The organism is Proteus sp. G2675 (assembly GCF_963886535.1).
Classification (GTDB): Bacteria; Pseudomonadota; Gammaproteobacteria; order Enterobacterales; family Enterobacteriaceae; genus Proteus; species Proteus mirabilis.
In genome coordinates, this window is sequence record NZ_CAWPCB010000014.1 from 57,672 (window position 1) to 115,342 (window position 57,671).

Below are 57,671 nucleotides of genomic sequence, written 5' to 3' on the forward strand. Positions count from 1 at the left end.
ACCAAATGGATTACCCACAGCAACCGCAAAGTCACCAACACGTAATTTATCCGAGTCAGTCATTTTAATGGCGGTTAAGTTATTGGGTTTCTCAATTTGTAGCAGGGCGATATCTGTTTGTGGATCGCTACCAATTAATTTGGCGTCAAATTCACGGCCATCATTAATTTGGAGTTGAATTTTATCGGCTCCATCAACAACGTGATTATTGGTTAATACATAACCTTTTTCAGCATCAATAATCACCCCTGAACCTAAGCCTTCAAAAGGGCGGATGCTTTGTTGTTGTGAAGGAAAATTTGGACCAAAGAAAAATTTAAACTCTTCTGGAACCTGCTGGCTTTGCACTCGAGTTCCAGAAACATGCACACTGACCACAGCGGGCAAGACTTTTTCTAGCATCGGAGCCAAGCTAGGTAGTTGTTCTCCAGATGGCATTACCGAAGGCAGGGCAGCCATACTGGTTGCCGGGAGAGTAGAGAGTGATAAACCAACACTCATCGCTAATGCGCTAAGTAGTAATTTTCTTTTTTTAGTCAACATGAATATGAGTCTCTTGATCTTGATATTGTTATCAAAAATATTTATTGCTCAATATGAGCTCGATGTTACTAAGACATATAGAAATAAAGGAAAGTTCATTGGTAAGCTATCAGTAGGGCTTTCTTTTACATGGATTTACAAGACAATAGCTATCTTTAAACCTTCCCATTGAATCATTAACTTTTTACAAAATAATATAAAATAAACGCCACAATAGTTGTGGCGTTTGTGTGTTAATCATCTTTTTTATCGGTAGGTCTAAATAATCCAGATGCCCCTTCGGAATAATCCCGTGGCGGCATTTTGATCGGGGATTGATCATTGGCTGCCTCTGATTCACTTAACCGATAATTAAATGGATTATCTTGAACAGGCATGTCTGGCATTAACTCATTGGAGCTTTTTGCCATGTGTTGATAAAGTTGGCGGTAGTCTTTCGCCATATTGTCCAGTAGTTCAGCACTTCGAGCAAAGTGGCTGACAAGCTCGTTGCGATATGTATCAAGTTCTTCTTTTTTAGTATCTAATTCTGCTTTTATAGCATCTTGTTGGCGCATGGTTTTATTACCATAACGCATTGCCAGTGCGCCGATAATAAGACCAACAACTAATCCAATCAGTGCATAAACCCAAACCATGGCAACTCCTTTTCATCTAATAGTGAGGACGATGGATTCTTATAACATCATAACCGCTAAAAGGCATGGGTGGAATAATATCCTTAAGCTTAATATGAAAATTCCTGTGTTACATCGATGTTAAAACAATTCTTACTGCTTATAATAGAGGCATTCGCAAGGTATTTACTTATGTCAAAATTTTAAGGATAAGAGAGCATCCATGACCGTTAGCACGCCATTATCACTTTATGAAACCGCGTTACAGCAGGGGGATTATCAACCTGATGAGGTTCAGCGACAAACCGTTCTCCATCTGCAACAGTTATACCATGCATTATTAAACCGGACATCACCAGAAAAAAGTTCTATTACTCAGCGGTTGTTAGGAAAGTTTCGTGCGAAAAAAAGCACAATTGTCCCTGAGCGTGGTGTTTATATGTGGGGAGGGGTTGGGCGAGGTAAAACCTGGTTGATGGATATGTTCTATCAAAGCTTACCCACAGAACGAAAACTGCGTCTGCACTTTCACCGCTTTATGTTACGGGTGCAAGATGAATTAAAAGGCTTACAAGGGCAAGAAAATCCACTGGATATCATTGCTGACGGCTTTAAAGCGCAAACCGATGTACTCTGTTTTGATGAGTTCTTTGTTTCAGATATTACTGATGCGATGATTTTAGGAACATTACTTGAAGCGTTATTTGCCAGAGGTATTACTTTAGTGGCGACATCTAATATTCCCCCTGATGATCTCTATCGCAATGGACTACAACGCGCACGTTTTTTACCTGCTATAGAACAAATAAAAAGCCATTGTGAAATTTTGAATGTTGATGCGGGGATTGATTATCGCTTAAGAACATTAACTCAAGCCCATCTATTTTTATCTCCATTAACAGAGTATAACCGCCAGCAGATGGATAAAATTTTTACTCAGCTTGCCAGCAGTAGTGAAGTTGTATTCGCGCCCACATTAACCATTAATCATCGTCCAATGGTAATGAGAAAAGTGGCTAATGGTGTACTGGCGGTTAACTTTGATACGTTATGTGTACAAGCGCGGAGTCAACTTGATTATATTGAATTATCAAAGCACTATCACACTGTGTTGCTTTATGAAATGGTGCAGATGGGGAGTAGAAATGAAGATGTTGCCCGTCGTTTCTTAGCATTGGTTGATGAGTTCTATGAGCGTAAGGTGAAACTAATTATTAATGCTGATGTTGAGATGAGCGAGATTTATCAAGGGCAATTTTTATGTTTTGAATACCAACGTTGTTTATCGCGTTTGCAAGAAATGCAAAGTGAAGAGTATCTTTCACAGCCTCATCTCGCTTAATTGTTAAAGAAACTCTGTTTTGATTATGGTAGGATGGCGCTCATTGTAACGCTTGATGCTATTGATTGTTATAAAAATGGCAAAACGGTACTTATTAAGTGATTACAATCGCTTTGGCAAGGGAGAATGCTTCTCTTCAGGTGGTAATAGTTGATGACAGAGATGGCGAGTAGGCTAACAAAAATAGCGCCATAAGGTATTTTTTGCTGAAATATTGAAAAAGAATCCAATTGTTTTTCAATTATGACTCGATTTTTTTTTCTGACTTCTCTATAATCTTGCGACCCCACGTTGCAGCAAGTTTTTTATTTCCCAAAAAACTCGCATTTTAGAGTCAGCAGTGCTACTCGAAGGGGTAGGTTTGCTGGACACAAGAGTCGTGTGAACCTCAATAGCATTTGAACCGAGTGTTCACCAACGTGTAACTAAACATTGGGTAATTTTCAATAATGAAAACTTTTACAGCTAAACCAGAAACCGTAAAACGCGACTGGTATGTTGTTGATGCAGACGGCAAAACTTTAGGTCGTTTAGCAACTGAAATCGCACGCCGTTTACGCGGTAAACATAAAGCGGAATACACTCCGCACGTTGATACTGGTGACTACATCATCGTTTTAAACGCTGAGAAAGTAGCGGTAACTGGTCATAAACGTACTGACAAAGTTTACTACCGTCATACTGGTCACGTAGGTGGTATCAAGCAAGCGACTTTCGAAGAGATGATCGCCCGTAGTCCTGAGCGTGTAATCGAAATCGCGGTAAAAGGCATGCTGCCAAAAGGGCCTCTGGGTCGTGCTATGTACCGTAAACTGAAAGTTTACGCAGGCGCTGAGCACAACCACGCGGCACAACAACCGCAAGTTCTGGACATTTAATCGGGATAATAGGCAATGGCTGATAATCAATACTACGGCACAGGTCGCCGCAAAAGTTCTTCCGCACGTGTCTTCATTAAGCCAGGTAGCGGTAATATCGTAATCAACAAACGTAGCCTTGAAGTTTACTTCGGCCGCGAAACAGCACGTATGGTTGTTCGTCAACCGCTGGAATTAGTTGATATGCTTGGTAAACTGGATTTATATATCACTGTTAAAGGTGGTGGTATCTCTGGTCAAGCAGGTGCGATTCGTCACGGTATCACTCGTGCACTGATGGAGTACGATGAGACTCTACGTTCTGATCTGCGTAAAGCTGGTTTCGTTACCCGTGATGCGCGTTCTGTTGAACGTAAAAAAGTGGGTCTGCGCAAAGCACGTCGTCGTCCACAGTTCTCAAAACGTTAATTTGTTATCTTTTAGATATCAATTTGATGTTGAAAAACCCGTCTTTACAGGCGGGTTTTTTTATTTTTAAAATTGTTTTGAAAATGTGGTGTTGTGGTCGAAAAAAGCATGGATTAAAAGCAGATCAAAAATACGTTTTTTTAGAGTTTAATCCTTAATATCTTTTTTTTATGATATTATAAACTTAGTTTTTGTGTATATTAGCAGAATGAATTGAATTATTCGCATTGTTCACCCTAAGTGACATGAAATCTGATAGAATAGCCTGCTTTAGTGTCTTTCTTTCGACGATTTCTTAATGCTGCATGCTGCCTATGGCCATTTTACTGTGGTTAATGTCCATAAAGAATTTGACAGTCATACCAAAACTATTATGACAAATTGATATTGTGATTGTTTTGGTATTGCTTGATTATGATATGTGCCGCAAAGACAAACGGTTTTTTGAACCTGTAAAATACAATTATCTTAGGATAAGACTATTATGCAGGTGGTACTCAATGTCGTACTCAATGAAGTTAAGTTATTTATAACTTTTTAAGTTAACGGCATGAGTGCGTTTGTCTTGTAGGAATGGGGGAATGGAAGATGCATAAGCATGTTTGTTCCTTTAATTGATTAACTTGGAGGTTTTCATGGCTGTCGCTGCCAACAAACGTTCGGTAATGACTTTGTTTTCCGGTCCGACTGATATTTTCAGCCATCAGGTCAGAATTGTCCTTGCGGAGAAAGGTGTCAGTGTTGAAATTGAACAGGTTGAAGCTGGTAATCTTCCACAAGATCTTATCGATCTTAACCCGTACCAGAGTGTGCCGACTTTGGTCGATCGTGAACTGACTTTATATGATTCACGTATTATTATGGAATATCTTGATGAACGCTTCCCTCATCCTCCTTTGATGCCAGTGTATCCTGTTGCTCGTGGTAGTAGCCGTTTAATGATGCATCGCATTGAACAAGATTGGTACTCTTTAATGAATGTTATTGAAAAGGGTAACGATCAACAAGCTAATGCAGCACGTAAACAACTCGCCGAAGAGCTATTGGCGGTATCTCCGGTATTTAAAGAATACCCTTATTTTATGAGTGAAGAGTTTAGCTTAGTGGATTGCTACCTAGCTCCTCTCTTATGGCGTTTACCTGTATTAGGCGTGGATTTAAGCGGTGCAGGTGCGAAAGATGTACAAATTTATATGCAACGTGTTTTTGAGCGGGATTCTTTCCTTGCGTCATTAACCGAAGCAGAGCGCGAAATGCGTTTACCTTCAAGAGGATAATAGAGCATGGAGATTAAGGATATGTCTCCGCGCCGTCCGCATTTATTGCGTGCGCATTATGATTGGATCCTTGAAAACGAGTTAACCCCCCACTTAGTGGTAGATGTTAATGTCGTGGGTGTTCAAGTCCCTATGGAATATGCGCACGATGGTCAAATCGTACTAAATATTTCTCCTTTTGCGGTAAGTCATCTTGAATTGATGCCGCATCAGGTACTATTTAGTGCAAGCTTTGGTGGTGTACCTCGTAAAGTGCGCGTACCTATGGCGGCTGTAATAGCAATATATGCGCGAGAAAATGGTGCGGGTATGATGTTTGAGCCAGAGCCAGCCTATGAGGAAGGTTATACACCATCATTGGTGGATGATGAGCAGCAAGACGGCAGTTCAGCTTCGGCCACTGAAGGACTGTCTTTAGTGAAAGATGAGACACAGGCTGAAAACCCATCTTCTCCAGATGATGATCCTGAGCCTCCTCGCCCAACAGGTCGCCCATCATTGCGTGTAGTGAAATAAATAACGTTTTTATTTTCATTGCATAAAGCCCAGTTAAATGCTGGGCTTTTTTATATCTATTTGATTTTTCAATTAACGCTATTTTTGCACTAGCAAACTAATAGCCGTAAATAAATATTGACCAATCTCAGGTGTCATCCATGTACCTTTAGCGATTTCATGATCAGTTTGATAAATGGTACGGATCTTGGCCTGAATATCACTATCACCCTGTGTAAATTGATTGAACATATTTAGCCACATCTTAGCGAGGTTTTGCACCTGCTCTGAATCTGCTTTTTCTCCGCAAGTGAGTGCATTATATAATCCAGAAATAAGCTCAGGCCAGACACTGCCAGCATCAAAATAGTGCTGATGTACTACGGCAAATTGTTCTGGAGTCAGATGAGGTTTAAAAACAGATAATTGATATTCGCTAAAGCCTTTAGCAACAAAATCTATCATCTGTTTAGTAATACCGGTAGCCGTCGCAAACTTATCATCAGAAATATGCATTTTATTTAAACGGACAAAAAAGTCGGGATTTCCCCCAGTATCTTGCTCTAAAGCTATCATCCACTCTCTTGAAACTTGCATGGCTTCATTTGAATCGGCTGATTTACCTTGTTTAATCAAATTATTGACAGTTGAAATACGCTGTTGCCATGCTTGGCTTTTTAATGTGTGCGCAGTATAGAGGGGTAACTGCGCTAACTCAGAATAAGTAAAATATTTATCGTACATAGACATCATCTCCAATAAAGAAAACCAGTCATGTTGCGTAAATGGAGTGCCTGTTTGTATTTGTTGTTGAACATGCTCTAGCTGATAACGCAATTTGGCAATTTGTTGCATTTGCGTGGTTAATTGGCTAATGCGCTCTTCAATTAAACAAGCTATCTCTGCACTATGACCATTAAGAATATGACCGATGTCTTTCAGTTTGACGCCAATTTGACGTAGCATTTGAATTTGCGTTAATCGCTCTATGCTTTTCATATCATAGAGTCGATAACCTGCATCGGTTCTTGCAGTCGGTTGCAATAAACCTATCTCTTCATAATGATGGAGAGTACGGATCGTTAATCCCGTCTTTTTAGCGATCTCTCCTACTTGAAATAGCATATCTTCACCTCCTGTATGTCATGCAGGTTAAAACCTCACGTAACGTAAGGGTCAATAGGTTAATTTAAATTTTTTTGTACGATAAAACAGCATAAAAAAACGCCCTATAGTGATATAGAGCGTTTTAATCAGTCAATTAAATAAAAGAGATTATTTCAGTAATTCTTCTAAACAACCCGTATAAAGATTTACCGCAGTCATCAGTTGTTGTTCATCAAAATCAAAGCCTGCTTGGTGATGTCCGGCAGTTCTATCGGCACCAACAATAAAGTAAAGAGATTTACCACCACAGCGTTGTACTCGTTTTGCTAACACCGTTGCATCTTCACTTCCGCCGAATGGACGGGTTGGGATCGCAGTGAGTTCTGGGTGTTTACCCACCACTTTGGCCATCACATCAATCAGTTCTTGGTCATTGGTTAAATCAACCGCTTCCCCCATCACTTCGCTTTCCATTTCTAATTGGAAGCTATGTGCGGCACCTTCTGCCATACGTACAGCATTGGCAGCCATAAAGCTATTGATCTCTTCATTCTCACCACGCACTTCGATTTGCATTTCGGCATTTGCAGGAGTGACGTTACGACCTTCACCAGCTTTTAATACCCCAATATTAATACGAGACATCCCCTTACCATGGCGAGAGATCCCCAGCATTTGTGTTGCGGCATGGCAAGCGCCTGCTAATGCGTTACGACCTAGCTCTGGCTCTGCCCCCGCATGAGAAGGAGTACCTTTAAAACGGAAATCATATTTAGTGGTACATAAAAAATGAGTTGGGTTAAGAACGATTTCACCACTATTGGCGATAAAGCCTAAGTGTGAGCCTAAGAAGTAATTTGCATCATCAGCAATGCCACTTTCCGCCATTGCTCTTGCACCACGAACGCCTTCTTCTGCGGGTTGGAATAAAATTTTTACTTTACCGCTCACTTTATCTTTATTGTCGACTAACCAGTGAGCAACCCCTAAACCAATAGTAATATGACCATCATGACCACAAGCATGCATTTCGCCTGGATGACAAGAGGCGAAATTTTCTACCTGTGGACGATGTTGAGTCTCTGTTGTTTCTGTTACCCCAACACAGTCAATATCAAAACGTAGTGCAACAGTAGGCCCTGGTTTGCCACTATCGAAAATAGCGACACAACCCGTAAGCTCTTGCATTTCATCAAGCAGTGCTTCGTCAACATGGTGTTTTCTTGCTACCGCCAATCCTTTTTCAACCACTTGACGACGGCGTCCAAAAGCAAAGTCTTGGTTAATAACTTCAGGGCCGACTTTAACTTCTAATCCTAAGCCACGTAGCACTTTGACGATTTTGGCAGTAGTTAAAAATTCAGACCAGCCAATTTCAGGGTATTGGTGAAATTCGCGACGCCATTTAATTAATTGTTCTAGTGAAACTGACATAATCATTTCTCCACTTATAACATGAATAACGCAACAGCGATGACGCCGATAATCATACCCGGTGCAGTACGTTTTGCGATTTCCATAGGGTTGATATTGGCAAGACCAGCACAAACAATGGCTGCCCCTGCTAATGGTGACATTGTACGACCTAATGCGCCTGATAATGCTGCTGCCATACCCATGTCAGGAATTTCATAACCAAATTGTGCAGCGTGTGGTGTGACGGTTTCGTTGAAAGCAAATGCTGCAGCATCACCAGAGCCAGTAATAATCCCCATTAAGAATGGCCCTAATGTACCACCCCAACGGGCAAATTCAGGTGAGTGAGTTAAGAAGTTGATAAAGGCATCAATCAGACCTGATGCTTTTAGACCGGCTGCAAATACGGCTGCTGCGATAATGATCCCCAGCACATCCCCATAAGCATTACCCATCCCTTTAAAGAACTCTTTAGTAATTTGAGCCGGATTGGTTAATGTGATGATCAGTGCATAAATGGCACCAATTAACATTGCTGCTGGCACAGATAGTTTAAAAGTACTAAATGTTTCGAAGAAAGGCAGTATTAATAGAATTAATGGGATAAAAGGCGCAGTTGCATATAAATAATTAGGGCGTACTGCTTCTGGTGTTGCTTGAGAAGATGAGTTGGCGACATCTGTGGCTACAGAAGAGACTTTAAACTCTTTTTTCACTAAAGCGACAACAGCGAGTGAAACTGCTGCTATTGCTCCTGCCATTAAACTATATGGGCTATGGCGAGCGATTAAATCGACGACTTCCATATTGGCCATATTCGCTACAAAAGCGTTATGTGACATACCAGGGCTTAACATGGAACCGATAGTACCACATAACACCGCACCACCTGCGATTGCGGGGTGAATACGTGCCGCGATTAATAACGGAATAAGCGTTGCACCAACGGCCGCTGCACATCCGGCTGCTGATGGGATCGCAATATTAATAAAATAAGTGACGATCACTGTTGCTGGAATAAGAAAGAAACCAAGACGAGTCAGGACTTTTGATAAAACATGGACTAAGTGCATATCGCACTTGGTGTATTTCATCACGTAGGCAAAACCCATACTTGAACAGATAGCTTGAATTAATGATGATGAAACCATGCGATCACTAAATGCAGTGAAAGCATCGAGCGGTGTCAGACTTAAAATACATAACAATAAGCCGGCACCGATCAATACCATACGGGTTTCATATTTTTTTATTAGCAAATAGACCGTTACGATAATAACGGCTACGGCTATAAGTTGCATCACCATGGTGATCCCCTAGTTAATTATGACAATGTGCTTAATGAATAAAATAACCCAATATCAATAAGTTATATTTTTCGGTAAAGTTATCAGGTAATTCCATTATGAAGTTGCTAGGCTGACAATATTTGATTGTTATCAAGTTTGCGCACTGAAATAAAATCTATTTTTTTAGACTGTGATGTTATTAACAATTGCAGTCAAATAATGATGGACAAAAATTAGCGTAAAAGTTAAATAAAAACAGATAAAGTAAAAATTAGGAAAATAAATTAAATTAACTATAGAGCATAGATGTTATTTTTATACAAAATAAAACAACTATTTTTTGTAGAAAGGTGTTGGAGGAAATTATTATTAAACAATAATGAGAATAATTATTAAAATAGTTGTTTTTAGGAGGGGGGATTAATATTTATAATAGTTAAAAATAAATTACCCCATTTTAATAAAACAGGGTAATTTATAAATAAAATTGTATTGTTACTATTTTAGTATTAAAGATAAGTAATATTGAATATTGCTATCTTTAACAAGATAAATAACGCAAGATCCCTTCCGCTGCTTCTCTTCCTTGTGCTATCGCGGTGACCACCAGATCGGAGCCTCTTACAATATCACCTCCAGCAAACACCTTAGGATTGGTCGTTTGCAAAGGTAATAGTGGATCATCATTAATAATAATTCTACCCGATGATGCGTATTGAATATTATTTTCATCTAACCACGGATAGTGTGCAGGTTTAAAACCAAATGCAAGAATAACCGCATCTGCGGATAATATATGTTCGCTGCCTTCTATATATTTTAATTCCCCGTTGGTTTGTGTTTTTATTACACGAACACCGATGACGTTATTATTAGCATCTACTTCAATATCAAGGGGTTGGCGATTAAATAAAAATTCGCCACCTTCTTCTTTGGCATTTTTTACTTCACGTTTAGAGCCGGGCATATTATTTTCATCGCGACGATAAACACAAGTTACTTTAGTGGCACCTTGGCGAATAGCGGTTCGTACACAATCCATCGCCGTATCCCCACCCCCTAACACCATCACGTGTTTTTTATTGAGGTCGATATAAGGTGATTGGGGATCTTCTGCATAACCCATTAAATGGCGAGTATTACCAATTAAATAAGGTAAGGCATTATAAACCCCCATTGCGTTCTCATGGGCAAAATGACCACTCAAACTTTGATAAGTACCCAAGCCAAGGAAAACAGCATCATATTGCTCCGTCAGTGTTTTTAGTGAGATATCTTTGCCTATTTCTGTATTAAGACAAAAGGTTATTCCCATTTCGCTAAATAACTCGCGTCGTCTTACCATCAGCGATTTTTCAAGTTTAAAAGAGGGAATACCGAAAGTGAGTAATCCACCGATTTCAGGGTGTTTATCATAGACTACGGGTTTTACTCCTTGGCGGATCAGCACATCAGCACAAGCCAATCCCGCAGGGCCTGCACCAATAATGGCGACTTTTTTATCTGTCATGGTGACTTGAGACAGGGAAGGGCGCCAGCCCAGCGCAAAGGCGGTATCATTGATATAGCGTTCTATATTACCAATAGTGACCGCACCAAATTCATCATTTAACGTACAAGCGCCTTCGCATAATCGGTCTTGTGGACAAACACGACCACAGATTTCCGGTAAGCTATTGGTTTGATGAGAAAGCTCTGCTGCTTCTATTATTCGTCCTTCATTGGCTAATTTTAGCCAATTAGGGATATAGTTATGCACCGGGCATTTCCATTCACAATAAGGATTACCACAGTCTAAACAGCGATCGGCTTGTGCAGAGGCTTGCTCAGCAGAAAATGCCTCATAAATTTCGACAAACTCAATTTTACGCACAGCTAACGGCTTTTTAGTCGGTTCAACGCGATTTAAGTCGATAAATTGATACACATTCTGACCCATCATTTTTCTCCTATTGTGCCTGAACGCGTAATTCAGCGACTGAACGGCGAGGATGACCTAATAAGGCATGAACATCACTCGATTTAGGTTTGACTAATTTAAAGTGTTGTGACCAATATTCCCATTGAGAAAGTAGTCTTTCTCCTTGTTGGGAGCCAGTTAGCCGTACATGCTCTGCGATCATACCGCGAAGATGCTCTGCCAAAATCGCATAATTAGCCACGGGAAGAAGCTCAATAGAGGCGTTATTGATCCGTTGTGATAGTGTGGTATCTTCATCTAACAGATAGGCAAAGCCCCCCGTCATCCCTGCACCAAAGTTAATCCCTGTTTTACCAAGAATACAGACAATACCGCCGGTCATATATTCGCAGCCATTATCCCCAACCCCTTCAATAACCGCAATGGCGCCAGAGTTTCTGACTGCAAAACGTTCACCCGCTAATCCAGATGCATACAGTTTTCCACCTGTTGCGCCATATAAACAGGTATTTCCCATAATCGTGGTCTGATGGGCTTTAAAGGCAGAACCGACTGGCGGTGAAATAACAATGCGTCCACCCGCCATGCCTTTCCCGACATAATCATTGGCATCACCCACTAAGGTTAATTCCACCCCTTGCGCATTCCAGACGCCAAAACTTTGACCAGCAGTACCCGTAAAGTGAAGTTTTATTGGTGTAGCAGATAAACCACTTTCACCATAGGTTTTGGCAATGATCCCGGATAACGTGGCTCCCACTGAACGGTCTGTGTTACGAATGGCGAAATAGTGGGTTTGGCTTATCTTTTGTTCGACGCCCGTGATGGTTTGCGCAACAATACGTTGATTTAATTCTCCTTTATCATAAGTATCATTGTGCTCCTGACAATAGAGCGCTTTACCTGTAGGAGAGGTCGCGGTTTCTAATAATCCTGTGAGTGATAATTTTTGCTGCTTACTGGTTATCCCCTCTAAGCAAGAAAGCAAATCCGTTCTGCCGATTAAATCGGTTATTTTCCTTACGCCAAGTTGTGCCATAAGTTCACGGGTTTCTTGGGCAATAAAGCGGAAATAGTTGATAACGCGCTCAGGTAAACCATGAAAATGTTGGCGGCGTAGGGTTTCATCTTGGGTCGCAACCCCCATAGCGCAATTATTTAAATGGCAAATTCGCAGATATTTACAGCCTAACGCCACCATTGGCCCGGTACCGAAACCAAAACTTTCAGCTCCTAAAATGGCCGCTTTGATAATATCAACCCCCGTTTTTAATCCACCATCAACTTGTAAGCGCACTTTATGACGCAGATTGTTGGCAACTAATGCTTGTTGCGCTTCTACTAGCCCTAGTTCCCAAGGGCTACCTGCATATTTAACTGACGTTAATGGGCTGGCACCAGTACCGCCGTCATAACCTGCAATAGTAATTAAGTCTGCATAAGCTTTAGCGACTCCGGTGGCGATTGTACCAACGCCCGGCTCAGAGACCAGTTTGACAGAAATAAGCGCACGGGGATTAATCTGTTTTAAATCGAAAATCAGTTGTGCTAAATCTTCAATAGAGTAGATATCATGATGGGGAGGCGGGGAAATCAGTGTGACGCCCGGTACGGCATAACGCAGTTGCGCAATATAGGGTGTGACTTTATCACCGGGTAACTGGCCACCTTCACCGGGTTTTGCCCCTTGTGCCACTTTGATTTGTAATACATCCGCACTCATTAGATAAGACGGCGTGACACCGAAACGACCTGAAGCTATCTGTTTGATACGTGAAACTTTGTTGGTGTTGTAGCGCGCCGGATCTTCACCACCTTCTCCAGAGTTTGAAAATCCGCCTAAAGTATTCATTGCTTGCGCAAGGGCTTCATGGGCTTCTTTACTTAATGCACCAATTGACATCGCCGCAGTATCAAAGCGTTTAAACAGTTCACTTTCTGCTTCGACATCTTCAATTGCAATAGGGGTTGTGTCATTGAGAGCTAATAGATCACGTAAGGTGGTAATAGGGCGTTGTTGCACTAATTGGGAATAATGTTGGTAATCAGCATAGTCACCACTATTTACCGCTTTCTGCAACGCTTGAACCACATCAGGATTATAGGCGTGATATTCTCCTTGATGGGTATATTTTAATAACCCACCAGCGTCTAGAGGATAGCGAGTTAGCCAAGCACGTTTGGATAGATTAAATAAGTCTTGTTCAAAATCGCTAAAATCTGCACCGTTAATACGATTATCAACCCCATCGAAGCAACGTTTAACGACATTATCATGCAACCCTACGGCTTCAAATAGCTGTGAGCAACGGTAAGAAGCAACGGTGGAGATCCCCATTTTGGACATTATCTTATACAGACCTTTGTTGATCCCATTGCGATAATTGAGCATGACTTGCGCATAAGTACCCGACAATATTTTTTTATCGACTCGTTGCGCTAAGGATTCATAAGCCAAGTAAGGGTAAATAGCGGTTGCGCCAAAACCTAATAGTACAGCGAAGTGGTGGGGATCACGGGCGCTTGCAGTTTCAACAATAATATTGGCATCACAGCGTAAATTATTATCTACCAAGGCTTTTTGTACCGCCCCTACCGCCATAGGCGCAGGAATAGGTAATCGCGCTTGAGTGATATTTCTGTCGGATAAAACCAGTAATACTGCACCACGATTAACCGCTTGTTGCGCCGTTTCACATAAGATGTGTAGTGCGGTTTCTAAATTATTTTCAGTCGGTTGATAGGTGATATCTAGCGTGATGGATGAATAATAAGGGCTTTCTTGATTGAGTAATTGTTGAAAATCACTATAAAGCAAAATGGGTGATTTAAAACTGAGGCGATGGGCTTGTCCTTCCGCTTCACTAAAGACATTCATTTCGCGACCAATACAGGTTGCTAAAGACATCACATGCGCTTCTCTTAATGGATCAATCGGCGGATTGGTCACTTGCGCAAATTTTTGTCTAAAATAGTCATAAATTAAGCATGGACGCTGAGAAAGCACGGCAAAAGGCGTGTCATCTCCCATCGAGCCGGTGGCTTCCTGCCCATTTTCAGCCAGTACATGCAAAATCGTTTCCAGCTCTTCTTGGCTATAAGCGAACTGTTTTTGGTATGTCGCCAGTAAGCTATCATCAAAAGCGCGCTCTCCTGTCGCTTGTGGCTCAGGCAATTGCTCAAAAGGGATCAGACGTTTAACGTTACGCTCCAACCAAAGTTTATACGGGTGTCGCCTTTTTAAATCTTCGTCAGTTTCAGCAGAATGTAAAATGCGACCTTGATAAGTATCTATTACCATTAGTTCGCCAGGGCCGACACGCCCTTTTTCTAGAACTTCATCAGGTTGATAATCCCAAATGCCAATTTCAGAAGCACAGGTAATAATATTATCGGTCGTGATAACATAGCGAGCTGGACGCAGGCCATTTCTATCGAGTGTACAGGCTGCATAGCGACCGTCAGATAACACGATCCCCGCAGGTCCATCCCAAGGCTCCATATGCATAGAGTTAAAATCAAAAAAAGCACGTAGATCATCATCCATTTGTGGATTATTTTGCCATGCGGGTGGCACTAATAGGCGCATAGCGCGGACAATATCCATCCCCCCATTAAGAAAGAGTTCGAGCATATTATCCAGTGAGCTTGAGTCTGAGCCACTCTCATTTACAAAAGGCGCTGCAGTTTGTAAATCGGGGATCAGCGGCGTATGAAATTTATAGGCTCTTGCTCTTGCCCATTGACGATTTCCGGTAATGGTATTGATTTCACCATTATGGGCAAGATAGCGAAAGGGCTGCGCAAGCGGCCATTTTGGGGTGGTATTGGTGGAAAAACGTTGATGAAAAAGACAGATGGACGATTCCATCCGTAAATCCGCTAAGTCAGTAAAAAAGCGAGGCAAATCAATTGCCATGCACAGCCCTTTATAGACAGTCACTAAATTAGAGAGGCTACAAATATAAAAATCATTATCGGTAATACGTTTTTCAATTCGGCGACGAGCGACAAATAAGCGGCGCTCAATATCATTAATACGCCATCCGGCAGGTGCATTGACAAAAATTTGTTCTATTGACGGTAAAGAAGAGAGGGCGATACTGCCTAAAATATCTGTGTTAGTTGGTACTTTACGCCAGCCAACGATAGAGAGTGTTTCTCGTTGCAATTCTTCTTCAACAATTTGACGGCACTGTGCAGCGATAGCATTATCTTGGCTTAGAAACAGCATGCCTACTGCGTAATTGTTCGCTAAATGCCAGCCATTTTCTTCGGCAATTAACTGAAAAAAGCGCGTTGGTTTTTGTAATAATAACCCACAACCATCGCCGGTTTTTCCATCAGAAAGGATCGCGCCACGATGTTGCATACGGGCAAGGCCATGGATCGCATTTCTGACAATTTTATGGCTGGCTTTCCCCTCAATATGGGCTATTAACCCAAAACCACAATTCTCTTTTTCCGCTGTTTTTTGATAGAGCATAGTTTGCTTCCTACTCAGTTTATGGGCACCTCAAGAACGAGCGCAAAAGGAACGATTTTGTCTCAAGGGTGTAGGTAAATTTATGGGTGCTCATCGGGTGATGGTGTCTTTAGCTTTGCTATCTCGGTTTTTTATTTTGCTAAGCTACTAGTCAAATTATCGATAAATAAAAAACAGGTCAATCAGCAAGGATATTTGACTATAGCCAGCGTGATGCGTGTTTTTTTTCTTTAATTATTTGATAAATAAAAATATTATTTGAAGATTATTTCATTGGTTATGGGATGGTGAGTGTGAGCTATCTCACTTTTTTTACGGGGTTCTGCTTTATTGCATTCTTTGATGTTAGATAATGCCAGTGAATTTATCTTAATTATTAATCTATTTTAGTATTTTATTGTTTTTATACTTTTTATCTAAAAAAAGACAAATTGCATTTTTTAATTTCTCTCTTTGGTAAAGAATATAACTATTATTTATGTAATACCTCTATAAATTGTTTTTATAAATACCCTCGGGAAAAAGGAGGATCACTGATACAAAATAATGCAAAGGCAAGATACAAGGTGAAAAATCGTGTTTTGGCTACAATTTTCTGAATGTTCACCACTTCGTCAATGTATTTTTAAGGTATCATTCTCTAGATTCAATCTATTGGAGTTTTCAATGAAATTGCTCAAAGGGCTTGCCCAATATTATGTAGATTTAATGATGAGGCTAGGGTTAATCCGCTTCTCATTACTGTTAGCATCCGCATTGGTTGTATTAGCGATGGTCGTACAGATGGCCGTGACATTCCTACTTGCAGGTGATGTCACTAGTATCGATCTGGTACGCTCTATCTTCTTTGGTTTGATTATTACCCCTTGGGCTGTCTATTTTCTTTCCGTGGTGGTAGAGCAACTTGAAGAATCACGACGTCGTTTATCGCGGATGGTCGATAAATTAGGCGTAATGCGACAGCGAGACTTAGAGCTGAATTCACAATTAAAAGAGAATATTGAGCAATTAAATTTAGAGATCCAAGAGCGTGAAAAAGTAGAAAAAGCCCATCTTGAACTATTGGAAAAACTCAAAAGTGAAATGAAGCGTCGTGAATTGACGCAAATTGAACTAGAGCAACAATCTTCCTTGTTACGCTCCTTCTTAGATGCCTCGCCAGATCTGGTCTACTATCGCAACGAAGATAATGAATTTTCTGGTTGTAACCGTGCTACAGAGCTATTGACCGGTAAAAGTGAAAAGCAATTAATTGGCTTAACACCTCTGGATGTGTATGACGAAGATATCGCCGTCAAAGTGATGGAAACCGATGAGAAAGTCTTTCGCCATAATGTGTCACTCACTTATGAGCAGTGGTTGGTGTATCCGGATGGGCGTAAAGCGTGTTTTGAGTTACGCAAAGTGCCCTTTTATGACCGAATTGGTAAGCGTCACGGCTTAATGGGCTTTGGACGTGACATTACAGAGCGTAAGCGCTATCAAGACGCGTTAGAAAATGCTAGCCGTGATAAGACCACCTTTATTTCTACAATCAGCCATGAGCTACGTACGCCGCTTAATGGGATTGTGGGGTTAAGTCGTATTTTATTGGATACCGAATTATCACCAGAACAGCTCAACTACTTAAAAACTATCCATGTCAGTGCCATAACGTTAGGTAATATTTTTAATGATGTGATTGAAATGGATAAAATTGAGCGCAGAAAGATCCAGCTTGATAATCAACCTATCGACTTTACTGAATTTATCTCTGATTTAGAAAACCTATCGGGATTATTAGTCCAACCTAAAGGGTTAAAATTCACCTTAGAAGCGCAAGAAACGTTACCGCATAAAATTACCACCGATGGGACTCGTTTGCGTCAAATCTTATGGAACTTAATTGGTAATGCGGTGAAATTTACCCAAGAAGGGGAAATTAAAGTACGTATTTGGCAAGAAGCGCCTGATAAGTTGTTCTTTGAGGTGAAAGATAGTGGTATTGGTATCCCTCAAGGTGAACTTGAGAAAATCTTTGCCATGTACTATCAGGTCAACGATAGTCAAGGTGGACGTTCTGCAACGGGAACAGGTATTGGTCTTGCTGTCTCAAAACGCTTAGCACAGCATATGGGAGGCGATATTCATGTGGAGAGTGAGTTAGGACATGGTTCTATCTTTACGCTTTCCATTGTCGCTCCTGCGATTAAAGAGCAAAGTGATTTTGAAGAGGATGATGAATTATTGCTTCCTGCCCTTAATATCTTACTGGTTGAGGATATTGAGCTAAATGTTATCGTAGCATGTTCAGTATTAGAAAAATTAGGCAACACGGTAGATGTGGCGATGACTGGGCAAGAGGCTTTGCAAATGTTTAAGCCGGGTGAATATGACTTAGTATTGTTAGACATTCAATTACCTGATATGACCGGATTTGATATTTCAAGAAAATTACGTCAAGAGTTTGATAGCAGTGAATTGCCGCCATTGATTGCCTTAACCGCCAATGTCTTAAAAGACAAAAAAGAGTATTTAGACGCTGGAATGAATGATGTGCTCAGTAAACCGCTTTCTGTGGATGCGTTGACAGCCATTATTAATAAATTCTGGGGAGATGAAGCGGTTTCCGTGACATCGAGTGAGTCACCTCAATTGTTGAGTAAAAATGAAGAGTTACTCGATATCGACATGCTGAATCAATACATCGAACTTGTCGGACCTCAATTAATCACGGATGGTTTAGATGTTTTTGAAAAGATGATGCCAAGTTACCTGTCTGTCCTTGAATCTAATCTGACGGCACGAGATCAAAAGGGCATCACTGAGGAAGGACATAAAATCAAAGGCGCGGCAGGCTCTATAGGTTTAAAACATTTACAGCAACTGGCAAAACAGATCCAATCTCCAGAATTACCTGCATGGTGGGATAATGTTCAGGAATGGGTAGATGAGTTAGAAAGAGATTGGAGAAAGGATGTAGAAAGTTTAAGAAACTGGTTGGCAGACGCTAGAAAAAAATAACCCCAACCGAAGGTTGGGGTGCGCGAATACTGCGCCAACACCAGGGAAACTTTTCTACTCGCTTTTTTGATTATCATTACATAGGCGAATAGGATGAAGCTATTCCATACATCATACAAGCAACAAAATAGCAAATATAAGTTTTTTTGTTACAAGAAACATTTAAATATGTGATGGCGATTGGTGTTTACACCTATAAATGGGTAACTAGTAATCTACTACAAATGGAGAAAGATATGAAATCAATTGCGGTAATTTTAAGTGGTTGTGGTGTCTTTGATGGCAGTGAAATTCACGAATCAGTGCTCACAATGCTTGCTTTAAGCCAAAATAAAGCTGAGGTTCATTATTTTTCACCTAATGATTTTCAACCTACTGTAATTAATCATATTACTGGAGAAGAAAAAGCAGAAAAAAGGAATATGATGGAGGAGGCTTCACGTATTTCTCGTGGGAAAATATCGCCTTTATCAGATGCTAAGGCTGAAAACTTTGATGCGGTAATTATCCCCGGAGGTTTTGGTGCAGCAAAGAACTTATGTAATTTCGCCACGAAAGGTGTTCAGTGTGAAATTAACCAACAGCTCTTAACTTTTGTTCAAAAGATGCATCAACAGAAAAAACCATTAGGTTTAATGTGTATCGCCCCCGTTATGTTACCAAAGATGTTAAATGCCCCAGTAAAATTAACCATTGGTAATGATGCAAAAACGGTAGAAATGATCACCGAAATGGGAGGGATACATATTAATTGTCCTGTCGACGAAATAGTGGTTGATGATGAGTATCGGGTTGTGACCACCCCCGCATATATGCTGGCAGAGTCGATAGCACAAGCTCAGGTGGGAATTGAGAAGCTGGTTAAAAAAGTACTAGAAATGGCATAACAATAGAGTGAATACAGCAGATGGTACTAGTGAGAAAGTTAAAGAAACTATTAATTATTCTAATTGCTTTATGGTTAGGGATAGTTGTCCTGTTTTCTTTTTTACCGGTGCCTTTTTCTGCTGTAATGCTACAAAGACAAATTTCTTCGTGGAGTAAGTTTGATTTTTCTTATGTATCCTATTCTACATGGGTTAGTGAAAATGAGATATCCCCACAGATCTATTTAGCGGTAATAGCCTCTGAAGATCAAAATTTTCCAAAACATTGGGGATTTGATTTCGATGCGATTGAAAAAGTTTTCCAAAATAGCCTGCAAAGCTCAAAAACGATACGAGGTGCCTCTACTATTTCACAACAAACGGTCAAAAACTTATTTTTGTGGGATGGGCGTAGTTGGATAAGAAAAGGACTTGAAGCCGGAATGACGCCAGTGGTGGAGCTGATTTGGTCTAAAAAACGTATTTTAACCGTTTATCTGAATATCGTAGAGTTTGGCGACGGTATTTTTGGGGTTGAGCAGGCTTCTCAGCACTATTTTCGCAAGCCTGCTAAACAACTCACCGCCCATGAGGCGGCTTTATTAGCCGCTGTTTTACCTAATCCACATATTCTTCATGTTAATAAGCCTTCCGCGTATTTGCTAAAACGACAGCAGTGGATCTTAAATCAAATGCGATTAATGGGAGGAACTTCGTTTTTAAGCAAAAATGCGTTGTTATAACCGTTAAAATACTTTTTTTATTGACTCGTCATTTTGTGACGCCATTGTTGCTATTGCATTCGGATCGTTTGCTTGGCGAGATTGGGTGCGAAATTGCGATGGTGTCATACCATATTTACGTTTAAATGCGTCACAAAAATAAGCATTACTACCAAAACCACAGCGATGACTAATTTGAAACACAGAATAGTTAGAAAAGGTGAGGTAATTTAATGCGATCCCCATTCTGACATCCAACAGTAATTGACAAAACGAAACGCCCTCTTTACTTAAATGACGACGTAATGTTGATGGCGTAGTATAGAGCGTTTTTGCTACATCCTCTAAATGCCATTTACGTTGCGGATCTTGTGTTATTAGATGAGTAATCGCCTGATTTTTTGGCTCATCATAATTAAAACGAAAAATATTAAGAATATCGACCCCTTCGTGATAAACCGCCAGCAAAATAAAAAAGAGGCTCTGTTGCATAAACAGGGTCTCTTGAGAGGGGGTGCCATGTTCAAGCGGTAGACATTGCTGAAGTAACGTAAAATTAGTTTTAACCACCTCAGGTGTTGATAGATGATAATCAGGAAGATGACGAGTAATCGGCGCCCCTGATTTTATTAATGGTTTAAGTAAAGAGAACACAGATTGTAATTCAGTTTCAGACAGTACTAAGGTATGTAATTCAATCGGTTTAGTCGGGAAAAAATTTGTCACATCACAAGAAACTTGACTATATTTAGGAATAATCAACGTGAGATTAGTGGTGACTGTGATAGTTTGCCCATTAATACAAATCTCACCTTTTGCACCATATACCATCGCGATCATCGGGTTTTCGATGTAAAACGTTTTTAAGGATATTTGGTTAGAAGAAAGTATGTGTTTGTATTCCATTGTCTTAGATATACCACAGGCAAGTTCAAAATGAACATGGGTTAAAATAAACAAAGCTTAAAGTTAACCACTTAATTTGTGAACTTATAAGCAGTAAGCATGGGTTTTATTATCACAATATTCCTATTGCGAAACCGCGTCGTTATACCGAATAGTATAAGAGTGGCTCAGAATATAATCTTGTTGCTGAGCAATAACAATATCGTTATCTGTTCATTTTTTACTTTTATTTTTACCATTGTTATTTTTTCTAAACAAATTGCTGTTTATTTAAAACGCATTTTTTGAAACTCGGTGTAAAATCGCGCGGCATTGATGGAGCGCTTTATCCTGTTTGAGGAAAATGCAATTTATCTTTATTCACACCCTACCCAACATTCATTTCATTATTTTCTCGGTGATATTGAATGACATAATCTGATGGGTAGTGCGGTATATATTCGTCTATTTCCTGATTTATTTGATCAATTTTGCCAAGTTGGCAGGAGTGGGTATGCCTGACTTTTCTGAGAAGGGTTGGCTTGCTGACATCGCTTTACGATATGAGTTAAAGCGAGGAAAGACATGTCTTACTGAAAAACGTCATCTCGGCCCCTTAATGGTTCAGCGACCTTTTTATCCAGAGCAAGGTGTTGCACATACCTATTTGTTGCATCCTCCTGGTGGGGTGGTCGGCGGTGATACGTTATCCATTAATATTAATGTGCAACCTTACGCACATGCCCTATTAACAACGCCGGGGGCGACAAAATTTTATCGTAGTGCAGGAGGCACTGCATCGCAAACGCAGACATTGACGGTTGCACAAGAGGGCTTTTTAGAGTGGTTACCCCAAGAGAATATCTTTTTTCCTGATGCTCAAGTGTGTTTAACCACACATATTCATTTAGCCTCATCAGCGAAATTTATCGGCTGGGAAATGCAGTGTTTTGGACGCCCAGTTTTAAATGAGTGGTTTGAAACTGGCAAGGTAAAAGGGCGCTTAAATTTTTATGTTGATGAGAGATTAATTTTAACAGAGTCAATGCGGGTTGAAGGCTTACAAAAACAAGCTGCCGCAATGCGTGAATTTCCTATGTTTGGCTCGCTTTATATTTATCCTGCAACCGATGCATTAAAAGAGATTATTCAACACCATTTAGAGAAGGTAAATCCCCTAGTTGAATATGGTTTAACGGATGTTGATGGCATTTTAGTTTTACGTGTATTAGGGACGCAAACCGAGCCGATGATGGCGTGTTTTGCGCAAGTATGGCAAATCGTCAGACAGCACTGGCTAGGTTATTGCCCTGAGCCACCGCGGATCTGGGCGACATAATCGTTTATTTTAGGAGCAGAAATGGAATTAACACCAAGAGAAAAAGATAAATTACTGCTTTTTACTGCAGGCCTTGTTGCAGAAAGACGTTTAGCTAAGGGATTAAAACTTAATTACCCTGAAGCTGTCGCCTTGATTAGTTGCGCCATTATGGAAGGCGCACGAGAGGGGAAAACAGTTGCTCAATTAATGAGTGAAGGACGTACTGTTTTAACCGCAGAGCAAGTAATGGAAGGGGTGCCAGAGATGATAAAAGATGTTCAAGTAGAGTGCACTTTCCCCGATGGCACCAAATTGGTTTCAATTCACTCACCTATTGTGTAGGTAATAACATGATCCCCGGTGAAATTAGAGTTAATGCAGCATTAGGCGATATTGAACTGAATGCTGGTCGCGAGACAAAAACCATACAGGTGGCTAATCATGGCGATAGACCTGTACAAGTCGGCTCTCATTACCACTTTTATGAAGTGAATGAGGCACTCAGGTTTGCACGAGAAGAGACATTAGGTTTTCGTTTAAATATTCCTGCTGGTATGGCTGTGCGCTTCGAGCCCGGTCAAAGCCGCACTGTTGAGTTAGTGGCTTTTGCAGGAAAACGTGAAATTTATGGTTTTCATGGCAAAGTGATGGGTAAATTGGAGAGTGAGAAAAAATGAAAACTATCTCACGTCAAGCTTATGCGGATATGTTTGGCCCAACAACAGGCGATCGTTTGCGATTAGCAGATACCGAGCTGTTTCTTGAAATTGAAAAAGATTTCACCACTTATGGCGAAGAGGTCAAATTTGGTGGTGGTAAAGTTATTCGTGATGGTATGGGGCAAAGCCAAGTTGTTAGTGCTGAGTGTGTCGATGTTCTGATCACCAATGCCATTATTTTAGATTATTGGGGCATTGTAAAAGCAGATATTGGCATTAAAGATGGCCGTATTGTCGGTATTGGCAAGGCAGGTAATCCAGATGTTCAGCCCAATGTGGATATTGTCATTGGCCCCGGAACAGAAGTTGTTGCGGGAGAAGGTAAAATTGTCACTGCTGGTGGTATTGATACCCATATCCACTTTATTTGTCCACAACAAGCCCAAGAAGGTCTCGTTTCTGGCGTAACCACCTTTATTGGTGGAGGAACAGGCCCTGTGGCGGGTACTAATGCAACCACAGTTACCCCCGGTATTTGGAATATGTACCGCATGTTAGAGGCGGTGGATGAATTACCTATTAATGTGGGTTTATTTGGTAAAGGTTGTGTCAGTCAGCCCGAAGCAATCCGCGAACAAATAACAGCGGGTGCTATAGGTCTTAAAATACATGAAGACTGGGGGGCAACGCCAATGGCAATTCACAATTGCCTTAATGTCGCCGATGAAATGGATGTACAGGTGGCTATTCACTCTGACACCTTAAATGAAGGTGGTTTTTATGAAGAGACAGTAAAAGCCATTGCCGGTCGAGTGATCCATGTATTCCATACCGAAGGTGCAGGTGGCGGTCATGCCCCTGATGTGATCAAGTCGGTAGGAGAGCCCAATATTTTACCTGCATCAACCAACCCAACGATGCCTTATACCATTAATACCGTGGACGAGCATCTTGATATGTTGATGGTCTGTCATCATCTCGATCCCTCTATTCCTGAAGATGTGGCATTTGCTGAATCTCGTATTCGTCGCGAAACCATTGCTGCAGAAGATATCTTACATGATATGGGGGCAATTTCGGTGATGTCGTCAGACTCACAAGCCATGGGACGAGTCGGAGAAGTTATCTTACGCACTTGGCAGTGTGCACATAAAATGAAATTGCAACGAGGCACATTAGCGGGTGATAGCGCAGATAATGATAATAATCGTATTAAACGTTATATCGCTAAATACACGATTAATCCCGCACTGGCACATGGCATTGCTCATACGGTGGGATCAATAGAAAAAGGTAAACTTGCGGATATCGTGCTATGGGATCCTGCTTTCTTTGGCGTCAAACCGGCACTTATCATAAAAGGTGGTATGGTCGCTTATGCGCCAATGGGGGATATTAATGCGGCTATTCCAACACCGCAACCGGTTCATTATCGTCCAATGTATGCCTGTTTAGGAAAAGCCAAATATCAAACGTCGATGATCTTTATGTCAAAAGCGGGTATTGAGGCGGGAGTGCCAGAAAAATTAGGCTTAAAAAGCTTAATTGGTCGTGTGGAGGGCTGTCGTCATATCACAAAAGCTTCGATGATCCACAATAACTATGTTCCTCATATCGAATTAGATCCACAAACTTACATTGTTAAAGCGGATGGTGTACCACTGGTTTGTGAGCCAGCGACTGAATTACCGATGGCTCAACGCTATTTCTTATTTTAACCAGCGTTTTTATTGAGAATTTATTGAATGAAAAAATTTACTCAGATTATTGATCAACAAAAAGCGCTTGAACTAACCTCTACAGAAAAGCCAAAGTTAACCCTTTGTCTTACCATGGATGAGCGCACCAAAAGTCGCTTAAAAGTGGCTTTAAGTGACGGGCAAGAAGCCGGGCTATTTTTGCCTCGAGGCACCGTACTTAAAGAGGGGGATATTCTGCTGTCAGAAGAGGGCGATGTTGTCACCATTGAAGCGGCTAAAGAGCAAGTATCAACGGTTTATAGTGACGATCCATTATTGCTTGCTCGTGTTTGTTATCACTTAGGTAACCGACATGTACCATTGCAAATAGAAGCGGGTTGGTGTCGTTATTTTCACGATCATGTATTAGATGATATGGCTCGCGGCTTAGGGGCTACGGTGGTGGTTGGCTTAGAAAAATACCAACCTGAGCCGGGGGCTTATGGTGGGTCATCCGGTGGTCATCACCACCACCATGATCACCACCATTAATGGCACTGCGATCATCAAAGGAGGTGCATGATGCTAGCTGATCTGCGCTTATATCAATTAGTTAGCCCCTCTCTTCCGGTAGGTGCCTTTACTTATTCTCAAGGGTTAGAGTGGGCCATTGAAAAAGGTTGGGTATGCTCAGCAGAAACCTTGTCAGATTGGTTAAGCGCACAAATGACCGGAACATTAGCCACACTCGAGCTTCCTATATTGCGGCAATTACAAACGAGTTTGGCAAAGGGTGATAGCGATACAGTGAAATATTGGTGTGACTTTATGGTCGCAAGTCGCGAAACCAAAGAGTTAAGGCAGGAAGAGCGTCAACGGGGGATTGCTTTTGCCCGTTTACTCCCTCAATTAGGCATTGAATTAGACGATACGTTACAACAGCGGGTTAAACAGACGCAATTAATGGCGTTTGCGTTAGCTGCCGTGCATTGGCATATCGATAGTGAAAAGCTCTGTTGTGCCTATGTTTGGGGCTGGTTAGAAAATACGGTGATGTCTGGGGTAAAACTGGTGCCATTAGGGCAAAGCGCAGGGCAAAAAATATTGTTTGCTCTAGCTGAGCAGATCCCCGCTATTGTTGAGTTATCGGCACATTGGCCACAAGAGGATATTGGCAGTTTTACGCCAGCTCAAGTGATCGCCAGTAGTCGCCATGAAACTCAATATACTCGACTTTTTCGTTCATGAGATAAAGAGATGCAAGAATATAATCAACCACTGCGTATTGGTGTTGGTGGCCCTGTTGGATCAGGAAAAACAGCACTATTAGAAGTTCTTTGTAAAGCTATGCGCGATAGTTACCAAATCGCCGTTGTTACCAATGATATATATACACAAGAAGATGCAAAAATTTTAACTCGTGCGCAGGCTCTTGATGCTGATCGGATCATTGGTGTTGAAACAGGAGGATGTCCTCATACGGCTATTCGTGAAGATGCTTCAATGAATTTGGCTGCTGTAGAAGAGTTGGCGATGCGCCATAAAAACTTAGATATTGTTTTTGTCGAAAGTGGCGGAGATAACTTAAGTGCGACCTTTAGCCCTGAATTGGCTGATCTTACTATTTATGTTATTGATGTTGCAGAAGGTGAGAAGATCCCTCGCAAAGGGGGACCGGGGATCACACATTCTGATCTGCTGGTGATCAACAAGATCGATCTTGCGCCTTATGTGGGAGCGTCATTAGAAGTGATGGAAGCGGATACAGCAAAAATGCGTCCTGTGAAACCTTATGTTTTTACTAACTTAAAAGAGAAAGTAGGTTTAGAGACGATTATCGATTTTATTATTGATAAAGGTATGTTGAGACGTTAATCACTATGAGTACCAGTATCGGTTATCGCTGTTACAATGACCGATACTGGTAAAATAATACGCTATCACCACGTGATACCCATCAGGGATATATTTAGTTTAGATAGGTAAATGCCGTTGTTACTTTAACAACACCTTTGGTTTCACTGGCAATTTTAGCGGCTGCAGCCCCTTCTTGACGGGTCAATATCCCTAACAAGAATACTTCGCCATTTTCGGTGATCACTTTTACGGAAGATGATTTGACGGCATCGCTAGCTAAAATTTGTGAACGTACTTTAGTGGTTAACCATGTATCTGAAGAAGCAGTGCCTAATGTCACAGGCTCACCTTGGCGAATTTCATTATAAACATTGTTTACTCCTTCCACTTTGCTGGTAACTTGTTTGGCCGTCTCAGCAACCGACATATCTGGACTTTGCCCAGTTAACAATACATTACCTTGATAAGCGGTGGCGACAATGCGCGCATTACTGTTCTTGATCTGTTGGTTTTTATTTAGAGCACCAGAAACTCGGGCTTCCAATGTGCCATCATCAACTTGTTGTCCTAATGAACGAGGATCGGTTGCGGTTTTGCCAGCAACGGCAGCAGTACCCACCACAGCGGCACCAATACAGCCTTGTAGCAATAGCGCGGAACAAAGTACTGCGGTAATCGGAAGCAATTTCATAGTAACTCCTTAGTCATCCTGATGTGGGAATAATGTATTATCAATTAAGTCGCAGAGACAATTGACCGTTAACATCTGCACTTCCTGTATTCTGACTGTACGCTGAGAGGGGATCCTGATCTCCACATCTTGAGGGCCTAATAATCCAGCAAGCTCACCGCCATCATAGCCAGTCAGTGCAACAATGGTCATATCTCGAGTAACAGCGGCTTCAACAGCTTTAATAATGCTTCTGCTATTACCATGAGTGGAAATAGCTAACAGTACATCACCTGCTTGCCCTAATGCCCGTACTTGTTTGGCATAAATTTCATCATGTTGCTGATTTCCCATAATGGCGGTCATCACAACACTGTCGGTATTTAAAGATAATGCCGGTAAACTTGGGCGCTCTGTTTCAAAACGATGGATCATACTAGCAGCAAAGCGTTGAGCCGTTGCTGCTGAGCTACCGTTGCCACAGCTTAATATTTTATGTCCGTTTAACAAAGATTGAACCATCATCATGGCAGCTCTGGAAATGGCATCGGGTAACGCTTCTGCTGCTGCAATTTGAGTTTGAATACTCTCTGTAAAGCAGACTTTTATTCTATCAAGCACGTTAAGACCTATATAATCTAATTTAACGAATAAATTCCGTATGATCGAGAATGTTTTTTAGCCATATTAACTGGCGTTGATCAAATGCACAAATATCAAAGCGACAGTTAACCGTCTCGATACTTTGTTGGCGTTGAGCTAACCAACAATTGGCGGCGTACCATAAGCGGCGCCGTTTACTGTAGGTCACTGAGCTGATTGCATCACCAAATTGTGCACTATGCCGAAAGCGGACTTCAACAAATATCCATGTTCTATTACCCTGCATAATAAGATCAATTTCTCCACAGGGATATCGGACATTACGCTCAATTAACTTTAACCCTTGTTGGCGCAAGTAATTTAACGCTTTTCTCTCATAATATTGTCCGACTAGATAAGTACTTTTAGGAATAATCATCCATGATTTCCTGATGTTATCTCTTATAAATAAACCGCCTCAAGATAAAGTCAGCTCCTTATCTGGAGACTTCAAAGAGGCGGTTTATGGGGGAAATTGCTTACTTATTGTCCCACAGGTTCAATTTTACCTTGTTTAAATTGCATCCATGGGAGTTGTCGATAAATAGTGCAATTATCTTCCACACGTAAAGAGCCAGAAACACCATTGAACTGTAAGGTTCCTTTGGTGAGTTCATTGTAATTGTTTGCTAATGACCATGCATCAATACCCATAGCGTAAAGGCGCATTAATGAGTAATCGTTCGCAAATTTACTGGATGCTTTTTGCATTAACGGTAAATTTGCTCCCGTCATAAGAGGAATATCACTAAATTGGATACCGTCCATTTCCATACGAAAATCTGGCCCCATTCCCCCTTGATTACTGCGTGAACTGACATAAATCGGTGGGCGTTTTTTGGTACTGATTGCCATATCAATCATTGGTTTAATCAATGTTAACTCATCGCTAGTGGCAATGATATACACAGAATCGATAGCACCGTTTGTTGTTGGCATTGAAGCGGTATCTAATGGCAGTGGTGCATTGTCTGTTGGCAATACAGGGGTTCCTGTCATTCGAATACCCACGCCACGATTAATTGAACTTTTTAGACTATCAAGAGAGCCGAAAGTTTGTTGTAAGACGGTTCCCCCCCCGCTACGCTGCCACTCATCCGCAAAAGTTTGTGCCATTCTTTGACCGAATTTATTGTCAGGAACGATAATAAGTGGATTAGATTTTTGTTGCTGGCGTAAGTGTTGAGCCGCATTACGAGTTTCATCTTCTGGGGAAAGTGAAAAGAAACACACTGTAGTAGCAAGAGGAATATTATCAACTTCATTTAGTGCTAAAACAGGTAAACCACTTTTTAATTCAATAGTTTTGATCACTTCGGGTTTTAATAGTGGCCCCACAATTAAATCAGCACCCTCTTGTTGCACTTGTTTCAGTAACAGATCAATGGGTTGGCTATTGGTATCATACATAATCACTTGGCGATTATTTTGGACAATAGGATCTAATTGCACGCGGCTATTACCCGCAAAGGCTTCGGTTTCTTTTGCTGAAGTAGCATCACTATTTTCAGCGCCTTCCGCTGTATTATCATCCGTTGAATTATCGTTTTCCGTTGTTGCTGTGTCTGCATTCGGAGATGAAATACCTAATTCTGCTAAAATGGAAGCTAAACTATCTTGTTGGGGCGCTTCTGGCGCTGCGTTAGCTTGAGGTTGAGGTAAACCTTCTTTAGCATCGGTAAAGCCTTGCATAATAGCATTACCAAACACTTTAGCTTGTCCTGTTAACGGTAATAATAATGCGATTTTTCCGCTGTTACTGACGGCAGATTGTGATTGGCGCAATAACAGCGTCGGTAATGTTAGCGCTCCTGGATTGCGTGGATAGCGTGTTTGCCATTCGCGTATTGCTTGGGATAATTTATCCGCATCATCTTGGTTATATTCATAAGTGTTGAGTAAATCTAACCAGCCTTGTAATGTATTTTCATCAGCTTTGATTACCACACTACGACGTTGTTCAGGTGTAAGCTTCGTGAGTGTTAACCAAGTATCATCAATATTTTGCTGATGTAATACAGGATCAGTGATAAGGGGTTCTAGGCCAATATAGGCACGGATCACATCTAAAGAGGCTTGTCCGTTCGCATCATCAATGACTTTCTGAAATTGTTTCATTTCCACTTGCGCTTTTTCAGCAGGTGTCAGTGGCTGTTGTTGTTGCCCCGTCAGGGTACAACCTGACATAATCAAGGCAGAAAGTATTGCAGTATAGGATAAACCTGTTTTAAAACGCACAAAAATTGAGGAAAGCATACTGTACCCAGTGATGTTTTATAATTATGCTCAATTTTAAATCGGTCATTCGGAATAAACAATGAATCAACCTAATCGAGCAGCGGTAACGACATCCACACTGTACATAGTACCCACACCCATTGGTAATCTGGGCGATATCACCCAGCGGGCACTTGATGTGCTGTCTCATGTCGATTTAATAGCTGCAGAAGATACCCGTCATACAGGGCTTCTATTACAGCATTTTGCCATTAACGCACGTTTGTTTGCGTTACATGATCATAATGAACAGCAAAAAGCAGATCAATTAATTAGCAAATTACAACAAGGGCTAAGTATCGCATTAGTCTCTGATGCAGGTACACCATTAATTAATGATCCCGGCTATCATTTAGTCAATCAGTGTCGCAAAAACGGTATAAAAGTGGTGCCATTACCTGGGGCATGTGCGGCAATTACCGCGCTATCAGCCGCCGGATTACCTTCTGACCGTTTTTGTTATGAAGGTTTTTTACCAGCAAAAACAAAAAGTCGTCAAGATTGTTTGCGTGATTTAGCACAAGAGCCACGTACTTTAATCTTTTATGAGTCCACCCACCGTTTATTAGATAGTTTAGCGGATATGGTGACGGTTTGGGGGGAAGCGCGCTATGTTGTATTGGCAAGAGAATTAACCAAAACGTGGGAAACCATTCAAGGAATGCCTGTTGGGGAATTACTTAACTGGGTTCGTGAAGATGAAAATCGCCGTAAAGGGGAAATGGTATTAATTGTTGAAGGGTATCAAAAGCCACAAGAAGACCATTTTGCCCCAGAAGTATTACGCACATTGGCGATTTTACAAAAAGAGTTACCTTTGAAAACGGCGGCAGCAGTTACCGCTGAGATTTATGGCGTGAAGAAAAATGCGTTGTACAAACACGTCATTGCGCAAAATGAAGCGGAACAAGATCAGTAAAACGATTTTTTGTTTCTTTCGCTATACATTAACGCGGAAAATCCTTATAATCCGCCCCCTGAGTTGACTAGACAACCGCTGCTTTATCGTTGTCCCTTCGGGGAGACGGATAGAGGGGAGGAAAGTCCGGGCTCCACAGGGCAGGGTGCCAGATAACGTCTGGGAGGCGCGAGCCTACGACAAGTGCAGCAGAGAGTAAACCGCCGATGGCCTGTTTACAGGATCAGGTAAGGGTGAAAGGGTGCGGTAAGAGCGCACCGCGCAACTGGTAACAGTTTGTGGCATGGTAAACTCCACCCGGAGCAAGACCAAATAGGGGTTCTTATGGTGCGGCCCGCATTGAACCCGGGTAGGTTGCTGGAGCCAGCGCGCAAGTTCTGGCCTAGATGAATGGTTGTCCACGACAGAACCCGGCTTAACGGTCAACTCACCTTATATAAAACCCTCGATTCACTCTGTGGCTCGAGGGTTTTCTGCTTTATTGCTATTGCTAGTGTGATGATAAATGATTGCTCGCTGATATCGCTAGCTGATTAAGAAACGATATCAATAAAAAGACCACGAAAAGCCTTTTGACATCTTAGCGCTAGCATATTGCTATCTTGAATAAAAGCACCATCACCACAACGGATTTCCCCAAGCTCTTGCTCTGAGGTTTGGAAATGGACACCGCCTTTGATAGATTGCAAATAGCCTTTCTGACCCTGTATCGGCAAGGTTATTTCATCCCCTTGCGCTAAGTTAATATGATAGAGCCAGATATTTTGCCTTAGCATCAAACTGCCATTATCCCCTGATGGGGAAGCCAATAATTGATATTTTAAATCTTCATTTAAAGCTAATTTTTGTGAAGCGATGCTCTCTTGTTGTGGACACGCGTTTAGCCATAATTGAATACGAGTTAATGGCGTATCTGGACTACTATTTCTTTCAATGTAAGTTTCTGTATTATGAGGCGAAATTAATAAACACTCGTTTTGTTTGGCGGTAAGTGTTCGCCCCATATTATCAAGATAAGTCGCTTCACCTCTTAAGATCAGGTTGACGACATCCACATGAGGATAGGTTTTTGCTTTAAACTCAGAATTTGGTGCGAGCACTTCTTGGTTCAGTACTCTTAATGTGCCATAGTCTAAAAAATGAGGATCGAAATAGTGGCCAAAGGAGAATGTGTAGCGAGCTTGTAGCCAGCCATAGTCCGCTTTGCCACACTGTTGTGCTGTTCTGTATTTTATCATCGCGGTACTTTTCGAGTCGATTAATCAATATATTCATCATAGAGATATGGACTGTAGATTGTTAGCAAGTTAATCTGGTGCCAATAATCAAATTATTTGATAGAGATAAGTATAATGAGTAAAGATAAAGCCATTACATTGGAATCTCTACGAGTGATGGATGCCATTGATCGTAGAGGAAGTTTTGCTGCCGCCGCTGATGAGCTAAATCGCGTCCCATCAGCACTCAGTTATACCATGCAGAAATTAGAAGAAGATTTGGATGTTGTGCTATTTGACCGTTCAGGACATCGAACTAAATTTACTAATGTGGGAAGAATGTTACTTGAAAGAGGGCGTATTCTTCTTGAAGCTGCAGATAAATTAACTTCTGATGCTGAAGCGCTAGCTCGCGGTTGGGAGCCACATATTACGATTGTGTGTGAAGCATTAACGCCCGCATCTCGCTTATTCCCGTTAGTTGAAAAATTAGCTGAAAAATCCAATACACAACTCTCTTTAGTCACCGAAGTGCTTGCTGGAGCATGGGAAAGCTTGGAAAGTGGTAAATGTGATATTGTTATTTCACCGGATATGCATTTTCGTTCTTCATCAGAAATCAATTTCCGCCCTTTATATAATACCACCAGTGTCTATGTTGCCAGCCCTGATCACCCTATCCATAATGAACCTGAACCACTTGCAGAAGAAACTCGCTTAAAATATCGCGGTATTGCTATCGCCGATACCGCAAGAGAACGACCTGTTTTAACTGTACTGTTATTAGATAAACAGCGTCGTTTAACGGTGAGTTCGATTGAAGATAAACGTCGAGCATTAATTGCCGGTTTAGGGGTTGCTACTATGCCTATTGATTTAATTGAAGATGATTTAAAAGAGGGGCGTTTACGTGTGGTTGGCCCTGAATATCATCATGAAAATAATATTATTATGGCGTGGCGCAGAGACAGTATGGGAGAAGCTAAATCCTGGTGTTTACGCGAAATTCCTAAACTTTTTGCCGCAGATAAAAAATAGTTTGTTCGCTAGAGTTTGAGAATACAATTAAAAAAGATCCCCTAGAGGATCTTTTTATTATTAAATCTATTATTACCAATTTTTCTTAAGTAGGCGATCTAAGCTCCATTTACCCGGACCTGTGATAACCAGTAATAAATAGCCACCCGCAATAGTCATATTTTTCATAAACATTAACTGATTTGCCCCTTCTGCAAAGTTAGTGTGGAACAGTAGTGCGGTTAACAGCGTAAATACACTGGTAAAGATAGCCGTTGTGCGAGTTAAGAAACCGAATAATATGGCTAATCCACCCCCTAACTCTAATAAAATGGTTAAAGGTAATAAGGCTCCCGGAACACCCATTGATTGCATATACTGTTGAGTACCTTCATAGGCTTCAATTTTTCCATACCCTGCGCTGATAAATAAAATTGGCATGAGAATACGTGCGATTAATAAGGCAATGTTTTCAAAATTCTTCATGATGTTTATTCCTGATAAAATTTTATATTATTTAATATATCTGTATTTTATTTGTTTAATTGCCAGTTTTTAGTGTAAATAACCACTGTTTGGCTTGAGATATACAATAAAGAAAAAATAATATGGAGGATATTAAGAAGAATTAACATTCTTACACAAAAAAATTGATGTTTAGTCAGCGGTTTTTTTGACAGACTTCTGTAATGTGCGTATTAAACCAACAGCGCCTATCGCCCGTCGTCCCCAACGAACCAGTTTTTTAGGGTGCTTAATGCTATAAAGAGATACCACGCTCGCCCCTATTAACAAGATAGGTTTTAACGAGGTTAAGATATTCCATGCTTTATCATAAGGTGCTGTGACCTCTAACCATGTTTGCCCCTCTTGCGCTAATTGAGTGCGCTGTTGTTGAATTTCATCCAACAACAGCTTTTTGCGTCTTGCTAATGCTAGGGTGCGTCTATTTTGTTTGCTCATCGCGGTATTGCTCCAAAAGACGCTTATCTAATTCTAGTTGTTGGCGAGTATCACCTAACAGCGTTGAATTGCGGGCTTTTCTCAATGTCATGATAGCACCTATTAAGGCACCAACTAGCAAAATAGCCGTTGTAATCGCTAAAGCATGAATACGATATTCAGGTGGGATCACCCAAAAGAGGAGAATAAGTAGACTCATTAAGCCAAAGGCGGTGAGTAATAAGGTGATCCCCGCCATTAAAATAAGCTGAATAAGTGTAATTTTTTCTTCTTCTAGTTCGATGGCGATTAATTTTAGGCGGGTTTCAACCATGCCAACGATAACAGCGCCAATACGACTAAGAGAATTCAGAACCCCGGATGCGGGGCCCTGTGGTCTTTGAGTATCACTCATTATGGATTAACGTTTCGAAAGTAGAACACCGAGTACGACACCTACTGCCGCGCCAATACCAACACCTGTCCATGGGTTTTCACGCACATAGTTGTCCGCTTTACCCGCCATTTCTTTAGTGTTATCGACGATTTCTCTACCTGCATCACTGAGTTTTGCACGAGAGCCACGTAGCGCATATTCAGCTTTTTCTCGTAAACTTTGTAATTCCTCTTTTGATTTATCTGCCGAGGAGTTCAGAACTTCTTCTAGAGTATCAGCCAGAGATTTTAATTCACTACGCAGATCTTCATTTGAACGTTGGTGTGACATGAGTAACTCCTTTAATCAAGATATGAGGTTATACCTATAACAATAGACTAGATTTACCATATAATAAAATTAAATAATGACTTTATTCCCTAAAAAAGAGAAAAGTCTTATTCTTGCCAAGGGTGATATTAAAAAAATAATCAGTAATAGCTTGAAATAAAAAACAAAAGCCTGTTTTAATCATAAAACAGGCTTTAAGATGCTAAATATTAACGCTATAAAAAATAATAGAAATAGCGATAGATTATGGTTGATTACTCTGTTTACTTTTCTTCTTAATGACGACCCATACACTCCCGATTAAGCCAATCACTAATAAACAAACAGGCAGTAGCATCAGAAAATTCATTAAATGATGCTCATATTGGCGGAATAACGGACTATTTCCTAATAAATAGCCTAAGGTGGTTAAAATACCAACCCATAACAGACCACTTAGCCAATTAAAAACTTGAAAACGACCGTTTTGTAAGCCAGCAAGGCCGGCAATAGTCGGCAATAATGTTCTAACAAAAGCGAGAAAACGACCAATAAGTAACGCCGCCAAGCCATGTCGATGGAAAAGTCCATGGGCTCGTTGGTGGTAGTGTTCTGGTAAATGTGATAACCAACTTCGTACAAGTCGGGTGTTACCAAGCCACTTCCCTTGCAGATAACCCAGCCAACAACCTAAGCTAGCACCTGCCGTTAGAATAAGTAAGGTTAATGGAAAATCCATGGTTCCTTTAGCAATTAACACACCCACTAAAATTAATAAGCTGTCTCCTGGTAAGAAAGCTGCGGGTAGTACTCCGTTTTCTAGGAATAGTATGCTGAATAATAAAATGTAAATAATCCAAAGCAGTGAGGGATTCGCTAAGGTTTCGTAATCTTGATGCCAAAGCGCCAAGAACAGCTCTCTTACGATTTCCATATAAAAGGCTTCCTAAAACTGAGTCATTCGGGGGTAAATACAAAAACATTCTCTCTTGTTATCTATTTACCCGTAATACATATCATAGGGTTTATTTTTCATTGTTTAAAACAGCAACACTCTAACAAAATCAATAAAAACTAGACAGAAAATTTTTTCACTTAAATACCCTACAAGCGCTTCATTGAGCAAGAATATTTGAAAAAAGACATTCACTTTTGTTTTCCAGTTTAGGATACGTTGTTTTAAAGAAAAAACCTTAAGAAAACGTAATAATAGAATTACTATGATGATGTTTTACTGAGATAAAAAAGCATTATTTTTCCTTGCTGATTGAAGCTAATGTCATGGTTATTTATTCATCAAAAAAAGTGTTTTAAAGTTGCCAATTGGCTAGTTAAACTGATTAAAATGTTATTAAAAAGTTAAAATTAAACTCATCAAGTGATTAAGAAAAATCAAGGTAAATAGTATAAGAGTTAGTTTTTTATTTAACGATTAAATCTAACCTTATGATAATAATAATTTCTTTCATTTGTGGACTGTACGTTAAAAAGAACAAAATCCTATTATGATCACAATTGTGTTATTTTGTTGTTAACAAAAATAGCTAATGATGTATATTTTGCAAAATAAGCTTTTCAGCAAGATTCATTTCCTTATACTGGCAAAAGCAAGCACACAATTGCTTTTTTAAATATTATTTTAAGTAATGGAATAACTATGGATAAACAACAATCCAGAGTACTTAACCTGCTTTTTCAGGGAAGTCTCGTTAAACAAATACTTGCTGGTTTAATTGCGGGTATTTTACTGGCTTGGTTAGCACCAGAAGTGGCTAAAATGATGAGCTTATTAGGTAACTTATTTATTAGTGCCTTAAAAGCCGTTGCGCCTGTTTTAGTCTGGGTATTGGTTATGGCTTCGATTGCCAACCACCGTCAAGGACAAAAAACCAGTATACGTCCCATATTAGTGCTTTATCTGCTCGCGACTTTCTTTGCTGCACTGACAGCAGTAGTGGCAAGCTTTGTGTTTCCCTCAGTATTAACGCTAGTTGTCAATAATTCACAGCTATCGCCACCTGAAAATATTGCTGAAGTCTTAAAAGGTGTATTAATTAATGTGGTGGCTAACCCTGTAGATGCACTGATTAACGGCAATTATATGGGGATTTTAGCTTGGGCTATTGGCTTAGGTTTAGCGTTACGCCATGCAAGTGATACGACTAAAGCATTAACACAAGATTTTGCAGATGCGGTAACTAACCTTGTGCGTGTGGTGATCCGTTTAGCGCCAATCGGGATTTTTGGCTTGGTATCATCAACCATTGCTACGACTGGCTTTAAAGCTTTAGCTGGCTACTTGCATGTCTTACTTGTTTTAATTGGTTGTATGCTGTTTGTTGCGCTCGTTGTCAACCCATTGATTGTATTTTGGAAAATTCGCCGTAATCCTTATCCATTAGTATGGGCTTGCTTACGTGAAAGTGGTGTTACTGCCTTCTTTACGCGTAGTTCAGCGGCTAATATTCCGGTGAATATGGCAATGTGTCGTCGTATGAATTTAAATGAAGATACCTATTCTGTCTCGATCCCATTAGGTGCGACCATTAATATGGGGGGAGCGGCAATCACTATTACTATTTTAACACTTGCTGCGGTAAATACCTTGGGTATGCCTGTGGATATTCCAACAGCCTTATTGCTAAGCCTTGTTGCTGCTATTTGTGCTTGTGGTGCATCAGGGGTTGCTGGTGGCTCGTTACTGTTAATTCCGCTTGCTTGTAGCATGTTCGGTATTAGTAATGATCTTGCGATGCAAGTGGTTGCGGTAGGTGTGATGATTGGTGTCTTACAAGATTCAGCAGAGACTGCATTAAACTCATCAACTGATGTGCTATTTACCGCAACGGTCTGCATAGCCGAAGATGAGCGTTTAGTTGCCAACCCATTAACTGAAAAAAATAATGGCTAAAGAGTATAAGTAGTAAATAGATATAAAGAGTAGTAAGACAGGAAGGGTAGTAAGTAACAACAAAAATTAATAATAAAAACAGAACCCCATATAGGAAACTATATGGGGTTTCTGGTTATTGATATGATAAATCGAATGTTAAATAGTAAGTGCTAATTCTGTTCCCTGCTTAATGGCTCGTTTGGCATCTAATGCTTTAGCCTCTTTTGCCCCGCCAATAAGATGGACGGTTTTATTTTCTTGTTGTAACGCTTGCAGTAGCGGACGATAAGATTGTTGCCCGGTACATAAAATCACGCTATCAGCCGCGAGCAGTTGCTGTTGTTCATTATGTTCAATTATTACCCCTTGCTCGGTAATTTTTTGATAATGGCAGCCCGTTAGCCATTTGACCCCTTTTTTCTGCAATGTTAAGCGATGTATCCAGCCTGTTGTTTTGCCTAAACTTAAGCCAAATTTCCCACTTTTACGTTGCGTCATAACAATCTGTTTGTCTTTTTTAATAAAAGGATCGGCTGAGGTGATCCCTCCGCGATGCGTAAGTGTTGGGTCAATTCCCCACTCTTTATTAAATGCACAAGGGCTTAAACTACTGCATTGGCCTGTTTGGGTAAGATAAAGGCCAGTGTCAAAACCAATACCACCACTGCCAATAATCACCACTTTTTCGCCGGTTGGCTGATGGTATTTAAGGACATCAAGATAGGTTTTTACTATCGGATTATCATGGCCATCAATCTCTGGAATATGAGGGATAACACCACTGGCTAAAATAATTTCATCAAAATGTTGCAGATGGGAAAGTGTCGCTTCCGTATTATTTTTTACGATCACCCCTGTGATTTGCAATTGCCGCTTAAAGTAGCGCAATGTCTCTTTAAATTCTTCTTTACCCGGAATTTGACTGGCAATATTGAGTTGTCCACCAATACGGTCTTCTTTTTCAAATATAGTAATATGATGACCGCGTTTAGCTGCTGTAATGGCAAATGCTAATCCTGCGGGGCCTGCGCCAACGACAGCAATTTTTTTAGGGGCTTGAGTCGGGGTTAAAATAAGCTCTGTTTCTCGACAGGCAAAAGGGTTTACAAGACAAGATGCTGGGTGACCACTGAATATCTCATCTAAGCAAGCTTGGTTGCAGGCAATACAGGTGTTTATCTCATCCTCGCGACCAAGTTGCGCTTTCAATACGAATTGCGGATCGGCAAGAAAAGGACGGGCCATAGACACCATATCTGCACAGCCTTCCGCTAAAATAGCTTCAGCCACTTGAGGTGTATTGATACGATTAGAAGTGATAAGAGGAATATTGATTTTCCCCATCAATTGGCGAGTGACATAAGCAAATTGCCCTCTTGGTACCATAGTGGCAATAGTGGGGATACGGGCTTCATGCCAACCAATACCACTGTTGATTAGGGTTGCTCCGGCCTTTTCTACTGCTTGAGCAAGATAAAATACCTCTGAGGCATTAGCTCCCTCGGTAATTAAATCTAACATTGATAAACGATAGATAATGATAAAGTGTTCACCTACAGCTTCTCTTATGCCAGCTAAAATACGTAATGCAAAACGACAACGATTTTCAATAGAGCCACCCCATTGATCATCGCGTTGATTCGTATGACTTACTAAAAACTGGTTAATTAAATAGCCTTCAGATCCCATGATCTCAACACCATCATAGCCTGCTTTCTGAGCCAACTTAGCGCAATGAATATAATCTTCAATAGTCTGTTCTATCTGCTCATGACTCATTGCTTGGGGCATAAAAGGGGTGATAGGCGATTGGATCGCTGAAGGGGCGACTAAATTAGGCTGATAACTATAACGACCAGTATGTAAAATCTGTAAAGCGATTTTCCCATCCTGTTTATGTACCGCATCAGTGACTAATTGATGAGATGCGAGTTGATCTTCTGACATTAGCGTTGCTGCATGTGGCAACAATACACCTTGCTTATTAGGGGAGATCCCACCGGTGACAATAAGTGCCACCCCTGCTGCAGCTCTTTGAGCATAAAATTCAGCAAGCTTAGGTGCATCATGTGGATCTTCTTCTAGTCCGGTATGCATCGAGCCCATCAAAATACGATTTTTAAGCGTAGTAAACCCTAAATCAAGGGGAGTAAATAAATAAGAATAGTGTGCCATCAGATACCTTTTTTATACTGGTCAGATGAGATATCTATAGCATAACGAGAAGTTGCTGATTAAGAGTTGATTATGTTAATAAGTTGTGATCTTAATCATGGAAAAGGTGAATAGCTCCTAATTAAACGATAATAATCTAAATGCCTCGTCAACCATAACAAATAATGATAATAAAAGTTGCACTCATTCATATTTTTTAATCATATAATAATAAATACCCATTAATACGTATTAAAAATGCCCATCACATTGTTGATTTTGGAGACGTTATGATTAATAAATTTAATCAGCTTACAAACCATCCCGATTTAGGTAAGTTTGTTTTACGTGTTTCGCTAGGTGTCTTAATGTTATTACACGGATTACACAAAATGGAGCCAGGAGGACTTGCCGGTATACAGGGAATGTTGGCAAATATTAATTTACCTGCATTTATTGCTTATGGCACATTACTGGGTGAAGTTCTATGTCCTATCTTACTGATTATCGGTTTATTTACTCGATTTTCAGCATTTGTTGTGGCGGCAACCATGGGGGTTGCGGTGCTGATGGTACATTCCGGTGATCTTTTAGCCTTAGATCCCAAAACGGGGGGATGGGCACCTGAAAGTGCTGGCTTCTATATGTTTGCTGCGATTGCGGTGATGTTTTTGGGTAGTGGTCGTTGGGCGCTCAAAAAAGATTAATAAATTTAATAGACAATAATATTGAATGAAATATTGCTAAGTTATTCAGGTTAGATGAATAAACGCCCAGAATAAAGATATGCTGGGCGTTTATTATTAAAGTGATAAATAGAAATTTATTGCTTTGTTGGTGGTGTTAGTTTGAAGATTTTTTCATTTTCACCCAACCACTGACGAGCAACTTGATTAACATCACTGACACTTATTCCGTTGACAATCGCAGTCTCAGTTAATAGTCGTTGATATTGTTGGTCATCTGTTGCCACTTGGGCAAGTGCATCAGTCCAATAGCTAGCACTCTCTTTGGCTTGCCCATATTCAGTTAACCAAATATTTTTTGCCTCTTGTAATTCTTTATCGGTAATACCTGCTTGTTTTACGTCATTGACCACTTTACGCGCAAGTGCAATTAATTCATCTGCCCGCTGTGGTGATGCGGTAAAGTTTAAACGTCCGGTATAAAAACTACTTGGCAGCTTGGTTAGTGACTCAGAAAAGCCTAGCGAGTAGATCCCGCCCGCTCGTTCACGAAGATTAAGTCTTAAACGTTGGCTGACAACGGTATCAAGCAAGTTAAGTGCTAACAGTTGCTGTTGTGACCATTGGGCTTTGGCTGCGTATTGAATACTGATCATACTCTTATCGCTACTGGCAATAGGATAGGTTTTATTAAATGAGCTTAATTTGGGATTAATCGCCGGATCAGCCCAAAATAGACGCTGCGATGAACGTGTCGGTAGCGTTGCTATCCAACGTTCGATCATCGGTTTGGCCTGATTTAAGTTAATAGGCCCACTAATCACCAATACCATATCGGCAGGCTGTCCTAGAAGTGATTGATTCGTTTGTTGTAATTGTTGTGCGGTAAACTGTTGCCAAGGGCCTTGTGGCGAAATTACTAAACGCTCACCGTTTTGATAGCTCTCTTTATTAATATGATCTAAGAAAATACGTTCAACCGGTGTTTTGGCGATCCCTAATGCTGTTGCTTGTTTTTGTTGCTCTAATTTTTGCCCATTAAATTGTGGTGCCGTCACTTTTAAATGCAATAAGGTCAACAAGGTGTCTAACTCATCAATAGGCGCTTCGCCACGCAAGCCGTGGAATAACAACTCACTGTATGGACGCAAACTGATTTGATGCTGTTTACTAAATAACGCTAACTCTCTTGCGTTGTAATGCCCATATCCACTCACTTCTGGTAAGTTTAATGCCCACTGAACCAAGCCTAAACTTTGTCCTGTTTCCAGAGAAACACCTCCGGGAATACGCAGTGATACTTGGATATTGTCTTTTAGCCACTGGTCATTTTTAATAATAACTTTTACGTTATTGCTCAGTGTCCACAGCTGTGTTTTTTCAATCGGAAGTGTTTGTGTGGTGACAACAGTACCGGTTTGCTCAGGTTTAATATCTAATACCACCGCATGGGTTTTCAATGTAAACGCACCGGGATCAGATTGTCTAATCTCTTGCCAGCGTTGCGAGGCTTTAGTGGCACTAAATACCTGACTATCACTATCTGGGCCGATAATTGCCACTCGTGGTGAAGCTTGTGTTAGGTATTGGGCAAAATAGTGTTTTAAGGTATCAGGTGTAACGTTATTTATTAGTTGATAACTTAAGTTTAACGCCTGCTTTTTGCTTTGGATTGGCATTTCTAATTCAAGTGCCGTAGTAATTTGGTTAGCTAAATAACCATGCTCATAGCGCTCTTCACCAGCAGCTTGTTGGCTAAGACGTTTTAACAGCGCATTGCGGGCATTATCTAACTCTTGCTGAGATACTGGCTGTGAGGCTAAACGCTGTACTTCAGTAAATAGAATATCTAATGTACCTTGATAATCATCCCCTTTAGGATGGGCAATCATCAATTGTTGTGAGCGACGGGCATCTAACATCGCACCTTGTGTATTGGCACTGACGGAAGGCACTAACCCATTATCAACAATGGTTGAAAAGCGCTGGTTTAAGATGGAGAGCCACAACGAGTCCATTAAATCATCATATTGACCTTGGCGACTATTTAATGGTGCAGGCAGTGTACGCTGTAGAGTGAATTGCACAATGCGTGAGCCTTGCTCTTTATCAAAAATCGTCTTTACTAATAAATCTTTATTGTCGATAAAGCGGTGCCATGATGGAGAGTCAACGCCTTTGTTTTCACTATTTTTTGCATTGAACATCTGGGTAATATCAGCAATCGCATCACCTTGATTAAAATTACCCACTAACACCAATGCCATTCTTTCAGGCTGATACCAAGTATCGTAATAACGTTTTGCTTCTTTGACATCACCATGCTTAACGATATCTAAGTCCCCAATGGGATCACGATCTAGATAACGACTGCCATAATAACGTAACTCTTCAAGTTGGCGATTAATACGAAAACCAATACCTTGGCGTAATCGCCACTCCTCGACGATCACCGGACGCTCTTTATCAAACTCAACGGGATCAAATGTCATGCCAAAAGCCCAATCGGACAAGATCCTCAACCCTGTTTTTATTTGGGTCGGATTGGCATTAGGCAGGGATAATTTATAGGTTGTTGAGTTTAAGCTCGTTGCCGCATTAACATGACTCCCCAACTTCATTCCTAGGCTTTCAAGTTGTTTAAACCCAGTTGTTCCCGGAAAATGAGTCGTGCCTTTAAAAGCCATATGCTCGGTAAAGTGGGCAAAGCCAAGTTGTTTTTCATCTTCTTGTACCGAGCCACTTTTCACCAGTAAACGCATTTCAACCCCCGTTTGTGGGCGTTGTAGCAAATAGACATTTAAGCCATTATCAAGCGTAAAATGGCGAATATCGGGGCGCAGTGAAAGGGCATTATTGGTATGCTCAGACGAGGTGCCTGTTGCACAACCCAGAAGTGATAAACTGACTGAGATAATCAGTAACTTACGATACATATTCAGTAACTCCAGCTGATTGAGAGGAGGACGCAGTCGGCGCTTGTAATGAAATTACTTGCTCGGCAATAGCGTGAGTGAAACGCTGATGACTGACTAAGACAATGCCCGAGGTTGGTAGATGCTGTTTAAGTAATAACAACATATGTAGGGCATTTTGTTCATCAAGAGCGGATGTGGTTTCATCTAATAAAATAAGATCGGGTTTATTGAGTAATAAACGGGCAAAGATAAGACGTTGTTGTTCACCACCGGATAAGCGTGTTGTCCAATCTGTTTCCAGTGAAAGCTGATTTTTTATTTTATCTAGCCCCACCCAATGAAGCACTTCTTGGTACTCTTGTTGTGAGAACTGAGATGCTTGGCAAGGATAAGCTAATAAGCTATCTAAGCGGGCAACAGGCAGATACATACGTTGTGGGAGCCAACTGATATTGGTTACCCGTTGAATATCTCCTTTAAAATAAGGCCAGTGGCCGCTTAACGCACGTAACAGCGTTGATTTCCCGATACCTGAGCTACCTTCAATTACCGCCAATTCACCCGCTTTGAGAGAAAAGTGGATATTGTTAATTAATAATCTATCGTCTTGCATAAATAGCGATAAATTGGCTGTCAGCTTAGTTTGTTTATCATCTAACTCGGTGATCTCAGGTTGGTGATCATGCTCTAACAACACCACAAAATGATAAAGACGGGTAACCGTTGCCTGCCATGCGGCAATCTCTTTATAGGAGAAAATAAACCAGCTTAATGCCCCAGCAACACTGGAGAAGGCTTGTCGTAACTGCATTAATCCCCCTAGCATTAATTCGCCGGCGAGGAATTTTGGCAAAGCAAAAATAATTGGCGCCATTGCCGTGGCTTGCTGATAACCCACAGTAAAGAAAGCAAGGTTTCTTTCATAACGGATAAGGTTATTCCAGTTGCGGATCACCCCTAAAAAGCGTCCCATCAGTTCATGACGATCGCTCATTTCACCCCGTTGACCAGCAATAGCATCACCATGTTGTTTACGTGTGATAAGCGCAGTACGGTAATCTGCCTCTTTACGCTGTTTATCCATATTGATTTTACGTAATGGAGAACCAATGAGCTGGGTGATGGTGATCCCGATAAGGGTATAAATAATACAGGCCCAGAACATATAACCCGGTATATTCCACTCTTTGCCTGCTAAAGAGAAAGAGAGCGCACCAGAGAGTGACCATAAAATAGTGGCAAAAGAGATAAGCGTTAACAGTGAATGTAAAAAGGTCACTGTTAAGCGCATTGTCGATTCAATCAGTAAACGAATATCTTCAGCAATTCGTTGGTCGGGGTTGTCTGGCTCTTGCGAGGTTAACCGCAACATATAGTGTTTACTATTTTTTGATAGCCAGCGCTCAAGCACTTGCTCTGTCATACCTTCACGCCAGCGAATGATCATTTTTTGGCGTAAGAAATCACCCATCACGACTACGGTAATTAATCCGGCAATAATAATCACAAACTGTTGAAGCAGTTTATATAAGGCTTGCCCATCGAGTTGTTGTAGGGCGTTATAGAAGCTGCCATTCCATTCATTCATTTTGACGTTAAACCAAACAGATGAGAGGGTTAACGTTAAAGAGAGAATTAATAGGAACCAGCAGTAAAGGGCGGTACGCCGCCCCCAAAAAGGTGAAACCAAATAGAAAAATTGTTTTATTGTTTTCATTGCTTATTTGTCATGTTTTTATTGTTTATTGACTCGGTTGCTCACATTAACTTCATCAATTTTTAATAGTCATAGCTGACTTGTAGCCAGAACTGTCGACCTGGCTCGTAAGATTTGTACTCTTTATCTTGATAGGTAATGTAATCATTGACATTTTTGGTATTGAGTACGTTATTCACTTCAACGGAAATACCTACACCGTAAGCAAATTCAGGCTGCCAACTGAGCTTGGTATCCCAAGTAAAACGACTACTGTAATGACGTTTTTTATATTCAAATAGCGGGCCGTACTCACTTGGTTTTGGCGCACCATTATTGGCTTTCTCTGCTTGTGAACGAGCTCCATTCCATTGCAAACGGTTAAACCAAGTCACCCCTACTTCATCCCAAACACTGGTTAGCTCTGCGGTCACTTTTAACGGCGAGTTAAAGTTGTCAGAGGGTAAGTCTTTGGCATTGATAATTTTTCCGCCATACCACACCTTGTCATAGTTCATCCCTTGAACGCTGGGATCAAAATTGGCATAACCTGAGTCTTTTGGCGTATTGGTTTTGCTTTTTTGCCAGCTAATCGAAGCATTAAAGACGTGGTCGGCTTTAGCAAGCTCCCATGGTTGGCTATTTCTCACGGAGAGCGTTAAGGTATCGTGTGTACTACGGCCATTATTATTGAAGTGCCGAATAGCACGTTTTTCATCAATGGTTGAGTCTGGATATTTAGTATCACTACGCACCTCATCACGACCATTGCGATGCACATACTGTAAACGCCAAGTGGTTGAGGCTATCTCTTGTTGTAGACCTAAAGTGAATTCATCGTTATAAGGGGTTTTTAGTGAATCAACACCATCAAAGTCGGTACGATTAGTCCACTTTTCCTCCGATGTTTGACAGTCAAAATAGCAGTGTTGTAAACCGGCATTTTGCGCACCATAAAGGGCGTAAGTGAGCATTGAACGTCCATAGTAACGGTTTACCCCACCAATAATTAAAGTATTACCTGTGCCCCAAATATCGTAAGTAGCACTTAAACGAGGTGAGAGGTTGTTTTTTTGTACAAAATCATCACGATCTAAACGTACACCGGGACGTAAGGTGAGGCGTTTATATTGAATATTATCGTCAATAAAAAATGAATAATTGGTATAAGACGCATTATGGGTACCCGCTAGAAAACGCGTCGTTTGTGATAAGCTTCCCATCCATTCATCATTGACCGTCATGCCGCGATAGGTATAGTTGTAATAGGTTTTATCACGAATATAAGCGCCTTTGGTGCGGCTAATTTCAAATCCGGTGGTGGGGCGATGAGTGACGGTACCCCACACGATGGGATCAAAACGCATAATACTCTTGGCGCTATAGGTTTCTTGTTTACTACGCAGATCACCTTGACCACCACTGGAGACTTGATTAGGGTGTTGCCAATCAGTGTAATCTTCTACTTTGATAAAGTAGTCTTGATCATTGGTGCGTTTATCTTCCAGATTTTGATAACCTGCGGTTAACTCTAAGGTTCCTAGCGCAAGTTGATGCTTATAAAGGGCGGTAAAACTGAGTCCATTATGTTCATTATCATAACCGGAGTTATACACAGAGCTGGAGAACAGATAGCTCTTATAACGGGCAATATTACTTGATAGATCAAAAGATTGTTTATCAGAGATATTCCAAGAATATTTGATAAAGTAGTTATCTGAAGTACGCGTTTGATCACGATAATGTGGGCTTTGTAATACATGCTCTAATTCGCCTTCAGGGGTGTGAACAATTCCCCCTTCAGCACTTATCATCATCGGAATGGTTGATTCCCGACGAGAAGCTGAGAAAATTAATCCTGTATTTTCCGTTAAACCTGTTTCAAACCAACCGCCATAGTTTTGTTTATCATATTTTTTCTGGAAACGGGCTGGATTACTAAAATCATTATTTGCAGTATCAAATTTTAATTTGGGATCGGTGAAAATATTATTCCAGCTTGAACGGGTAGTACGGTAATAGGCATTGGCATGGGTTTCACCAGACCAACGACGACTTTGTACTTCAACTGTGCCTCCAGTAAATCCGCCAAATTCAACGGGAATATTGTTATCGTAAACGGTGACACTATCAATAAGTCGACTATCAAGATACATCCCTTGCTCATCACTGGTAATACGGGTATTGGTTTCACCATTGCCCGAATTGGCCGGATCAAAGTCATTATTAAAACTGACGCCATCAAGTTTATAGGCATTTTGATAGCTACTGGAGCCATGAATAGAAATACGTGAGGGCTTAATTTCACCTTGGTTCATCGAGTTGCTATCGTTATTTGCAAATTGAACCGCAGGGTTACTTTTAAGTAAGTCGGTGACATTGCCATCGCCAGTATTACGTTGCTTTATCTCTTCAGAGGTGATGTATTGTGGTGCTGAAACAACATCTGTAGCAGGATGATAACTGCTTCCCACCCCTGTGACTTTAACTTCAGGGATCACAATCGTACTGCTTGTTGCTAATGGACGAATAACAAAGCCATTTCCCTGTGAAATAATTTCCATACCACTACCGATTAACACCTTTTGTAATGCGGTATGGGTTTCATATTGACCAGAGAGTGCAGGAGCCCGTAAGTTTTTTATTGCGTTGGCATCAAACAGAATTTGTACCTGACCTTGTTTAGCGATAGTGTTTAAAGAATCAGCTAAAGATTGCTCTGGTAAAGAGACTGATAGCGTTGCCGCATAACTATAAGGGGCTGCCACGGTAGCCGTTATTAATAATGTGAGTAGCGACCTTTTTAGAGGCCTTTTTTTATTATTTATTCTCATTTCACCAATCCCATTCATAGACTTAATAATTTTTGTTACTAAGTAAGAGGGTGAAATGAGAATTATCCTCACCTGTAAAAAAGAATATTTTTCATGTTTGTTTTTACTTATTGATAATTAACACATTATTTTTATCAGTAAAAATAACATTAACTGGTAAAAGTAGCGGAAGTGCAGTAATAAAGCTTTTCGCATCATTAATATTTGCCACACCTGATACCTTTATTTTGGCTACATCGGCTGATGAGATATGAACGTTGATATCCAGATAAGGTTTTAATTTAGTGATCACGTCACCAAGTGGTTGTTCAAAGAAATGGAGTTGCCCAAAACGCCAGCTTCCTACAGAATCAGCATTGACTGAGGAAATGACAAATTGATTATCGGTTGATTGGCTAATTGCTTGAGAGCCAGCATATAGGTAAGTCGCAGGGGATTTTTCTGTGGCTTTAACTTCAACAATGCCTTCATGTACGGCGACACTAATTTGATTATTTTGATAACGACTCACTTCAAATTCAGTACCGACAACTTTAATTAATCGCTCATCAGCATGGACATAAAATGGCCGATAAGGATTGGGTTTTACTTTAAAATAAGCCTCACCTTTATCTAACCAAAGGCGTCTTTGGGTTTGGACATACGAGACGCGTACCTGTGTATTTCTATTTAAAAAAACTTTAGAGCCATCTGCGAGGGTCATCTCTTTAGGAAAATTGCTGGTGGCTAAGGTCATATTATCCATTAACAGGGCAGGTAAATGACTATAAGGAAGATATAACACAGCAACTAAACAGAGTGTGGCTGTAGTGTGAATAAAGGGGCGCCAGAGTGAAGATTTCCTTTTTTCTATAGGCACAATAGTAGGGCGTGGTAAGGCTTCACAACTATGCCAAATTTCCGCGATAGCTTGATAAGCTTGTTGATTATCTTTATCTGCTACCCACTGTTTAAAGGCTTGTCGTTGCTGTGAACTCATTTGCTGACTATGTTGACGGGTGAACCAAAGCGCAGCTTGTTCATCAATAGATTGCTGGCTTAATTGATCATGGGTATCTGCCAAAAGCGTTGCAGGCGCCTCATCTGTGTGAGGTTGATTTCCCGACTTACTCGTCATTGGTGCATTTCTCCTGTCCTGCATCGACATATCTTTTACAATGTAATAGTGCTGCGGCAATATGTTTCTCTACCATGCTTATCGAAATTTCCATTTGTTCTGCAATTTCGCTTTGTGATAATCCATCAAAACGATAAAGAATAAAAGCTTCTCGACGGCGGGGAGGAAGAGTATCAATAGCTTGTGTCAGTAAATCTAAACGCTGTTGATGCTCAAGGACGTGCCCGGGATCAAGCTCTGTCGTATAGGTCTGTACCGCATCTTCTAATTGATAATCTTCTTGATAGATATTTTTTTGTTTTTGGTTTTTCCTCCAATGATCGATCAAAACGTGGTTCGCTATTTTAAATAAAAAAGCACGCTGCTCTTGGACAGGAGTTTGTTCTTTTCGATTTAGCCATAGTGTAAACACATCTTGAGACAAATCATCCGCATCATGGTGATTACCCGTGCGTTTTTGGAAAAAACGTACAAGCTGACCATAGGTTGATTGGTAGGCACAACTGATTTTTTGTGCTAATGATTTATCGCTAGTCATAGTCTCTGGTGTCTAAAAAAGAGTGAAATAATAAGCTCTTACTGCTTCTAATAAGGAATTTTTATAATCAATATTTAGCTAATTTTTTATTGTATTATTAATAATAAGCAATATCATTTGTGTTTGTATTATGCCTATAATTCATTAGAAAGAAAATCAGAGGCAAGAATTATGAGTAGTATGTCGGCGACTTTTCCACGCCGTTGGTCCTTTTCTATTGGTGGATTAACTGCCAGTATTGTGTTTCATGTCACCTTGGTTGTTGTTGCTATAGGTTGGATAACGACGAAAGATGAGCAATATGCGGTTTTACCTCCAGCAATGACGATGCAAGTGGGGCTTTATCAATTGGCAAAAGCAGAACCTAAAGAGGTTCCTGTTGGGCCTGAACAGGTGATGTCAGTTCCAGAAGCTGCCGAGCCAGAGCCGATGAAAGAGCAACTTGATGTGCCTAAAATGCCTGTAGTCGAACAGGGAACTTATCAGCGAGTTGCGGAAAAGCCAAAGGTGAAACCCGTGGTTAAGCCTAAGCCTGTCGTGGTAAAAGTGCCTGATGATCTTCCCGTTTCTCAAGCGCCAGCAGATACCACAACCGCCCCGTTATCGGGTGAGAACGCGACCAGTAGTGCTGATTTTACCAGTACCGCTTCATCATCTCGCAGTGGCCAAATGGGGTGGGAAAGTTTAGTCCATAGCCATATTGATATGTATAAACGTTACCCTCGTGCAGCATTACGTTTTAAAGCGACGGGAGTGACACAAGTTGAAATTTCGCTCAATGCAAAAGGTGAGTTATTAGATGTGAGTATACAAACCTCGTCTGGTAATCGTATCCTTGATAAAGAAGCGATTAACACTATTAAACGGGCATCGCCATTTCCGGCACCTGAAAGCCACCGTTTAGTTAACGGCTCTTTCTCATTTATTGCACCCTTGAGCTTTGACTATCGGCAAAGTAGTTAATATCGTCATTGAATAGTGTGAGCCAATAAAACGTAAAGAGAGATAATAAAAAAGCAGAGGGTGAGCTCTGCTTTTTTTGCGTTCAGCTAAATAATGATTACTTAGTGATGCGTTTATATTTCATGCGACGAGGTTGGATAGCTTCGTTACCTAATGTCCGTTTTTTATACTCTTCATATTCAGTAAAGTTACCTTCAAAGAATTCGACTTTACCTTCATCTTGATAATCGATGATATGAGTGGCGATACGGTCTAGGAACCAACGGTCATGGGAAATGACCATAGCACAACCTGGGAATTCTAATAGCGCATTTTCCAAGGCGCGTAGCGTTTCAACATCCAGATCATTGGTCGGTTCATCGAGCAGCAACATATTGCCGCCGACTTGGAGAAGTTTCGCAAGGTGTAAACGTCCACGCTCACCTCCGGACAGTTCGCCAACGCGTTTACCTTGGTCAACGCCTTTAAAGTTAAAGCGGCCCACATAAGCGCGACTTGGGATTTCAAAGTTACCAATGCGCATAATATCTTGACCACCAGAAACTTCTTCCCAAACCGTTTTGCTGTCATCCATACTATCGCGGAACTGATCAACAGAGGCCAGTTTCACTGTCTCCCCTAAAGTCACGGTTCCTGAATCAGGTTGTTCTTGACCTGAGATCATACGGAACAGCGTTGATTTACCGGCACCATTTGGACCGATAATACCGACGATAGCGCCTTTAGGAATGGAGAAACTTAAATCATCAATCAGAACGCGATCACCATAAGATTTAGTGAGGTGACTCACTTCTAGCACTTTATCCCCTAAACGAGGTCCAGGTGGAATAAATAGCTCACTGGTTTCATTACGTTTTTGATAATCAACGCTATTGAGTTCTTCAAAGCGAGCAAGACGAGCTTTACCTTTAGCCTGACGACCTTTAGGATTTTGGCGGATCCACTCAAGTTCTTTTTGAATCGATTTATGGCGAGCGGCTTCAGTGGCTGCTTCTTGTTCAAGACGCGCATCTTTTTGCTCTAACCAAGAGGAGTAGTTACCTTCCCACGGAATACCTTCACCGCGGTCAAGTTCTAAGATCCATCCTGCGACATTATCAAGGAAGTAACGGTCGTGGGTAATCGCCACAACAGTGCCTTCATAATCATGTAAGAAGCGTTCTAACCAAGCAACAGACTCAGCATCCAAGTGGTTAGTCGGTTCATCTAACAACAGCATATCTGGCTTTTCTAACAGTAAACGGCAGATAGCCACACGGCGACGTTCACCACCAGAAAGATGTTCAATTTTGGCATCCCAATCTGGTAAACGTAGTGCTTCTGCTGCACGCTCTAATTGGTTATCAAGATTATGACCATCGTGAGATTGAATAATCGCTTCTAGCTGACCTTGCTCTTTTGCCAGTTGGTCAAAATCAGCATCAGGATCAGCATAAGCTGCATACACTTCATCAAGACGATTGAGTGCATTTTTGACTTCGCTTACCGCTTCTTCAACGGCTTCACGCACTGTTTGTTGTGGGTTTAATTTTGGCTCTTGTGGCAAGTAGCCAATTTTTAGACCCGGTTGTGGACGTGCTTCACCTTCGATATCGGTATCGATACCGGCCATGATACGCAGTAAGGTTGATTTACCGGCACCATTTAGACCAAGCACACCAATTTTCGCGCCCGGAAAGAAGCTGAGTGAGATGTTTTTAAGGATATGTCGCTTAGGGGGAACAACTTTCCCGACACGCAACATACTATAAACGTATTGAGCCACTATAATTACCCTTTGATTATAAAAGAGATTTTATCTGAAGTGTCAGTTTTTGCGTTAAACACAAAAAAATGTAAATAAGCAATGAATATATGACACCTAAATGAACAATAGTAAAGTCAATGTCAGTATTTTGCCAAAGACCCGAAAACGATGAAAGTCGCCAGTATACCCGATTTATAAAAGAAAACCTTAGGTAAAAGAGAGGTTTTTATCATCCTTGAGTGCTTGTTAGAAAAGTGAGGAAAATTTCATTTAAAGAGGGAACTAACATTGTTAATGATTATCATATTAGCTAATGTATTTATTCTTTGGATGTTTAAATTTGAGGTGGGAGAGGTAACGTGGTTAAGCAAAAGTGGTCCTTCGTCTTGGCAATTAGTACATTGTGTTTCTCTGCGTGGGCACAAGCAGATTCATTAAGTGAACAACGAACACGTTACCAAGAAATTAAAGCAGCTTGGGATGCTAAAGATACAGCACAAGTTGAAAAATTATTACCGACATTACAAGATTATCCTCTTTACCCCTATCTTGAATATCGCCAAATTACCGACAATCTTGATGTGGTCGCTCCGGCTGTGGTGACTGAATTTGTCGAAAAATATCCAACTTTGCCACCCGCGAAAGCACTACCTTCTTTGTTTGTTAATGAGTTAGCAAAACGTCAAGAGTGGCAAAACTTACTGACTTTTAGTCCTAATCCTCCTAAGCCTAAAGCAGCAAGGTGTAACTACTATTATGCTAAATGGGCGACAGGGGATAAACAAACGGCGTGGGTTGGTGCAAAAGAAGCGTGGTTAAACGGTACTTCTATGCCTTCAAGCTGTGATCCGCTATTTGATGAGTGGCAAAAAGCAGGAAATTTAAGCATTGAATTAGTGTTAGAGCGGATTAATTTAGCAATAAAAAGTGGTAATACTGGGTTAGCAACTTATTTAGCTAAGCGATTGCCGATGGATTATCAAACGATTAACGATGCCATTGTTGAACTACAAGATCACCCTAATCTGGTTGCTCGTTATGCCACACAACTTTCACCAACAGATTTTACGCGTAATATTGTACAAGCCGCATTTTCACGTTGGGCGCGAAAAGATGCCGATAGTGCAAGAGCACAGCTTGATAGTATTGCCAGAGCTCAAAAAATGACGACAGCTGAACGCCAATTAATGCGTGATACGGTCGCTTGGCAATATATGCCATATGCCACACCAGAGCAGGCTAAATGGCGTGATAGTGTGATACAAGATACCGCTTCAGATACCCTGCGTGAGCGTCGTGTGCGTTTAGCGTTAAGCCAAAATCAGCCCGCAGAATTAGCTTTATGGTTAGAAAGATTATCTCCTGAAAGTAAAAATAAAGAGGAGTGGCGTTATTGGCGAGCGATGGTGTTGCAATCGCAAGGTAAAAACAGTGAAGCACAAGCGCTTTTACAAGAACTAACACAACATCGCGGTTTTTATCCTATGGTGGCGGCTGAAAAGCTAGGTAAACCTTATGTTATGGTAATAGACAAAGCGCCAAGTGTTTCACCCACAATTCCACAGCAACCTGAAGTGCAACGAGTACGCGAATTAATGTATTGGCAAATGGATAATTTAGCGCGTACTGAGTGGGCAAATTATGTTGCCACCCAGCCTGCTACCACACAATCTCAACTAGCGCGTTATGCTTTTGAGCAACAATGGGCTGACTTAGCAGTACAAGCAACGATTACTGGTAAAATGTGGAACCATTTAGAAGAGCGCTTCCCACTTGCATGGCAAAATGAATTTGAACGATATACGAAAGATAAAGCGATAGACCGCAATTATGCGATGGCGATCGCTCGCCAAGAAAGTGCATGGAACCCACAAGCTCGCTCTTCAGCTGGGGCAACGGGTCTTATGCAAGTGATGCCGAAAACCGCAGAGTTCACGGTAAAACAAGCAGGTATTACCGGGTATGCAAGTAGTGCGCAACTGACAGATCCGGTTAAAAATATTGAAATTGGTACCGCTTATCTTGATTCTGTTTATCAGCGTTTTAATCAAAACCGTATTTTATCTAGTGCTGCCTATAACGCAGGTCCTGCACGGGTTGGCCGTTGGTTATCTGATGCTAATAGCCAACTAGATGCTATTGCTTTTATTGAGAGTATTCCATTCGCAGAAACGCGTGGTTATGTCAAAAATGTACTCTCATTTGCGGTGTTTTATAGCTATTTTGCCGGAGAGCAACAACCGGTATTAACTCAAACTGAGTGGAATAGTCGTTATTAATGAGATAATTAAGCGATTTATTAATGGAACCTCTTTGTCACAGGATAAAATATGCTATAGTTTGTACTAGTTTATGAGTGTGGCTAGAAGAGGTTCCCACTATGCTAGATCCTGCATTATCACCAGAAGAGAATGAACACTGGGTACGTTTTGTTGAGTTATTACGCCAAGCGTTTGAACAGGGAGTTGAATTTCCTGTTTTACAACTTTTAATGACGCCGGATGAGCGCAGTGCATTAGCAACAAGAGTACGTATTGTTCAAGAATTAATGCGTGGGGAATTAAGTCAGCGAGAGCTAAAAGAGCTATTAGGGGTTGGCATTGCCACTATTACCAGAGGTTCTAATAGCTTAAAAACAGCACCCCATGATGTGAAATTATGGCTTGAAAAAGAGCTTATGATAAAAAAATAATCGCCTATTCGTTAGAAATAAAAATGCCATTTAATCAGTTGGTTAAATGGCATTTTTCTAAAATAGCGACAAGAGAACTATTTAATCACTCATTCATCATCTTTTTTGTTAAGTTGTTTATAAATATCATGAGTGACGGGGACTAAAGCTAATACAATCGCTTGTTGGTAAACAGAAGTGCGACTTAATAAACCATCAGTAAAATAACCAATAGCGCCACCTTTTTGCTTAATATTATCAATCTTGGTTAAAAATGCCATTTCATCGCCAAGTTCACGACCTTCACGAACGCCTTTTAAAATCTGTTCCGGTAGCATTAAACTGGCTGAGCGAGATTCACCGCGAATTTGCTCGTGTTCGATAACAATCCAAGCAAAAGTCATATCGTCTTCAATACCCGCTTCAACACCTACCCAAAAGTCAGCTTCTGGACGTACTTGTCTTGCGGCCATCACACGTTGGCGTGCGCCAGTTCTCGTTTCTGTATTTCCAATAGGTTGCTGTGGAACGCGGCTATCGACATTAATATCTTCAATATCAAAGGTATCTTTACCGAACACTTGCTCAAAGGCGAGTTTGATCGCGTTGATTTTTGCTGGATTCGTAGTGGCTGCAATGACATGATACATAATGAGTTAATCATCCTTTGAAAAATTAGAGCAGTATAACGGAAAAAATGTATGTTACAGGTCTATCTTGTTCGCCACGGTGAAACTGAGTGGAACGTGGCGAGACGTATACAAGGGCAATCTGATAGCCCACTAACAGCAATGGGTGTGCGACAGGCACAACAAGTTGCTGAAAGAGTAAAATCAGCAGGTATTACCCACATAATTTCTAGTGATCTTGGCCGGACTTGTCAGACGGCAGAGATTATTGCACAAGCTTGTCGCTGTGACGTAATCACGGATCCCCGTTTGCGTGAACTTGATATGGGCGTTCTTGAACAGCGAGAGATCGCCACATTAAATACACAAGAAGAAGCTTGGCGCAAGAGTTTAATTGATGGTACACCTGATGGACGAATTCCCCAAGGAGAATCCATGGTGGAATTAGCTAATCGTATGCAGGCTGCTTTAAACAGTTGCTTGGCGTTACCAGAGCATAGCCGTCCTTTACTGGTGAGTCACGGTATTGCATTAGGTTGCCTGCTAAGTACGGTGTTAGGCCTACCTGCTTACGCTGAACGACGTTTAAGACTACGTAACTGTTCAATTTCACGAGTGGACTATCAAAACAGTCCTTGGCTCGCTAATGGATGGGTAATCGAAACAGCAGGGGATGTGAGTCATCTTACTGATATCGCTCTTGATGAAGTACAGCGTTAATGACAATAACAGACTCTCTTCGCTGTAAAAGAGAGTCTTATTGTTAGGCCGTTTCGCGTTTAATGGGAATATAATACTCAAAACGCTTAATATGATCTTGTGGCTCGGCGGTCATCACATTGTCATAGTGCACTTCTTTAAGATAATACTTTTCAATATCATGTCCTTTACGGCGAGTAAGCCCCATGGTTGGCAAGCAAACACCATAAATTAAGAATAAAAATTCCTGCATGGCGCCTCGTTTTGCCTCTCCCTCGAAGTCAAAGCGAATATAATCGCCAGCCTCCAATATGACTTCATAAGCAGTATCATCTTCTACAAAACTCGCATAAGCAGGCTCAACGGCGGTGGTGTAGATAACACGCTGTTCATCTTCATGCTCATCACTGTGTTGTGTATGGTGCAAACCATAAACCTCATGGGGGATAGTGTTTACCTTAGTAATATAATTTTGCCAAAATGTCTGACGCATATCGGAACAAGCATTGGCCCATTGTTCTAGTGTATGGCTACAAGTTTGTTCAATACCAATCAATTTTATCTCCGGTAATTGCACATATTCCCATTTAGGCAAAGGCTGAGGATCTAATTTTATTGGAGGACAAATACCTACAGCACACCACTCATCAGAACGGCGATATAGGGCTGGAGTTCTATCAAACTGCTTTTTAAAGGCGCGAGTAAATGTTTGTTGAGAATCAAAACGATATTGTAAAGCGATATCTAAGATAGGACGACTTGTTAAACGCAATGCCACAGCCGCGCGAGATAGACGCCTCGAACGAATATAAGAACCAATCGCCTGCCCTGTTACTTCTTTAAACATGCGTTGTAGGTGCCACTTAGAGTAACCCGCTTTAGTTGCGACATTATCGAGGGATAGTGGCTGATCCAGATTATTGTCAAGCCAAGCGAGTAAATCACGTATGATGTTGGTTTGATCC

The 57,671-nt window shown here is 40.9% G+C and carries 50 protein-coding genes and 1 other RNA gene (2 of these 51 cut by a window edge); 24 read left to right on the top strand and 27 right to left on the bottom strand.

Going from position 1 to position 57,671, the window contains the following annotated elements; genetic code table 11:
- Positions 1-543, bottom strand: the 5' portion of a protein-coding gene (gene degQ / locus AACQ49_RS03780; RefSeq protein ID WP_004248924.1) for a serine endoprotease DegQ. 849 nt of this gene lie to the left of the window's left edge; only the first 543 of its 1,392 coding nucleotides appear in the window; the start codon lies at positions 541-543; its stop codon lies off the left edge, out of view.
- Positions 544-776: 233 nt separating this feature from the next.
- Positions 777-1,181: a Z-ring associated protein ZapG gene (gene zapG, locus AACQ49_RS03785; RefSeq protein WP_004245287.1), complete on the bottom strand. Its 405-nt coding sequence runs from the start codon at positions 1,179-1,181 to the stop codon at positions 777-779.
- A gap of 202 nt (positions 1,182-1,383) precedes the next feature.
- On the opposite strand from zapG, the gene zapE reads away from it, so the two are divergent.
- The 5 genes from zapE to sspB all read left to right on the top strand — a co-directional run bounded on the left by zapE (position 1,384) and on the right by sspB (position 5,581).
- The gene (zapE, locus tag AACQ49_RS03790; protein WP_036971297.1) at positions 1,384-2,502 is read left to right on the top strand and encodes a cell division protein ZapE; all 1,119 of its coding nucleotides are present in this window, start codon (positions 1,384-1,386) and stop codon (positions 2,500-2,502) included.
- Positions 2,503-2,951: 449 nt separating this feature from the next.
- Positions 2,952-3,380: a 50S ribosomal protein L13 gene (rplM, locus tag AACQ49_RS03795; RefSeq protein ID WP_004245285.1), complete on the top strand. Its 429-nt coding sequence runs from the start codon at positions 2,952-2,954 to the stop codon at positions 3,378-3,380.
- A 15-nt stretch (positions 3,381-3,395) separates the two neighbouring features.
- Positions 3,396-3,788: a 30S ribosomal protein S9 gene (gene rpsI, locus AACQ49_RS03800; protein ID WP_004245284.1), complete on the top strand. Its 393-nt coding sequence runs from the start codon at positions 3,396-3,398 to the stop codon at positions 3,786-3,788.
- Between the two features lie 635 nt (positions 3,789-4,423).
- On the top strand, positions 4,424-5,065 hold the full coding sequence (gene sspA / locus AACQ49_RS03805) for a stringent starvation protein SspA (RefSeq protein ID WP_004245282.1): 642 nt from the start codon (positions 4,424-4,426) through the stop codon (positions 5,063-5,065).
- A 6-nt stretch (positions 5,066-5,071) separates the two neighbouring features.
- Positions 5,072-5,581, top strand: a complete 510-nt coding sequence (sspB, locus tag AACQ49_RS03810) for a ClpXP protease specificity-enhancing factor (RefSeq protein ID WP_004245280.1) — start codon at positions 5,072-5,074, stop codon at positions 5,579-5,581.
- Positions 5,582-5,659: 78 nt separating this feature from the next.
- Here the strand turns inward: sspB and AACQ49_RS03815 are convergent, their stop codons facing one another.
- The 5 genes from AACQ49_RS03815 to gltB all read right to left on the bottom strand — a co-directional run bounded on the left by AACQ49_RS03815 (position 5,660) and on the right by gltB (position 15,779).
- Positions 5,660-6,685: a MerR family transcriptional regulator gene (locus tag AACQ49_RS03815; protein ID WP_049216740.1), complete on the bottom strand. Its 1,026-nt coding sequence runs from the start codon at positions 6,683-6,685 to the stop codon at positions 5,660-5,662.
- Positions 6,686-6,835: 150 nt separating this feature from the next.
- Complete coding sequence (locus tag AACQ49_RS03820; RefSeq protein ID WP_004248927.1) at positions 6,836-8,101, bottom strand: amidohydrolase; 1,266 nt, start codon at positions 8,099-8,101, stop codon at positions 6,836-6,838.
- A gap of 14 nt (positions 8,102-8,115) precedes the next feature.
- On the bottom strand, positions 8,116-9,390 hold the full coding sequence (dcuC, locus tag AACQ49_RS03825; RefSeq protein WP_004245277.1) for a C4-dicarboxylate transporter DcuC: 1,275 nt from the start codon (positions 9,388-9,390) through the stop codon (positions 8,116-8,118).
- A 523-nt stretch (positions 9,391-9,913) separates the two neighbouring features.
- Positions 9,914-11,311: an FAD-dependent oxidoreductase gene (locus AACQ49_RS03830; protein ID WP_004252677.1), complete on the bottom strand. Its 1,398-nt coding sequence runs from the start codon at positions 11,309-11,311 to the stop codon at positions 9,914-9,916.
- 10 nt (positions 11,312-11,321) lie between these two features.
- Complete coding sequence (gltB, locus tag AACQ49_RS03835) at positions 11,322-15,779, bottom strand: glutamate synthase large subunit (RefSeq protein ID WP_161778890.1); 4,458 nt, start codon at positions 15,777-15,779, stop codon at positions 11,322-11,324.
- Positions 15,780-16,445: 666 nt separating this feature from the next.
- Here gltB and arcB point away from each other — a divergent pair.
- From arcB to mtgA, 3 genes are all read left to right on the top strand, one after another.
- Complete coding sequence (gene arcB / locus AACQ49_RS03840; RefSeq protein WP_004245272.1) at positions 16,446-18,782, top strand: aerobic respiration two-component sensor histidine kinase ArcB; 2,337 nt, start codon at positions 16,446-16,448, stop codon at positions 18,780-18,782.
- A gap of 236 nt (positions 18,783-19,018) precedes the next feature.
- Positions 19,019-19,669, top strand: a complete 651-nt coding sequence (gene elbB / locus AACQ49_RS03845) for an isoprenoid biosynthesis glyoxalase ElbB (RefSeq protein WP_161778891.1) — start codon at positions 19,019-19,021, stop codon at positions 19,667-19,669.
- 20 nt (positions 19,670-19,689) lie between these two features.
- A complete protein-coding gene (gene mtgA, locus AACQ49_RS03850) occupies positions 19,690-20,391 on the top strand; it encodes a monofunctional biosynthetic peptidoglycan transglycosylase (protein ID WP_161778892.1) in 702 nt (233 codons plus the stop codon).
- A gap of 3 nt (positions 20,392-20,394) precedes the next feature.
- On the opposite strand, the gene AACQ49_RS03855 is transcribed toward mtgA, so the two are convergent.
- The gene (locus tag AACQ49_RS03855) at positions 20,395-21,276 is read right to left on the bottom strand and encodes a helix-turn-helix transcriptional regulator (protein ID WP_004245268.1); all 882 of its coding nucleotides are present in this window, start codon (positions 21,274-21,276) and stop codon (positions 20,395-20,397) included.
- A gap of 493 nt (positions 21,277-21,769) precedes the next feature.
- Between AACQ49_RS03855 and AACQ49_RS03860 the strand changes: the two genes are divergently transcribed.
- From AACQ49_RS03860 to ureG, 7 genes are read left to right on the top strand one after another with little or no spacing between them, the layout of a single operon-like run.
- Positions 21,770-22,594, top strand: a complete 825-nt coding sequence (locus tag AACQ49_RS03860) for an urease accessory protein UreD (protein WP_004248933.1) — start codon at positions 21,770-21,772, stop codon at positions 22,592-22,594.
- Positions 22,595-22,615: 21 nt separating this feature from the next.
- The gene (gene ureA, locus AACQ49_RS03865; protein ID WP_004245265.1) at positions 22,616-22,918 is read left to right on the top strand and encodes an urease subunit gamma; all 303 of its coding nucleotides are present in this window, start codon (positions 22,616-22,618) and stop codon (positions 22,916-22,918) included.
- A gap of 8 nt (positions 22,919-22,926) precedes the next feature.
- Complete coding sequence (locus tag AACQ49_RS03870) at positions 22,927-23,253, top strand: urease subunit beta (protein ID WP_004245263.1); 327 nt, start codon at positions 22,927-22,929, stop codon at positions 23,251-23,253.
- Positions 23,250-24,953 carry an urease subunit alpha gene (gene ureC / locus AACQ49_RS03875; protein WP_004245262.1) on the top strand — a complete coding sequence of 568 codons (1,704 nt, stop codon included), beginning with the start codon at positions 23,250-23,252 and terminating at the stop codon, positions 24,951-24,953. Before AACQ49_RS03870 ends, ureC begins: the two co-directional genes overlap by 4 nt.
- A 27-nt stretch (positions 24,954-24,980) precedes the next feature.
- On the top strand, positions 24,981-25,466 hold the full coding sequence (ureE, locus tag AACQ49_RS03880) for an urease accessory protein UreE (RefSeq protein WP_004245261.1): 486 nt from the start codon (positions 24,981-24,983) through the stop codon (positions 25,464-25,466).
- A gap of 27 nt (positions 25,467-25,493) precedes the next feature.
- Positions 25,494-26,162 (top strand): urease accessory protein UreF, encoded by a 669-nt coding sequence (locus tag AACQ49_RS03885; RefSeq protein ID WP_017628230.1) that lies wholly within the window; start codon positions 25,494-25,496, stop codon positions 26,160-26,162.
- 9 nt (positions 26,163-26,171) lie between these two features.
- Positions 26,172-26,789 carry an urease accessory protein UreG gene (gene ureG / locus AACQ49_RS03890; RefSeq protein ID WP_004245259.1) on the top strand — a complete coding sequence of 206 codons (618 nt, stop codon included), beginning with the start codon at positions 26,172-26,174 and terminating at the stop codon, positions 26,787-26,789.
- A 94-nt stretch (positions 26,790-26,883) separates the two neighbouring features.
- Here the strand turns inward: ureG and dolP are convergent, their stop codons facing one another.
- The 4 genes from dolP to AACQ49_RS03910 form a co-directional block, all read right to left on the bottom strand.
- Entirely contained in the window at positions 26,884-27,462 is a 579-nt protein-coding gene (gene dolP, locus AACQ49_RS03895; protein WP_036971280.1) for a division/outer membrane stress-associated lipid-binding lipoprotein, read from the bottom strand.
- Between the two features lie 9 nt (positions 27,463-27,471).
- On the bottom strand, positions 27,472-28,062 hold the full coding sequence (diaA, locus tag AACQ49_RS03900; RefSeq protein WP_004245257.1) for a DnaA initiator-associating protein DiaA: 591 nt from the start codon (positions 28,060-28,062) through the stop codon (positions 27,472-27,474).
- A gap of 22 nt (positions 28,063-28,084) precedes the next feature.
- The gene (locus AACQ49_RS03905) at positions 28,085-28,462 is read right to left on the bottom strand and encodes a YraN family protein (RefSeq protein ID WP_161778893.1); all 378 of its coding nucleotides are present in this window, start codon (positions 28,460-28,462) and stop codon (positions 28,085-28,087) included.
- Between the two features lie 104 nt (positions 28,463-28,566).
- Positions 28,567-30,339 (bottom strand): penicillin-binding protein activator, encoded by a 1,773-nt coding sequence (locus tag AACQ49_RS03910; RefSeq protein ID WP_012368849.1) that lies wholly within the window; start codon positions 30,337-30,339, stop codon positions 28,567-28,569.
- Between the two features lie 61 nt (positions 30,340-30,400).
- Between AACQ49_RS03910 and rsmI the strand changes: the two genes are divergently transcribed.
- Positions 30,401-31,279 carry a 16S rRNA (cytidine(1402)-2'-O)-methyltransferase gene (gene rsmI / locus AACQ49_RS03915; protein WP_063215790.1) on the top strand — a complete coding sequence of 293 codons (879 nt, stop codon included), beginning with the start codon at positions 30,401-30,403 and terminating at the stop codon, positions 31,277-31,279.
- A gap of 59 nt (positions 31,280-31,338) precedes the next feature.
- Positions 31,339-31,713: RNase P RNA component class A (gene rnpB, locus AACQ49_RS03920), an RNA gene on the top strand.
- A gap of 99 nt (positions 31,714-31,812) precedes the next feature.
- Here rnpB and AACQ49_RS03925 read toward each other — a convergent pair.
- Positions 31,813-32,517: a pirin family protein gene (locus AACQ49_RS03925; protein WP_004245251.1), complete on the bottom strand. Its 705-nt coding sequence runs from the start codon at positions 32,515-32,517 to the stop codon at positions 31,813-31,815.
- Between the two features lie 114 nt (positions 32,518-32,631).
- On the opposite strand from AACQ49_RS03925, the gene AACQ49_RS03930 reads away from it, so the two are divergent.
- The gene (locus tag AACQ49_RS03930) at positions 32,632-33,534 is read left to right on the top strand and encodes a LysR family transcriptional regulator (protein WP_004245250.1); all 903 of its coding nucleotides are present in this window, start codon (positions 32,632-32,634) and stop codon (positions 33,532-33,534) included.
- Between the two features lie 72 nt (positions 33,535-33,606).
- Here AACQ49_RS03930 and AACQ49_RS03935 read toward each other — a convergent pair whose 3' ends face one another.
- The 5 genes from AACQ49_RS03935 to AACQ49_RS03955 all read right to left on the bottom strand — a co-directional run bounded on the left by AACQ49_RS03935 (position 33,607) and on the right by AACQ49_RS03955 (position 36,095).
- Positions 33,607-33,999 (bottom strand): DoxX family protein, encoded by a 393-nt coding sequence (locus tag AACQ49_RS03935; RefSeq protein ID WP_012368850.1) that lies wholly within the window; start codon positions 33,997-33,999, stop codon positions 33,607-33,609.
- 171 nt (positions 34,000-34,170) lie between these two features.
- Positions 34,171-34,476 carry a YqjK-like family protein gene (locus tag AACQ49_RS03940; RefSeq protein WP_004245248.1) on the bottom strand — a complete coding sequence of 102 codons (306 nt, stop codon included), beginning with the start codon at positions 34,474-34,476 and terminating at the stop codon, positions 34,171-34,173.
- Positions 34,460-34,870: a phage holin family protein gene (locus AACQ49_RS03945; RefSeq protein WP_004248939.1), complete on the bottom strand. Its 411-nt coding sequence runs from the start codon at positions 34,868-34,870 to the stop codon at positions 34,460-34,462. Before AACQ49_RS03945 ends, AACQ49_RS03940 begins: the two co-directional genes overlap by 17 nt.
- A gap of 6 nt (positions 34,871-34,876) precedes the next feature.
- The gene (locus AACQ49_RS03950; RefSeq protein WP_004245246.1) at positions 34,877-35,182 is read right to left on the bottom strand and encodes a DUF883 family protein; all 306 of its coding nucleotides are present in this window, start codon (positions 35,180-35,182) and stop codon (positions 34,877-34,879) included.
- Between the two features lie 244 nt (positions 35,183-35,426).
- The gene (locus AACQ49_RS03955; RefSeq protein WP_004245245.1) at positions 35,427-36,095 is read right to left on the bottom strand and encodes a DedA family protein; all 669 of its coding nucleotides are present in this window, start codon (positions 36,093-36,095) and stop codon (positions 35,427-35,429) included.
- Between the two features lie 723 nt (positions 36,096-36,818).
- Here AACQ49_RS03955 and sstT point away from each other — a divergent pair.
- Entirely contained in the window at positions 36,819-38,072 is a 1,254-nt protein-coding gene (gene sstT, locus AACQ49_RS03960; protein WP_004245243.1) for a serine/threonine transporter SstT, read from the top strand.
- 138 nt (positions 38,073-38,210) lie between these two features.
- Here the strand turns inward: sstT and AACQ49_RS03965 are convergent, their stop codons facing one another.
- Positions 38,211-40,229, bottom strand: a complete 2,019-nt coding sequence (locus AACQ49_RS03965; protein WP_124724957.1) for an NADPH-dependent 2,4-dienoyl-CoA reductase — start codon at positions 40,227-40,229, stop codon at positions 38,211-38,213.
- A 269-nt stretch (positions 40,230-40,498) separates the two neighbouring features.
- On the opposite strand from AACQ49_RS03965, the gene AACQ49_RS03970 reads away from it, so the two are divergent.
- Entirely contained in the window at positions 40,499-40,915 is a 417-nt protein-coding gene (locus AACQ49_RS03970; protein ID WP_004245241.1) for a DoxX family protein, read from the top strand.
- A 116-nt stretch (positions 40,916-41,031) separates the two neighbouring features.
- On the opposite strand, the gene AACQ49_RS03975 is transcribed toward AACQ49_RS03970, so the two are convergent.
- The 5 genes from AACQ49_RS03975 to AACQ49_RS03995 form a co-directional block, all read right to left on the bottom strand.
- Positions 41,032-43,830, bottom strand: coding sequence for a M16 family metallopeptidase (locus AACQ49_RS03975; RefSeq protein WP_036971268.1), 2,799 nt, complete (start codon positions 43,828-43,830; stop codon positions 41,032-41,034).
- A complete protein-coding gene (locus tag AACQ49_RS03980; RefSeq protein ID WP_004252657.1) occupies positions 43,820-45,529 on the bottom strand; it encodes an ABC transporter ATP-binding protein/permease in 1,710 nt (569 codons plus the stop codon). Before AACQ49_RS03980 ends, AACQ49_RS03975 begins: the two co-directional genes overlap by 11 nt.
- Before the next feature lie 62 nt (positions 45,530-45,591).
- A complete protein-coding gene (locus AACQ49_RS03985; RefSeq protein WP_087740914.1) occupies positions 45,592-48,342 on the bottom strand; it encodes a TonB-dependent receptor in 2,751 nt (916 codons plus the stop codon).
- A gap of 103 nt (positions 48,343-48,445) precedes the next feature.
- Positions 48,446-49,459 (bottom strand): FecR family protein, encoded by a 1,014-nt coding sequence (locus AACQ49_RS03990; protein WP_036971265.1) that lies wholly within the window; start codon positions 49,457-49,459, stop codon positions 48,446-48,448.
- Positions 49,449-49,997 (bottom strand): RNA polymerase sigma factor, encoded by a 549-nt coding sequence (locus tag AACQ49_RS03995; protein ID WP_004248947.1) that lies wholly within the window; start codon positions 49,995-49,997, stop codon positions 49,449-49,451. The genes AACQ49_RS03990 and AACQ49_RS03995 overlap by 11 nt, the downstream gene beginning before the upstream one ends.
- 171 nt (positions 49,998-50,168) lie before the next feature.
- On the opposite strand from AACQ49_RS03995, the gene AACQ49_RS04000 reads away from it, so the two are divergent.
- A complete protein-coding gene (locus AACQ49_RS04000) occupies positions 50,169-50,960 on the top strand; it encodes an energy transducer TonB (protein WP_036908395.1) in 792 nt (263 codons plus the stop codon).
- A gap of 97 nt (positions 50,961-51,057) precedes the next feature.
- On the opposite strand, the gene ettA is transcribed toward AACQ49_RS04000, so the two are convergent.
- Entirely contained in the window at positions 51,058-52,725 is a 1,668-nt protein-coding gene (ettA, locus tag AACQ49_RS04005; RefSeq protein WP_004248950.1) for an energy-dependent translational throttle protein EttA, read from the bottom strand.
- A gap of 341 nt (positions 52,726-53,066) precedes the next feature.
- Between ettA and sltY the strand changes: the two genes are divergently transcribed.
- Complete coding sequence (gene sltY, locus AACQ49_RS04010; protein ID WP_161778894.1) at positions 53,067-54,986, top strand: murein transglycosylase; 1,920 nt, start codon at positions 53,067-53,069, stop codon at positions 54,984-54,986.
- Positions 54,987-55,087: 101 nt separating this feature from the next.
- Positions 55,088-55,399, top strand: coding sequence for a trp operon repressor (trpR, locus tag AACQ49_RS04015; protein WP_004248952.1), 312 nt, complete (start codon positions 55,088-55,090; stop codon positions 55,397-55,399).
- An 89-nt stretch (positions 55,400-55,488) separates the two neighbouring features.
- Here trpR and yjjX read toward each other — a convergent pair whose 3' ends face one another.
- Positions 55,489-56,028, bottom strand: a complete 540-nt coding sequence (gene yjjX / locus AACQ49_RS04020; RefSeq protein ID WP_004248953.1) for an inosine/xanthosine triphosphatase — start codon at positions 56,026-56,028, stop codon at positions 55,489-55,491.
- A 51-nt stretch (positions 56,029-56,079) separates the two neighbouring features.
- Here yjjX and gpmB point away from each other — a divergent pair, with 51 nt between their 5' ends.
- Entirely contained in the window at positions 56,080-56,727 is a 648-nt protein-coding gene (gene gpmB / locus AACQ49_RS04025; RefSeq protein ID WP_004245229.1) for a 2,3-diphosphoglycerate-dependent phosphoglycerate mutase GpmB, read from the top strand.
- A 43-nt stretch (positions 56,728-56,770) separates the two neighbouring features.
- Here gpmB and robA read toward each other — a convergent pair whose 3' ends face one another.
- Positions 56,771-57,671: the 3' portion of an MDR efflux pump AcrAB transcriptional activator RobA gene (gene robA, locus AACQ49_RS04030; RefSeq protein ID WP_012368859.1), read on the bottom strand. It continues 2 nt past the right edge of the window; the window shows 901 of its 903 coding nt (coding positions 3-903); its start codon straddles the right edge of the window (only 1 of its three bases is visible, at position 57,671); it ends in the stop codon at positions 56,771-56,773.

Bases quoted from the DNA above. Each gene is read 5' to 3' on its own strand.
- AACQ49_RS03990 (WP_036971265.1), bottom strand. From the start codon at position 49,459: ATGACGAGTAAGTCGGGAAATCAACCTCACACAGATGAGGCGCCTGCA.
- AACQ49_RS03910 (WP_012368849.1), bottom strand. From the start codon at position 30,339: ATGCTTTCCTCAATTTTTGTGCGTTTTAAAACAGGTTTATCCTATACT.
- sstT (WP_004245243.1), top strand. From the start codon at position 36,819: ATGGATAAACAACAATCCAGAGTACTTAACCTGCTTTTTCAGGGAAGT.
- dolP (WP_036971280.1), bottom strand. From the start codon at position 27,462: ATGAAATTGCTTCCGATTACCGCAGTACTTTGTTCCGCGCTATTGCTA.
- AACQ49_RS03995 (WP_004248947.1), bottom strand. From the start codon at position 49,997: ATGACTAGCGATAAATCATTAGCACAAAAAATCAGTTGTGCCTACCAA.
- trpR (WP_004248952.1), top strand. From the start codon at position 55,088: ATGCTAGATCCTGCATTATCACCAGAAGAGAATGAACACTGGGTACGT.
- AACQ49_RS03830 (WP_004252677.1), bottom strand. From the start codon at position 11,311: ATGGGTCAGAATGTGTATCAATTTATCGACTTAAATCGCGTTGAACCG.
- sspB (WP_004245280.1), top strand. From the start codon at position 5,072: ATGGAGATTAAGGATATGTCTCCGCGCCGTCCGCATTTATTGCGTGCG.
- ureA (WP_004245265.1), top strand. From the start codon at position 22,616: ATGGAATTAACACCAAGAGAAAAAGATAAATTACTGCTTTTTACTGCA.
- ureG (WP_004245259.1), top strand. From the start codon at position 26,172: ATGCAAGAATATAATCAACCACTGCGTATTGGTGTTGGTGGCCCTGTT.
- AACQ49_RS03905 (WP_161778893.1), bottom strand. From the start codon at position 28,462: ATGATTATTCCTAAAAGTACTTATCTAGTCGGACAATATTATGAGAGA.
- ureE (WP_004245261.1), top strand. From the start codon at position 24,981: ATGAAAAAATTTACTCAGATTATTGATCAACAAAAAGCGCTTGAACTA.
- sspA (WP_004245282.1), top strand. From the start codon at position 4,424: ATGGCTGTCGCTGCCAACAAACGTTCGGTAATGACTTTGTTTTCCGGT.
- AACQ49_RS03945 (WP_004248939.1), bottom strand. From the start codon at position 34,870: ATGAGTGATACTCAAAGACCACAGGGCCCCGCATCCGGGGTTCTGAAT.
- AACQ49_RS03860 (WP_004248933.1), top strand. From the start codon at position 21,770: ATGCCTGACTTTTCTGAGAAGGGTTGGCTTGCTGACATCGCTTTACGA.
- AACQ49_RS03955 (WP_004245245.1), bottom strand. From the start codon at position 36,095: ATGGAAATCGTAAGAGAGCTGTTCTTGGCGCTTTGGCATCAAGATTAC.
- rpsI (WP_004245284.1), top strand. From the start codon at position 3,396: ATGGCTGATAATCAATACTACGGCACAGGTCGCCGCAAAAGTTCTTCC.
- zapG (WP_004245287.1), bottom strand. From the start codon at position 1,181: ATGGTTTGGGTTTATGCACTGATTGGATTAGTTGTTGGTCTTATTATC.
- AACQ49_RS03935 (WP_012368850.1), bottom strand. From the start codon at position 33,999: ATGAAGAATTTTGAAAACATTGCCTTATTAATCGCACGTATTCTCATG.
- gpmB (WP_004245229.1), top strand. From the start codon at position 56,080: ATGTTACAGGTCTATCTTGTTCGCCACGGTGAAACTGAGTGGAACGTG.
- AACQ49_RS03885 (WP_017628230.1), top strand. From the start codon at position 25,494: ATGATGCTAGCTGATCTGCGCTTATATCAATTAGTTAGCCCCTCTCTT.
- gltB (WP_161778890.1), bottom strand. From the start codon at position 15,779: ATGCTCTATCAAAAAACAGCGGAAAAAGAGAATTGTGGTTTTGGGTTA.
- AACQ49_RS03980 (WP_004252657.1), bottom strand. From the start codon at position 45,529: ATGAAAACAATAAAACAATTTTTCTATTTGGTTTCACCTTTTTGGGGG.
- AACQ49_RS03970 (WP_004245241.1), top strand. From the start codon at position 40,499: ATGATTAATAAATTTAATCAGCTTACAAACCATCCCGATTTAGGTAAG.
- AACQ49_RS03815 (WP_049216740.1), bottom strand. From the start codon at position 6,685: ATGCTATTTCAAGTAGGAGAGATCGCTAAAAAGACGGGATTAACGATC.
- zapE (WP_036971297.1), top strand. From the start codon at position 1,384: ATGACCGTTAGCACGCCATTATCACTTTATGAAACCGCGTTACAGCAG.
- AACQ49_RS03930 (WP_004245250.1), top strand. From the start codon at position 32,632: ATGAGTAAAGATAAAGCCATTACATTGGAATCTCTACGAGTGATGGAT.
- AACQ49_RS04000 (WP_036908395.1), top strand. From the start codon at position 50,169: ATGAGTAGTATGTCGGCGACTTTTCCACGCCGTTGGTCCTTTTCTATT.
- elbB (WP_161778891.1), top strand. From the start codon at position 19,019: ATGAAATCAATTGCGGTAATTTTAAGTGGTTGTGGTGTCTTTGATGGC.
- AACQ49_RS03855 (WP_004245268.1), bottom strand. From the start codon at position 21,276: ATGGAATACAAACACATACTTTCTTCTAACCAAATATCCTTAAAAACG.
- AACQ49_RS03985 (WP_087740914.1), bottom strand. From the start codon at position 48,342: ATGAGAATAAATAATAAAAAAAGGCCTCTAAAAAGGTCGCTACTCACA.
- rsmI (WP_063215790.1), top strand. From the start codon at position 30,401: ATGAATCAACCTAATCGAGCAGCGGTAACGACATCCACACTGTACATA.
- dcuC (WP_004245277.1), bottom strand. From the start codon at position 9,390: ATGGTGATGCAACTTATAGCCGTAGCCGTTATTATCGTAACGGTCTAT.
- AACQ49_RS03925 (WP_004245251.1), bottom strand. From the start codon at position 32,517: ATGATAAAATACAGAACAGCACAACAGTGTGGCAAAGCGGACTATGGC.
- AACQ49_RS03975 (WP_036971268.1), bottom strand. From the start codon at position 43,830: ATGTATCGTAAGTTACTGATTATCTCAGTCAGTTTATCACTTCTGGGT.
- ureC (WP_004245262.1), top strand. From the start codon at position 23,250: ATGAAAACTATCTCACGTCAAGCTTATGCGGATATGTTTGGCCCAACA.
- yjjX (WP_004248953.1), bottom strand. From the start codon at position 56,028: ATGTATCATGTCATTGCAGCCACTACGAATCCAGCAAAAATCAACGCG.
- mtgA (WP_161778892.1), top strand. From the start codon at position 19,690: ATGGTACTAGTGAGAAAGTTAAAGAAACTATTAATTATTCTAATTGCT.
- AACQ49_RS03820 (WP_004248927.1), bottom strand. From the start codon at position 8,101: ATGTCAGTTTCACTAGAACAATTAATTAAATGGCGTCGCGAATTTCAC.
- arcB (WP_004245272.1), top strand. From the start codon at position 16,446: ATGAAATTGCTCAAAGGGCTTGCCCAATATTATGTAGATTTAATGATG.
- AACQ49_RS03950 (WP_004245246.1), bottom strand. From the start codon at position 35,182: ATGTCACACCAACGTTCAAATGAAGATCTGCGTAGTGAATTAAAATCT.
- rplM (WP_004245285.1), top strand. From the start codon at position 2,952: ATGAAAACTTTTACAGCTAAACCAGAAACCGTAAAACGCGACTGGTAT.
- AACQ49_RS03940 (WP_004245248.1), bottom strand. From the start codon at position 34,476: ATGAGCAAACAAAATAGACGCACCCTAGCATTAGCAAGACGCAAAAAG.
- AACQ49_RS03965 (WP_124724957.1), bottom strand. From the start codon at position 40,229: ATGGCACACTATTCTTATTTATTTACTCCCCTTGATTTAGGGTTTACT.
- AACQ49_RS03870 (WP_004245263.1), top strand. From the start codon at position 22,927: ATGATCCCCGGTGAAATTAGAGTTAATGCAGCATTAGGCGATATTGAA.